56 protein-coding genes (2 of these 56 cut by a window edge) are annotated in these 56,196 nt (G+C 64.7%); 28 read left to right on the top strand and 28 right to left on the bottom strand.

What is annotated here, in order from left to right; translation table 11 throughout:
- From K359_RS0110580 to K359_RS0110530, 10 genes are all read left to right on the top strand, one after another.
- Window positions 1–97 carry the end of a hypothetical protein gene (locus tag K359_RS0110580; protein WP_063618920.1) on the top strand. Its footprint begins 185 nt before the window's first position, so the window shows 97 of its 282 coding nt (coding positions 186–282); its start codon lies beyond the left edge, outside the window; its stop codon occupies window positions 95–97.
- A gap of 62 nt (window positions 98–159) precedes the next feature.
- A complete protein-coding gene (locus tag K359_RS0110575; RefSeq protein ID WP_029079315.1) occupies window positions 160–378 on the top strand; it encodes a hypothetical protein in 219 nt (72 codons plus the stop codon).
- Between the two features lie 95 nt (window positions 379–473).
- A complete protein-coding gene (locus K359_RS0110570) occupies window positions 474–830 on the top strand; it encodes a hypothetical protein (RefSeq protein WP_156928439.1) in 357 nt (118 codons plus the stop codon).
- A 180-nt stretch (window positions 831–1,010) separates the two neighbouring features.
- A complete protein-coding gene (locus tag K359_RS0110560) occupies window positions 1,011–1,940 on the top strand; it encodes a hypothetical protein (protein ID WP_029079313.1) in 930 nt (309 codons plus the stop codon).
- Between the two features lie 4 nt (window positions 1,941–1,944).
- Window positions 1,945–2,391, top strand: coding sequence for a hypothetical protein (locus K359_RS0110555; protein WP_029079312.1), 447 nt, complete (start codon window positions 1,945–1,947; stop codon window positions 2,389–2,391).
- Window positions 2,388–2,759, top strand: coding sequence for a hypothetical protein (locus K359_RS0110550; RefSeq protein ID WP_029079311.1), 372 nt, complete (start codon window positions 2,388–2,390; stop codon window positions 2,757–2,759). Before K359_RS0110555 ends, K359_RS0110550 begins: the two co-directional genes overlap by 4 nt.
- A 2-nt stretch (window positions 2,760–2,761) precedes the next feature.
- Entirely contained in the window at window positions 2,762–3,112 is a 351-nt protein-coding gene (locus tag K359_RS0110545) for a hypothetical protein (protein ID WP_035976414.1), read from the top strand.
- Between the two features lie 165 nt (window positions 3,113–3,277).
- Window positions 3,278–4,516 carry a hypothetical protein gene (locus K359_RS0110540; RefSeq protein ID WP_156928438.1) on the top strand — a complete coding sequence of 413 codons (1,239 nt, stop codon included), beginning with the start codon at window positions 3,278–3,280 and terminating at the stop codon, window positions 4,514–4,516.
- A 306-nt stretch (window positions 4,517–4,822) separates the two neighbouring features.
- Window positions 4,823–5,068, top strand: a complete 246-nt coding sequence (locus K359_RS0110535; protein ID WP_029079308.1) for a hypothetical protein — start codon at window positions 4,823–4,825, stop codon at window positions 5,066–5,068.
- Between the two features lie 36 nt (window positions 5,069–5,104).
- Entirely contained in the window at window positions 5,105–7,318 is a 2,214-nt protein-coding gene (locus tag K359_RS0110530; protein WP_029079307.1) for a hypothetical protein, read from the top strand.
- Window positions 7,319–7,337: 19 nt separating this feature from the next.
- Here the strand turns inward: K359_RS0110530 and K359_RS0110525 are convergent, their stop codons facing one another.
- A complete protein-coding gene (locus tag K359_RS0110525) occupies window positions 7,338–7,700 on the bottom strand; it encodes a hypothetical protein (RefSeq protein WP_029079306.1) in 363 nt (120 codons plus the stop codon).
- Window positions 7,701–7,855: 155 nt separating this feature from the next.
- Here K359_RS0110525 and K359_RS0110520 point away from each other — a divergent pair, with 155 nt between their 5' ends.
- The 3 genes from K359_RS0110520 (at window position 7,856) to K359_RS0110510 (ending at window position 9,038) form a co-directional block, all read left to right on the top strand.
- Entirely contained in the window at window positions 7,856–8,035 is a 180-nt protein-coding gene (locus K359_RS0110520) for a hypothetical protein (RefSeq protein WP_156928437.1), read from the top strand.
- On the top strand, window positions 8,032–8,586 hold the full coding sequence (locus tag K359_RS0110515) for a hypothetical protein (protein WP_029079304.1): 555 nt from the start codon (window positions 8,032–8,034) through the stop codon (window positions 8,584–8,586). The genes K359_RS0110520 and K359_RS0110515 overlap by 4 nt, the downstream gene beginning before the upstream one ends.
- Window positions 8,587–8,672: 86 nt before the next feature.
- Window positions 8,673–9,038 carry a hypothetical protein gene (locus tag K359_RS0110510; protein ID WP_035976412.1) on the top strand — a complete coding sequence of 122 codons (366 nt, stop codon included), beginning with the start codon at window positions 8,673–8,675 and terminating at the stop codon, window positions 9,036–9,038.
- On the opposite strand, the gene K359_RS0110505 is transcribed toward K359_RS0110510, so the two are convergent.
- From K359_RS0110505 to K359_RS0110485, 5 genes are all read right to left on the bottom strand, one after another.
- The gene (locus tag K359_RS0110505) at window positions 9,035–9,388 is read right to left on the bottom strand and encodes a hypothetical protein (RefSeq protein ID WP_156928436.1); all 354 of its coding nucleotides are present in this window, start codon (window positions 9,386–9,388) and stop codon (window positions 9,035–9,037) included. The genes K359_RS0110510 and K359_RS0110505 overlap by 4 nt on opposite strands.
- A complete protein-coding gene (locus K359_RS0110500; RefSeq protein ID WP_156928435.1) occupies window positions 9,360–9,668 on the bottom strand; it encodes a hypothetical protein in 309 nt (102 codons plus the stop codon). The genes K359_RS0110505 and K359_RS0110500 overlap by 29 nt, the downstream gene beginning before the upstream one ends.
- A 332-nt stretch (window positions 9,669–10,000) precedes the next feature.
- The gene (locus K359_RS0110495) at window positions 10,001–10,657 is read right to left on the bottom strand and encodes a hypothetical protein (protein WP_156928434.1); all 657 of its coding nucleotides are present in this window, start codon (window positions 10,655–10,657) and stop codon (window positions 10,001–10,003) included.
- 665 nt (window positions 10,658–11,322) lie between these two features.
- Complete coding sequence (locus tag K359_RS0110490) at window positions 11,323–11,844, bottom strand: hypothetical protein (RefSeq protein ID WP_029079299.1); 522 nt, start codon at window positions 11,842–11,844, stop codon at window positions 11,323–11,325.
- Entirely contained in the window at window positions 11,841–12,335 is a 495-nt protein-coding gene (locus tag K359_RS0110485) for a hypothetical protein (RefSeq protein WP_029079298.1), read from the bottom strand. The genes K359_RS0110490 and K359_RS0110485 overlap by 4 nt, the downstream gene beginning before the upstream one ends.
- 311 nt (window positions 12,336–12,646) lie before the next feature.
- Between K359_RS0110485 and K359_RS51645 the strand changes: the two genes are divergently transcribed.
- The 3 genes from K359_RS51645 (at window position 12,647) to mctP (ending at window position 15,011) form a co-directional block, all read left to right on the top strand.
- Window positions 12,647–13,186, top strand: coding sequence for a tripartite tricarboxylate transporter substrate binding protein (locus K359_RS51645; protein ID WP_256375145.1), 540 nt, complete (start codon window positions 12,647–12,649; stop codon window positions 13,184–13,186).
- A gap of 138 nt (window positions 13,187–13,324) precedes the next feature.
- Window positions 13,325–13,510, top strand: a complete 186-nt coding sequence (locus tag K359_RS0110475; RefSeq protein ID WP_029079297.1) for a DUF3311 domain-containing protein — start codon at window positions 13,325–13,327, stop codon at window positions 13,508–13,510.
- A gap of 10 nt (window positions 13,511–13,520) precedes the next feature.
- Entirely contained in the window at window positions 13,521–15,011 is a 1,491-nt protein-coding gene (gene mctP, locus K359_RS0110470) for a monocarboxylate uptake permease MctP (RefSeq protein ID WP_029079296.1), read from the top strand.
- Here mctP and K359_RS0110465 read toward each other — a convergent pair.
- On the bottom strand, window positions 14,982–18,611 hold the full coding sequence (locus tag K359_RS0110465; protein ID WP_029079295.1) for an indolepyruvate ferredoxin oxidoreductase family protein: 3,630 nt from the start codon (window positions 18,609–18,611) through the stop codon (window positions 14,982–14,984). The genes mctP and K359_RS0110465 overlap by 30 nt on opposite strands.
- A gap of 156 nt (window positions 18,612–18,767) precedes the next feature.
- Here K359_RS0110465 and K359_RS0110460 point away from each other — a divergent pair, with 156 nt between their 5' ends.
- Window positions 18,768–19,223 carry an Lrp/AsnC family transcriptional regulator gene (locus tag K359_RS0110460; protein WP_029079294.1) on the top strand — a complete coding sequence of 152 codons (456 nt, stop codon included), beginning with the start codon at window positions 18,768–18,770 and terminating at the stop codon, window positions 19,221–19,223.
- A 199-nt stretch (window positions 19,224–19,422) separates the two neighbouring features.
- Here K359_RS0110460 and K359_RS51640 read toward each other — a convergent pair whose 3' ends face one another.
- Both K359_RS51640 and K359_RS0110450 read right to left on the bottom strand, forming a co-directional pair.
- The gene (locus tag K359_RS51640; RefSeq protein WP_035976411.1) at window positions 19,423–19,965 is read right to left on the bottom strand and encodes a hypothetical protein; all 543 of its coding nucleotides are present in this window, start codon (window positions 19,963–19,965) and stop codon (window positions 19,423–19,425) included.
- Window positions 19,966–20,025: 60 nt separating this feature from the next.
- Window positions 20,026–20,427, bottom strand: coding sequence for a hypothetical protein (locus K359_RS0110450; RefSeq protein ID WP_245284569.1), 402 nt, complete (start codon window positions 20,425–20,427; stop codon window positions 20,026–20,028).
- A 132-nt stretch (window positions 20,428–20,559) separates the two neighbouring features.
- Between K359_RS0110450 and K359_RS0110445 the strand changes: the two genes are divergently transcribed.
- A complete protein-coding gene (locus tag K359_RS0110445; protein ID WP_029079292.1) occupies window positions 20,560–21,480 on the top strand; it encodes a LysR family transcriptional regulator in 921 nt (306 codons plus the stop codon).
- Window positions 21,481–21,873: 393 nt separating this feature from the next.
- On the opposite strand, the gene K359_RS0110440 is transcribed toward K359_RS0110445, so the two are convergent.
- From K359_RS0110440 to K359_RS0110425, 4 genes are all read right to left on the bottom strand, one after another.
- Window positions 21,874–23,058, bottom strand: coding sequence for a serine hydrolase (locus K359_RS0110440; RefSeq protein ID WP_035976410.1), 1,185 nt, complete (start codon window positions 23,056–23,058; stop codon window positions 21,874–21,876).
- Window positions 23,059–23,601: 543 nt separating this feature from the next.
- Entirely contained in the window at window positions 23,602–24,399 is a 798-nt protein-coding gene (locus tag K359_RS0110435; RefSeq protein WP_029079290.1) for a fumarylacetoacetate hydrolase family protein, read from the bottom strand.
- Window positions 24,400–24,411: 12 nt separating this feature from the next.
- Complete coding sequence (locus K359_RS0110430; RefSeq protein WP_029079289.1) at window positions 24,412–25,779, bottom strand: LLM class flavin-dependent oxidoreductase; 1,368 nt, start codon at window positions 25,777–25,779, stop codon at window positions 24,412–24,414.
- Between the two features lie 24 nt (window positions 25,780–25,803).
- Window positions 25,804–26,856 (bottom strand): Ldh family oxidoreductase, encoded by a 1,053-nt coding sequence (locus tag K359_RS0110425; RefSeq protein WP_029079288.1) that lies wholly within the window; start codon window positions 26,854–26,856, stop codon window positions 25,804–25,806.
- Window positions 26,857–27,258: 402 nt separating this feature from the next.
- Here K359_RS0110425 and K359_RS0110420 point away from each other — a divergent pair, with 402 nt between their 5' ends.
- Window positions 27,259–31,368, top strand: coding sequence for a GAF domain-containing protein (locus K359_RS0110420; protein WP_029079287.1), 4,110 nt, complete (start codon window positions 27,259–27,261; stop codon window positions 31,366–31,368).
- Here the strand turns inward: K359_RS0110420 and K359_RS0110415 are convergent.
- Together K359_RS0110415 and K359_RS0110410 are read right to left on the bottom strand one after the other, a co-directional pair.
- A complete protein-coding gene (locus K359_RS0110415) occupies window positions 31,342–31,716 on the bottom strand; it encodes a hypothetical protein (protein WP_245284568.1) in 375 nt (124 codons plus the stop codon). The two genes, K359_RS0110420 and K359_RS0110415, sit on opposite strands and share 27 nt — an antisense overlap.
- Before the next feature lie 23 nt (window positions 31,717–31,739).
- On the bottom strand, window positions 31,740–32,210 hold the full coding sequence (locus K359_RS0110410) for a cupin domain-containing protein (RefSeq protein WP_245284567.1): 471 nt from the start codon (window positions 32,208–32,210) through the stop codon (window positions 31,740–31,742).
- Between the two features lie 216 nt (window positions 32,211–32,426).
- Here K359_RS0110410 and K359_RS0110405 point away from each other — a divergent pair, with 216 nt between their 5' ends.
- Entirely contained in the window at window positions 32,427–33,026 is a 600-nt protein-coding gene (locus tag K359_RS0110405; protein WP_029079284.1) for a DUF1080 domain-containing protein, read from the top strand.
- A 52-nt stretch (window positions 33,027–33,078) separates the two neighbouring features.
- On the opposite strand, the gene K359_RS0110400 is transcribed toward K359_RS0110405, so the two are convergent.
- From K359_RS0110400 to K359_RS63245, 7 genes are all read right to left on the bottom strand, one after another.
- Window positions 33,079–34,581, bottom strand: a complete 1,503-nt coding sequence (locus tag K359_RS0110400) for a hypothetical protein (RefSeq protein ID WP_245284566.1) — start codon at window positions 34,579–34,581, stop codon at window positions 33,079–33,081.
- A 93-nt stretch (window positions 34,582–34,674) separates the two neighbouring features.
- Complete coding sequence (locus tag K359_RS0110395) at window positions 34,675–35,781, bottom strand: glycoside hydrolase family 5 protein (RefSeq protein WP_029079282.1); 1,107 nt, start codon at window positions 35,779–35,781, stop codon at window positions 34,675–34,677.
- A 64-nt stretch (window positions 35,782–35,845) separates the two neighbouring features.
- Window positions 35,846–38,164, bottom strand: coding sequence for an exopolysaccharide transport family protein (locus K359_RS0110390; protein ID WP_029079281.1), 2,319 nt, complete (start codon window positions 38,162–38,164; stop codon window positions 35,846–35,848).
- A gap of 153 nt (window positions 38,165–38,317) precedes the next feature.
- The gene (locus tag K359_RS0110385) at window positions 38,318–39,070 is read right to left on the bottom strand and encodes a polysaccharide deacetylase family protein (RefSeq protein WP_035976407.1); all 753 of its coding nucleotides are present in this window, start codon (window positions 39,068–39,070) and stop codon (window positions 38,318–38,320) included.
- The gene (locus K359_RS0110380) at window positions 39,067–39,828 is read right to left on the bottom strand and encodes a bifunctional 2-polyprenyl-6-hydroxyphenol methylase/3-demethylubiquinol 3-O-methyltransferase UbiG (protein ID WP_245284565.1); all 762 of its coding nucleotides are present in this window, start codon (window positions 39,826–39,828) and stop codon (window positions 39,067–39,069) included. Before K359_RS0110380 ends, K359_RS0110385 begins: the two co-directional genes overlap by 4 nt.
- 58 nt (window positions 39,829–39,886) lie before the next feature.
- Window positions 39,887–41,329, bottom strand: a complete 1,443-nt coding sequence (locus K359_RS51630) for a lipopolysaccharide biosynthesis protein (protein WP_051346083.1) — start codon at window positions 41,327–41,329, stop codon at window positions 39,887–39,889.
- A complete protein-coding gene (locus K359_RS63245; protein ID WP_051346082.1) occupies window positions 41,323–42,249 on the bottom strand; it encodes a DUF6492 family protein in 927 nt (308 codons plus the stop codon). Before K359_RS63245 ends, K359_RS51630 begins: the two co-directional genes overlap by 7 nt.
- Before the next feature lie 418 nt (window positions 42,250–42,667).
- Here K359_RS63245 and K359_RS57205 point away from each other — a divergent pair, with 418 nt between their 5' ends.
- On the top strand, window positions 42,668–43,636 hold the full coding sequence (locus tag K359_RS57205) for a hypothetical protein (RefSeq protein WP_051346081.1): 969 nt from the start codon (window positions 42,668–42,670) through the stop codon (window positions 43,634–43,636).
- Between the two features lie 79 nt (window positions 43,637–43,715).
- Here K359_RS57205 and K359_RS0110355 read toward each other — a convergent pair whose 3' ends face one another.
- Complete coding sequence (locus tag K359_RS0110355) at window positions 43,716–44,804, bottom strand: radical SAM protein (protein WP_035976406.1); 1,089 nt, start codon at window positions 44,802–44,804, stop codon at window positions 43,716–43,718.
- 407 nt (window positions 44,805–45,211) lie between these two features.
- Between K359_RS0110355 and K359_RS0110350 the strand changes: the two genes are divergently transcribed.
- Entirely contained in the window at window positions 45,212–46,207 is a 996-nt protein-coding gene (locus tag K359_RS0110350) for a glycosyltransferase (RefSeq protein WP_084518358.1), read from the top strand.
- Window positions 46,204–47,517 (top strand): O-antigen ligase, encoded by a 1,314-nt coding sequence (locus tag K359_RS51615; RefSeq protein ID WP_035976405.1) that lies wholly within the window; start codon window positions 46,204–46,206, stop codon window positions 47,515–47,517. Before K359_RS0110350 ends, K359_RS51615 begins: the two co-directional genes overlap by 4 nt.
- Here K359_RS51615 and K359_RS51610 read toward each other — a convergent pair.
- Window positions 47,514–48,605 (bottom strand): glycosyltransferase, encoded by a 1,092-nt coding sequence (locus tag K359_RS51610; RefSeq protein ID WP_051346080.1) that lies wholly within the window; start codon window positions 48,603–48,605, stop codon window positions 47,514–47,516. The two genes, K359_RS51615 and K359_RS51610, sit on opposite strands and share 4 nt — an antisense overlap.
- A 193-nt stretch (window positions 48,606–48,798) precedes the next feature.
- On the opposite strand from K359_RS51610, the gene K359_RS0110335 reads away from it, so the two are divergent.
- Both K359_RS0110335 and K359_RS0110330 read left to right on the top strand, forming a co-directional pair.
- Complete coding sequence (locus K359_RS0110335; protein ID WP_029079276.1) at window positions 48,799–49,746, top strand: cupin-like domain-containing protein; 948 nt, start codon at window positions 48,799–48,801, stop codon at window positions 49,744–49,746.
- A gap of 28 nt (window positions 49,747–49,774) precedes the next feature.
- Complete coding sequence (locus tag K359_RS0110330; RefSeq protein WP_029079275.1) at window positions 49,775–50,962, top strand: GNAT family N-acetyltransferase; 1,188 nt, start codon at window positions 49,775–49,777, stop codon at window positions 50,960–50,962.
- A gap of 23 nt (window positions 50,963–50,985) precedes the next feature.
- Here K359_RS0110330 and K359_RS0110325 read toward each other — a convergent pair whose 3' ends face one another.
- From K359_RS0110325 to K359_RS0110310, 4 genes are all read right to left on the bottom strand, one after another.
- Window positions 50,986–51,933 carry a DUF5996 family protein gene (locus K359_RS0110325; protein ID WP_029079274.1) on the bottom strand — a complete coding sequence of 316 codons (948 nt, stop codon included), beginning with the start codon at window positions 51,931–51,933 and terminating at the stop codon, window positions 50,986–50,988.
- A gap of 171 nt (window positions 51,934–52,104) precedes the next feature.
- A complete protein-coding gene (gene wrbA / locus K359_RS0110320) occupies window positions 52,105–52,704 on the bottom strand; it encodes an NAD(P)H:quinone oxidoreductase (RefSeq protein ID WP_029079273.1) in 600 nt (199 codons plus the stop codon).
- 155 nt (window positions 52,705–52,859) lie between these two features.
- The gene (locus K359_RS0110315; protein WP_029079272.1) at window positions 52,860–53,558 is read right to left on the bottom strand and encodes a pirin family protein; all 699 of its coding nucleotides are present in this window, start codon (window positions 53,556–53,558) and stop codon (window positions 52,860–52,862) included.
- A 75-nt stretch (window positions 53,559–53,633) separates the two neighbouring features.
- Window positions 53,634–54,386 (bottom strand): SDR family NAD(P)-dependent oxidoreductase, encoded by a 753-nt coding sequence (locus K359_RS0110310; protein WP_029079271.1) that lies wholly within the window; start codon window positions 54,384–54,386, stop codon window positions 53,634–53,636.
- 127 nt (window positions 54,387–54,513) lie between these two features.
- Here K359_RS0110310 and K359_RS0110305 point away from each other — a divergent pair, with 127 nt between their 5' ends.
- The 3 genes from K359_RS0110305 to K359_RS63240 all read left to right on the top strand — a co-directional run.
- A complete protein-coding gene (locus tag K359_RS0110305) occupies window positions 54,514–55,428 on the top strand; it encodes a LysR family transcriptional regulator (RefSeq protein ID WP_029079270.1) in 915 nt (304 codons plus the stop codon).
- Between the two features lie 213 nt (window positions 55,429–55,641).
- Window positions 55,642–56,001, top strand: a complete 360-nt coding sequence (locus K359_RS57200) for a hypothetical protein (RefSeq protein ID WP_051346078.1) — start codon at window positions 55,642–55,644, stop codon at window positions 55,999–56,001.
- Window positions 56,001–56,196 carry the 5' end (the start) of a hypothetical protein gene (locus K359_RS63240; RefSeq protein WP_051346077.1) on the top strand. It continues 1,895 nt past the right edge of the window, so the window shows 196 of its 2,091 coding nt (coding positions 1–196); the start codon lies at window positions 56,001–56,003; its stop codon lies beyond the right edge, outside the window. The genes K359_RS57200 and K359_RS63240 overlap by 1 nt, the downstream gene beginning before the upstream one ends.

Raw genomic sequence — 56,196 nt, 5'->3', positions numbered from 1 at the left:
CGAAGCCGCTGCGCGCTGGCGCGCAGAGCGTGAGGCCAAAGCCAAGGGCAAGGTTCGCGAGACCGCAAGCAAGGCCGCGAGCGCCGCCGCCACCTGACACGCGAACACGACATCAGCCCCGGCGCATTCCGTGCCGAGGCCAAGCGCGCGGAGGACGCGATGGACCGATCATTCGCTGGTGATCGTGGAATTTCCGAAGCCATCGACGCGCTGTACCGCGCCAGCGCCGCTCCGCGCGACCATGAGCGCCTGATCAATCTCGTACAGGTGCAGGTGCGGCATGCATACTCGCTCGGCTATCGCGCAGGAAAACGAAAGTGCCGCAACGAGCCCGACGATGCGAACCAGACTGAAAACGAAAACGCCGCTGCCGGGTAGAGCAACGGCGCTTTGCTTTGTGCTTCGCCGATCAGCCGATGCCAGAGCATCAACCGGCGCAATTCCGCGCCGGTCAACACGAAGGAGCATGTGCAATGACGAGTAAGACAAGGCCACGCGACCTCACGCATCGCACTGAACGAGACATCCGTAACTATGCGCTGCACCTTGCCTTGATGGTGCGCAAGCGCGGCAGCGTGCTGGCCTTGTACGAACGATACGACCCGAAGCGGAAGATCGGCGAGTACCGCACATGGGCCGCCGTCGAGCGGGCGATAGTGCGATACGGTCGCGAGTGGCTGCGTGACCGACCGACGCGCCAACTCAAGGATGAAGCGGAGGCCGTGCATACGGCAGACACCGTCGATGGTGCCGCGCTCGCCGCCATCGACACAGAACTGCGACTGCGGAAAGCAGCAGCCCGCGCCAAGCGCGAAGCCGCCAGCGCCTGAAGCGACAGCGCCAGCCGAAGCAACTCGGCTGGCGTTCGCATTTTGATGGGGTGCATCGTCTCGCCGTGGAACAGCGATCACGGTGTATCCCGATTTCGGGATTGCATCAATGCCGATCACCAGCATCAACCAGCCGATTGATCCAGCCGACGCGATGGCGCGGGCGCTGGGAGATGCGCCATGAGCGGCGATCCGAATGATTTCAACCGGCTGCGCGCACAGTTCTCGCGGCGGGCTAACGCGCGGGAAGTTCCGGCGCTGGCATCGAAGCTCTGCTGGTGGGTCGCCTACGGACACATGGACACCAAACGCCGCAGCGCATTCGTCACCCAAAAGACGCTGGCGGGCGATCTTGGCGGCGTTACCGTCCGATCAGTTCAACGCATGATCGACGTTCTGAAGCCGCTGGGCTTGAACGTCGCGCCGGGGCATGGGCCGGACAAGGCAAGCACCTATTGGATCGGCGAGGCCAACACGACATCCATGTCGCCTATTGAAGCCGACAACACGACATCCATGTCGCCTATTCAGTCCGGCCAAGGCGACACACAAGGCGACATTGGTGTCGGCTCAAGGCGACATTTCAGGCGTCAAAAGGCGACACTGGTGTCGCGCCATATAAAGAACTCTAAGAAGATATCTAAGAAGGTCTCTAAGGAAGAGCGCGGCCCTGCCGCGCGCTCTGCCGATGCCGATAGAGAGAGTGCTACCAGCAGCACCTCCATTACCGCGACAGGAACCGAGGCACCGAATGAGCGCGCTGAAGCGCTCATCGGCACTGTTCCCGAGCCAGAGCAACAACCACCTTCCATCGCGTCAAAAACTATAGGTCGCCCTGCTGCGAACGGCGCGAACGCCGGACGGTCACGCGATCAAGCCTACGCCGCGCTTTGGGCCGCCTATCCGAACCACGTTTCCGAGAATGACAGCAGGAAGCTGTTCGATCAGCTTCTCGATGAGGGCATCGATCCCGACATGCTCATTGCGGGAGCTGCCGAATACGCCGAGCGCTGCCAAGGCAAACCGCCGGAGCAGATCAGGTTGCTCTGCTACTGGCTCCGGGTCCGATGCTGGGAAGATGAAAACCGCCACTGGTCGCGAGCGAGGTGATGACATGACGACGCCCTACAGCCGCGCCACCAGCACCAAGGCCCGCGAAGATGTCACCATGATGCTGCGCCGCTTCGGTTGCGAACAGATCGGCTTTATGGATGACTTCGCCGATCACTCGGTGCTGCTGGCGTTCACGCATCGCGGACGGCAAGTGCAGCTTCGCGCATCGGCCAAGGGCTGGGCCGCGCTGCATCTGAAAGCAAACCCGTGGTCGCGCTCGCGCAAGCTTTCGCAGGCGCAATGGGAGCGGGCCGCGCTCGATCAGGGCATGATCGCGGTCAACTCGATCCTGCGCGATTGGACCAAGGCGCAGGTGACGGCCATCGAAACCGGCCTGATGTCGTTCGAAGCCGTGTTCGCCGTTCACATGCTGCTGCCCGATGGCAGGCCGGTGCTGGAGCGGATCGCTGCGCTGACCGGCATCGAACATCAGGGAGCATCGCCGTGAGCAACCGGGCGCAGCGCCGCAGTGACACGCGGGCATTTCGCCATCAGGTGCAGCATGGTCACATGGTAACGCACTTGGTTGACGCGAAGGCCGACCTGAGCGCCCACCCGATACTGGAGCGGATCGTTGCAGCGTGGCGTGCCGCAATCCCGCAACGCAGGCCGTTCTGCTTCGGATGCCGCGCCAACTTCGCTGACGTGCAGCCGGGCGCATATTTGTTTGCGCTACCGCCCGGCGCTGCCGACATCGCCAGCGTCAGTGTGCTGTGCGTCGAGTGCTGCGATCTGCCGCCCGAGGCGATTGAGCGCGAGGCGGTGAGCCTGTTGCGGCAACTGATCCCGAATGGCCGGTTTCTGGATCGGCGGTGACGATGAAGCCGCATCGGCCATCGACGTTCGCGAGCGCGTTCCCGGTCGGTCGCGGGCATCCGACGCCCGCTGCGATGCTGTCGCGAGACGAGCGCGACCGATATTTGATCGCGGCGGCGGACCACTACTGCGTTGGGTTGAGCGACAATGCAGCGGCGGACTATCTGCTCGCCAAGCTCGGTCTGTATCGAGCGACCGCTTGGCAGCGTGATCGCGCCGAGGCGCTGTGTCCCGCTCGACAGCGAGGCACCATCAGGGAATTTTTTTGGATGATCCTGAAGGCCCGTGATCGTCTGCCCGGCCAGCGGCTGGTGCGCGAGGTGCTGCGGGCGAGCGAGCGAGAGCGGGGGTGACGCCTGCCGCTGTTCTTTCCGCTCCGTCTTAGCGACGGCCTTGGCGGCGGCGGTGCCGGAGAGGACTGGGGAAAATTCCCCAGCCTTGCCACCAGCACCCTTGTTTTTCTTGCCTTTTGTTTTGCCGTCTGGGGAATTTTCCCCAATGTCGCTACTGATTGTTTTGTGATCGACACCCAACACCTTGGCGATCTGCCGGTTCGACCCCGCTTTGTTTTGCCAACTGCCCGCGCCATCGTGTCTCCGATCATCACCGATGACGATGGAGCAGACCACATGGCCGACCAACCGCGACGGTTCTCGATGGAGGCGAACGCTGGCAGCCTGACACCCGGCCCGATAGCGGAGGTCATCGCGCCGACGCCGCTTTCCATTGGCATGAGCCTGCAGCCATCGTTCGATGTGATCGAACTTTTGCCGCCCGCTGCCCAAGGAAAGCTCCATGCCCTGCGTGAGCATGCCGCCGATGCGCACACGGTCATACCGGCAGGCTACGACCTTCAAGCCGCGAGCGCGGAGCGTGTCGCCGATGCGAATGCGAGGAAAAGGCTAACCGACCTCCCGCCCAGCGGCTTCGGCCTCATGCTCGATGATCGTCAAGTTATCGCCGCGCAGAAGAAACTCGACCGGGCAACAGAAAATTTCGAGCGCATCCGGCTGCGCTACGAGACGAAGACGGCGGCATGGCACGCGGCATCAGCCGCGCTGGCGAACGCAGAGGCGTGGCTGAAGCACGGCAGGCCGCCCGGCGTGCAGTTGCTCGACTACGATGGGCCGGAGCCGAAACTGCTGAAGAGCGAGAACGGCTTGCTCGATGCCATCGAGAACCGGCGGCGCAGGGTTCGGGAGCTGAAGGCCGATCTGCATCGCATCCGGTCAAGCCCATTCCCGAGTGCCCACGCGAAGGCGAAGATGCGCGCGCAGGTCGAAGCACTGGCGATGCGATCCGCGCCGGAAGTCTCCCTGCTAATCGAGACCGATGGCGATTTGATCTGGCCAACGATGAGCATCAGGTCGGAGACGGTCGGTTTAGAGCAGCGCGCACTCGCATTCGCTGAAGTGCCCGACGCTTTCGCGCTTGCCGTATGGCTGCACAAAGACGCGCTGATCGCCGCGCTCGACCGCGAGATTTCCACCGAAGCCGATGATAAGGCGGCCTTGACACATGAGGCGCGCGCCAAGGCCGAAGCCGAAGTGCAAGGCGACCTGCTGGCAGTCGAGCGCGATGAAGCGGCGCTGACGTGGTCAGCCATGGAGCAACGCCTGCCGGTCGAATTTCGCAGCGACTGCAATCCGCTCGCGATCTTGCAGGTGCGGCTGGTCACGACACCGCGCGCAGACGCCTTGCCGGGCACCAGCCCGGAGCATGCTTACGATATTCGCGGCGCTGGGCGACAGCGGTGAGCCAAGGATCGTGCAGGCCGTGGGGCGCGTGCCAACTACCTCCCCGGCACTGCACGGGCGCGGGATGGGCGACCGTCCCGCGTCACCTCTATCACGAACCGCGCTGGTGGGCATCGGCTGCTCGACAGCGCGCAGGGAAACGCGGCGGGGCCTCAGGCCCGTTCGATCCGTCGCGTCAGGGCCGAGGTGTCGCGCATGGCATCTCGGCCCACCTCGCTGACCGAGGACAGGCCGTTATAGGTCAACTCGTCAACTGGTTGATGCGGCTTCGGTAAAGACCGTTTCGAGGGGGTGCAGGATCACACGATGAGGACGCGCAAAACCAGTGCCCGGCGCAAGCGGCGCTCGCCCGTGTTCAACACATGGCTGGCGATCCAGAAGCGCGGGCGGGTGTGCGAGCGCTGGCGATCATTTGGAATTTTCTATGCCGATGTCGGCAAGCAACCGTCATGGCGGCATCTGCTGATCCGCGATGACACCAGCGGCGCGTTCGAGCCGGGCAACTGCCGCTGGCAGACCGCGCGGTGGTATCTAAGCCCTCGCGCCCGATAGTTGCTATGATCGCGCGCGCACACATGGAGATGACGCATGGTCGATGATGTCCTCAGGATGCGAGCCACAGTCGTCAGCGAGCAGGCGCTGGCGAACATTCGCGCCATCGGTCGGGAGATCGGCCTTGTCGGCCAGCGCGGCGCTCCCGGCATCAAGACCATCAACACGGAATTTGCGCGGCTGGGGGCCACGGTCAAGACCGTGGGCCGCGAGCTGACATCGGCGATCCCGGCGCTGGGCGGCGTGGGACTGGGCGCGGCTGGCGTCGGCATCGCCATCGGCGCGATGACCCGCACCATGGGCGACGCGGCGAAGCGCGCGGTCGAGCTGAAGCACGCCTCCCGCGAACTTGGGATGTCGGAACGCGATCTTCGCGCGTGGCAGACGACAGCGGAGAAAGCGGGCGTCTCTGCTGAGAGCATGATGTCCGGCATCGAGGGCTTCAAGAAAACGATGGACGGTCTGAAGTACAACATCGGCGGCACCCGCGATGAATTGTACGCGATGGGCGCGGGTCCGCTGGTGGCACGGCTGCAGGCGATCCGCGATCCGGCAGAAAAGCTGCGGGAAATCTTCAGGTTCAAGGACACGCTGCTGACGCAGCCGGACGGCCAGTTCAAGGCGAAGCGCCTGTTCGACATGCTTGAGTTGGGTGGCGACAAGGCGAAGCTGTCGCTGGAGGACTACAACGCCACACTGTCCAAGACGCGCGAGCGCACCAAGGAAGAGACCGAGGCTGCGGAGAAATATCACAAGGCGTTGGTCGATCTTGGCGCGAAGTGGAACGACCTCATCATCAAGGGAGGTGTTCAGCTTTTCCCGAAGCTGACGGAGGCCATCAAATACCTCGAAACCATCTCGGGGTGGCTCGACAGGTTTGAGGAATTCAACCGTGGCCCGACAGGCAAGGGCACGCTGCTTGGGAAAATCCTGCCGGGCTATGACGGGCCGTCTACGAACCCGAGCCAAAGCCCGCGCTCCGGCTACCGACCGCCAGCATCGGACGTGCCAGCAGGCGATGCGTTCAAAAAGTTTCTAAATCCGGGTAACCCGCGCGCGGGCGGCTACAAGCGAACCTCGTTCGGCGACAGCGTCGGCGGCTTCGGCGCAAGCGATGGCCTCAGTGAGTTCAGCCACGCGGTGAAGGACGGCGTGTTCGCGGCGCTGGTCGAATTCCGGTCCTACGTTCAGGGCGGCGCGGCTGGCACCGGCATGATGAACGCATCGCTCTCGGGCGGTGGCGGCGGTGCATCGGGCTTCCGCAGCGGCGGCGGCTACAGCGTGGTGCCGGAGGGCGCTGGCGTGCCGGGAAGTCCGACAGCGAACCTGTCGCCGGGCTCTGGTGGTGCGCAGGGCAGCGATAGCAGCGGCGGTGGTGCCGTCCCGCGTGCCATGGGCAGGCTACCGGGCGGCGCTCGCGGCACCGGCATCAGCAAGGGCGGCGATGGCCCTGCAGGCCCTGCTGGCGATCAGCAAGCGGACACCGCCGACACTTCGAAGACCGGCAATGCGTTCCTGCAGTCGCAGCGCGCGCGCATCAAGGGCGAGCTGGATGCCGACCCGGAATTGCGGAAGCGGTTTGCTGCGATCATCCAGACCGAAAATCCCGGCGCGGGAACGGCGGTTGCCGAGAGCGCCATGAACCGCGCCGCGATGACCGGGCGTTCGCTGCGAAGCATCATCTCGGGCGGGCCGAAGAGTTTCTACGGTCCCGCGCGCCGTGGCCAGATCGAGCCGACGATGCGCAACATGACGGCCAAGACGTTTGGCGAACGCTCCCGGCAGATCGATGAAGCGCTGCGCGGCAGCAATATCATCCGTGGCCACACCGATCAGGGCAGCGCGGGCGACCCGAACTACATCAAGGGCGGCGTCGGCGTGAACGTCAACCGTGAGCGCTTCAACGACTGGGGCGGCCACCGGGGCGTGGAGTATTCGCGGGAGTGGCGCTTGCAGCAGCAGCGGCAGGTCAACGCGGCGGCAGCAGCGCGCCCCGGCGGCGATGTCTGGGGCGGTGGCGCGCGCCCGTTCAGCCGCATCGACAGTGCCGTGGATACCTCAGCGACCGGCGGCATGAGGGCCGAAGGCAGCGTCAATGTCGCGATCACGTCGAACGGCACGGCGGCGACGGCACGGACGAAGACGGACGGCGACCTTTGGCAGAAATCGACCGTCGAGAACTACAGGCAGATGCAGCCGACCAACGTCCCGGCTGGCCGCATCGCCGAAGGTCACGCGGCCTTCGAATGAACGCGGCGAGCCGCCGCCGTCAGTGCATGTGCAGGCGCGCGCCCTTCAGCACCTTGTCCACCGTCGCCTCGATGGGCGCGAAGAATTCCGATGCATCGCCGTACAGCGGCAGCGCGAAGCCGACCTGTGACAGCCGCGCCGCGATCAGCGCCGACAGCCCGCCTTCGCTGGTGATGTTCACGGAAGACAGCTTCCGCAGCACTTGGTCGCTGACCTGATCCAGCGTCTCGGCAATGCGGGTGATGGCATCCGCCGCCGCCATCAGCCGCGCATCGCTGGCCGCTACCGCCTCGATCTCGCGCGCGGACGCGAACAGCACCAGCATTGCGCCAAGCGCGTTGCGCTCGACCTCGATCATGGCGGACTGCTCGGCATCGGTCATGCGGCGCAGGGTATCACACCGCCGACGCGATCAGGCCCGCAACATTGGCGGGGACAATGAATTCCAGCCGAAATCTTGGTTAGACTGCACGCGCCAACGGTGGCTGAAAGTTGAAGCTCGGGCGTCGTCCGGGCTTCAACCGGAGCAAGCCGCCAATGCGAACCACCAAGCCCTTCACCGTCATCCAGAACGGCAAGCCGCTGTTCACCGTCCACGCCTATTCGCTCGATCAGGCGCGGGCCATCGTCGCGGCCAAGGTCACGGGCGAGACCATCGTCGTCGCCGTCTCGCTAAACCCGGCGGTTTCCGCCGCCTTTAACGGAGCGAGCCGATGATCCCCGACACCAAGAACGGCCTTCCCGCAATGGCCTGCGTCTCAGCGATGCAGAAGGGCATCCGTCGCGGCCTTGAGCGCGAAGCGATGGAGTTCGCTTGCGAGCTGATCCACACCTCGAAAGCGTTTCACTCGATGGTCTGCAACCGCCTCGAAGTCATTTGCCACGAAGACCTCGACACGCTGGCAGCCCCGCACGTCTTCCCGTTCGTCGCCGCATCGCTCGCGGCATCACGGGACCGCTACAGCAAGTCCATCGGTGAAGCCCGCCTGATGGTCGGCAACTGCATCAGGATCATGTGCCGGTCGCCGAAGTCACGCGCGGGCTGCCACTTCGCGGCGGCCATCGGTCTACGGTCAATGCTTGAGAACTTCGCGCCGACGATACCCGACTACGCGCTCGACATGCACACGATGAATGGCAGGGCGATGGGGCGCGGCTTGCAGCACTTTCGCGATGAAGGCGCGCGGCTGGTGCCGCCGCCGACAGAGCCGGACGCCTACGAGGCCGACGCCTACCGGCTTTGGGCGATCAAGCAGCAGGGCAAGTAGCCAAGGCTCCTATTCCGTGACATTATTTGGCGTCACGGAACAGGAGCGAGCCTCAAATGCCGAGACCTCCGCTTGGCGAAAAAGCCATGACCGATGCAGAGCGCCAGCGGAAGCGACGCGAGCGCCAGCGGGAAGATCGAGAGGCCGCGCTGGCGGCTGGCAGCATATCGGACGACCCTCGACTGGCGAAGGCGTTCAGGGAGAACGAGCGGCTGCGCCAACGTCTCAGAATGTTCGAAGGGGCGGCGATGGCGGGCAAGCGGCTCGACCTCAAGCTTGGTGACATGTTGCGTCAACTCAGCGAGGCAACCGCAGCGGCGGACGGCGTCAGCTTCAATGCAATCAGCAAGATCGCAAAGGCCCTGCATCCTGATTACAGGCCGAGCGATGCCGAGCGAGAGGAAGCGTTCAAGGCGTTCAGCCAAATCATGGGTAAGACACGACGCCGTTAGGCGCTGACCGCCGCCGCCGGTCGCGCCTGCGTCAGCACCGGCAGCGGGCGCTTGGCGCGCGCGGCTTCCGAGATGTCCATCGCATCATGCCGCGCGACGATCCCGCGCCAGCGATCACTCAGCTTGCAGACCGCCCGCTTCGGATAGCGCTGCACGTCGAGCAAGCCGAGCGCGTTCAATTCGTCCAGACCGGGCACGATGATCCTGATCGAACCGACGACGCGAAACTGATCCGCGTAGATCACGGCGCTGCCGTCGCCTTGGCGCGCGATCTCCTGCTCGATGAACAGCAGCAGGCGGCGCGACGACGCGCGCAGCACTTCATAGGCCGGGCTTTGCAGTCGATCCATGATGGTCTCCTTTCGGGTTTTTGAGCCCCCGTCCGACCTCGTATGCCTTCTGGCCTTGAAAGCACGAAGCAATTTCCGGCCACCTCTCCGAAATCTCGGAGAGGTCATCCGACAGCGGCCACTTCTCCGAAATCTCGGAGAAGTCATCCGCCAGCAGCCACCTTGCCGAAATCTCGGCAAGGTCGTCCTCATGCATCAGCGTCGGCTTGACGATCCGGCGCATCCGTTCTGACTTTGAAAACACGAAGCAATTTCCGGCCACCTCTGGGAGATTTCCCATAGGTCGTCTGTCATAAGCATCGGCTTGGCGATCCCGCGCATCCGTTCTGACTTTGAAAGCACGACGCTATTTCCTGCACCCTATCCGAGATTTCGGAGAGGGTTTCCGACAGCAGCATCGGCTTTGGCGATCCGACGCACTACCGCACCGACCTCGACGTTGAAAGCACAAACCGATTTCCGGCCTTCTCTTGGAAATTTCCAAGAGATGAGTTCAAAAACCGCCCTCAATGCAACGTCTCGCGCTCCGGCTCGACGCCGCGCATCATCGCTGCCGCAAACCTGCGCCAGCCCCGCGAAGCCGCCGCCCTGCGGCAATCGTCGCAATGATGGTCAGACGCCGACACGTTCGCGCGCTGGCACTGCGCGCACCTCACGATGCGTTCCATTCGGAGCCTCCGCTTCGTCCTCTGCATCCGCGATCCCGTTCAGCGTCTTGGCAATCCCGACGCGCACATCGGTCACCCATCGTTCCAGCTTGCGTCTGGTTGGCAGATCGCCAACCGGCGCGCACTGCGCGGGCATCGATGACAGCGCCGACAGGACCACGCCAGCGATGGCTTCGACGCGGGCCTCATGCTCGACACCGGGGATCAGCGTGGCCTTGCGTTCGGCAACGCGAAGCTGCACCAGTTCGGCCTTCGCTTGCTGCAGCGCCACGTCAGCAGCGCCGCGAGGCGATAGCTTGCGGGCTTCCCGCAGATGTTTCAGGTAGGCCATGCGACAGGCGTCCTGATCGAAGCGACCGTCCGCGAGCTTCGTGATCACGCCCATCGCTATCAGCTTGTCGAGGTAGCTGCGCACGCAGCCCAGATGCACCGCCAGCGCGCCTGCCGACACCGGCTCGCTTGCACCCGGCTTGCGGATGTAGCGCACATAGCCCTGCACCAGATCGACCAGCCGGTACCGTCCCGGTGCCATCGGCTTGAACGCGCCGTTCCGCTGCAGCCGCTTCAGCTCGGCTGGCCCTTCCAGCAGCAGCAGCAGCATCGCCTGCTCCGCGCTCACGGTCCCGGCTTGCGGTTCGTCTGCCATCGCATTTTCCCTATTCCGGTTTGTCCACTTGGACAAACCGGCGTCTTACCCGCGCGGGTAAGACGAGGCCATTTCATCGACCCAAATCGGACGCATGTGTCCGATCTGCCTGCATGGTCCGCCTTCCGCTTGCGACCCGTCGCCAATCTGCCGGGCTTCTTCTCGGCGACATCGGAAGGCCGGTGCCAGTTGTATAGCAAGCCATACAACCATGCCGCCGATCCCCGCGCCGTGGCAAGCGCCCGCCACCACGAAGTGCCTGAGTTGTAATATATTTAAGGCAGGCGGTCGCGCGGTCCCCGCAGTTCCTCACGCCCTCCAGAGGACCCTGCGACGATGATGAGGGGTAAACCGCCCGGCAAGCAAAAGCCGGGCAGTTTCGCCAGCGCTCGCGCATCAGACTGATAGTCGCACCGCATCACCATCAGTCGCGACGGCAGGCACCGCCAGCACCACCGCGTCACCATCGCGTCACCATCGCCAGCGCTCGCGCAGACCGCAGTCTTCCCGACATCGGGAAACCTTGTCAGAGACTAAACAAGGTTCAGCACCGCCATCACGCGCGACCGGCAACGGCCCGTATCGACAGCGGACGGCATCGCGGCATCACCGCCGCGACATCATTCCGCGCTCCGCCCTTCTCGTTGCCGCTGAATGACATAGGATCGGTGCGAGAAGAGGCCGTCATAGTCGCGGAAACGCAGGGCCAACCGCCAAACATCGGCAACATCGACCATCCCAAACACCTCTTTGGGAATTTTAGCGCGAGTTAACCCTCTGATCCCGACATTTCCGAACTCTAAGCCTAAGAGGCTTGGGTACCACTCGTCATGGACCAAGCGGTTGCGAGCGGCTTTGTCGGTCCAGAACATATCGACCCCCTCAACCAATTCTTCGAGGTCGTACCCGTCGATCCCGAGCGAGCGGATCAAGGACAAAACCTGATCCTTCGCATCTTGAGCTTTCAGGACGGCGACCGCCTTCAATTCGTCATCGCCGAGCATTTCCGACACCAGCTCCAGCAAGCTCGCCTCGCACAATGCGAAGGTAATCACCAAGTTGCCGAGCGCCCGCACGAACGGACGAAAGTGTTCATCGACAAGATCGGGCTGGTCGTCATCGGTGTTTGTGCATGTCGTCAACGCAGCGGTTCTCCAAGATACAGCGACAGCGGCGCATCCTGCACAATCGAACAGGCATCTTCCCGGTTGATCTTGGTCCGCACCATCGTCACGGCCTTTGCCGCACGGTCGAAAGTCAGCGTTTGGCGAATGCACACGTCTGGCAACGCCTCAGCGACCACGCTCTGGTCATCAACCTTCGTGATGCGGAATGACTTGCTGTACATCGAAAGCAGCGGCCCGCCGCTCAGCGACATCACATCGGCTTGCTGCAGATCACAGTTCTTTTCAGCCGCATCGCAGACAATGCGAACGGCATTGACCTTGTTGGCCAAGTCGCCACCTCGCCAACTGCCGCTCGCGCTGAGGTAAGGGTACTGCCGGTCGGCAAGCTTGTCGTTGAAGTTGAAGTTTGTGCTGGCGCGAGCGTCTTGCTCGGTAAGGCCGCGCCCGTACCAGCCCGCGCTGCCACCGATCACGATCCCCAAGAGCAACCACAGTGCAGGCTTCATTTTCCATCCCCCTGTGACAGCGTAGACCGGGTTCGACGGCGGCGGGCGCAGTGTTCGCCGGTATCCACAGTCTCGGCGGACGCGAGCGGGTCACCACGGCGCGCCCTTACAGCCATCACGCCATCGCCAGCGCTCGCCGCGAACGGAGCGTCGCGATGCTCCAGCAGCGAGACTGACCCATTGATAAGCGGAACCGATTTAAACGGTCGTACAGCGGCCCGACGCGGCAGGGGCTCCAGACACCGGGCACCAGCGCCCGCGCTCACAGGCGGCCACGCGCCGCGATCCGCCGGGCCATCGGCTTGAACCCCATGCATCAGGGCTCGAATTCTCGCCGGGACACGCGCAGGACACGCGCCCGGAGCGTTTTCCACAACTTATTCAAAACACAGCGATATTTCGGCAACAGGGAGCTAAGTCGTTCACCCTACAAGGGCGCGGCGCCCGCGATCACTGACCTGATGGGCCGCCAGATCCAGGTGATGTTCACCACGGTGGCAAGCTGCGCGTCGCTGGTCGAGGCCGGGCAGCTGCGTGCGATCGGAGTCACTTCGGCCGAGCGTTCGGCCTCGTTCCCGCAATTGCCGACGGTCTCGGAAGCCGGCGTATCCGGCTACGCCGCGGAATCCTGGTACGGCCTTTACGCACCTGCAAACACGCCGCCTGAGATCATCGACCGCCTGAACAAATCCGCCGCCAAGGCCGTGCAGGCGGAGGCCTTCAAGAGGCTCAGCGTCAATGAGGGCCTCGTGATGGTGGCCCAGCCGCCGGCCGAGCTCGACCGTTACTTTGCCGGCGAAGAGGCGCGCTGGCGCAAAGTGATCAAGGACGCCGGCATCAAGGCCGAATAGGCGGCATGCGCCAGATGACGATCACGTCTTTTTGCGTCGCATTGCCGTAACCGTGATTCTAGACGCAACGCACGGGTTCCTGGATCGTTGAGATTCAACGGAACTTCCCGCCTTATTCCGTGCGTTAAAGAGTAGGCCATGTGGATTCTGTTGCTGCTGCCGTTCATCGGCTTGCTGTGGGTGCCGTTCTATAATTTCCTCGAGCCGTCGCTGTTCGGCTTTCCCTTCTTCTACTGGTACCAGCTCGCCTGGGTGCCGATCTCCTCGCTGTTGATCTGGCTGGTCTATCGCAGCCGCCGGCCCGACGCCGACGAGACGCGGTGAGGGGACGGCCATGACCGATCATATCGCCTGGGTGGCGCTTTCCGTTTTCATCTTCTTCTTCGCCCTCGTCACCGTGATGGGCTTCTTCGCTGCGCGCTGGAAATCCGGCCCGGTCAGCGAGCATCTCGACGAATGGGGCCTCGGCGGCCGCCAGTTCGGCACCTGGATCACCTGGTTCCTGGTCGGCGGCGATTTCTACACCGCCTACACCGTGATCGCGGTGCCGGCGCTGGTCTATGCGGTCGGCGCCTACGGCTTCTTCGCGCTGCCCTACACCATCATCGTCTATCCCTTCGTATTCGCTGTGATGCCGGTGTTGTGGAAGAAGGCGCATGCCAACGGCTACGTCACCGCCGCGGATGTCGTCCACGGCGCCTACGGTTCGCGCAGCCTCGAGCTCGCGGTGGCGTTGACCGGCCTGGTTGCGACCATGCCTTACATCGCGCTGCAGCTGATCGGCATGGAGGTCGTGATCAAGGCGATGGGCTTGACCGGCGAATTGCCGATCATTGCGGCCTTCGTGATCCTCGCGCTTTATACTTACAGCTCCGGCCTGCATGCGCCGGCGCTGATCGCCTTCGTCAAGGACATCATGATCTACATCGTGGTGCTGACGGCGGTGATCGTGGTGCCGACCAAGCTCGGCGGCTATGGCGCGGTGTTCTCGGCCGCCAACGACGCCTTCACGGCGAAGGGCGGCGCTACCGGACTGACGCTGAAGCCCGGGCAATATCTGCCCTATGCGACGCTGGCGCTCGGCTCCGCGCTCGCCGCCTTCATGTATCCGCACACGCTGACCGGCATCTTCGCATCGAAGTCGGCGGATACGATCCGCAAGAATGCGATCCTGCTGCCGGCCTATACGCTGTTGCTCGGTCTGATCGCGCTGCTCGGCTACATGGCCTATGCCGCAGGCATCAAGGTGACGTCGCCGAACGACGTGGTGCCGACCTTGTTCAAGACGCTGTTCCCGGAATGGTTCGCGGGCTTCGCATTCTCGGCGATCGCGATCGGCGCGCTGGTGCCGGCGGCGGTGATGAGCATCGGCGCCGCCAATCTGTTCACCCGCAATGTCTGGAAGTCCTACGTCAATCCGGACATCTCGCATGCCGGTGAGGCGTCGGTGGCCAAGATCACGTCGCTGGTGGTGAAGGTCGGGGCGCTGGCCTTCATCCTGTTCCTGCCGACGCAATATGCGCTCGACCTGCAACTGCTCGGTGGCCTCTGGATCGTGCAGACGCTGCCGGCGCTGGTGTTCGGCCTGTTCACCGTCTGGTTCCGCGCCGAGGGCCTGCTGCTCGGCTGGGCCGCCGGCATCGGCTGGGGCACGTACACGTCATGGAGCAACGGGCTGAAGCCGCTCGCCAGCATCTTGCTCGGCGGTTCCAGCTACAGCTTCTATGTCGGGCTCGGCGCGCTCTTGCTCAACATCGTGGTCGCGGTGGCGGCGACCGTCGTGGTCGGCCTGATATCACCCGCCAAGCGCAGCGCGGCGGCCTGAGCCGTCGCCGGCATCTGGTGGGATGGCGACAAGTCGCGCGGTCAGCCGCGCGACTTCCGCCTTGGTCTTGTCGATCGCGGCGTCCTTCACCGGCCCGTAGCCGCGGATCTCCATCGGCGCTTTTGCAATCGCAACGAGATCGGGCAGGCGGGTCTTGTCGAGATTGCCGATGATCGTATCGATCAACGTCTCATACCAGCCGATCAGCGCGCGCTCGGCGCGGCGCTCCGCGGTGTAGCCGAACACGTCGAGCGGCGTGCCGCGCAGCCCTTTCAGGCCCGCGAGCCATCGCAGTGGCGTCTGGATCCACTGGCCGAATGCGCGCTTGCGCGGCCGTCCCCGCGCATCGTGGCGACCCGGCAGCAACGGCGGCGCAAGATGGTACTGCACCGTGAAGTCGCCATCGAATTCTTTGCTGAGCTCGTCGAGGAAGCCCGTCTGCATATGTAGCCGCGCCACCTCATACTCGTCCTTGTACGCCATCAGCTTGAACAGCGACCGCGCCACGGCGTCGGTGAGGGGGAGATTAGCCTCGCCGCGAGCTCGGTCCGCCTCTCCCGCTTGCGCATCGATAGATGCGTTACGGGTGGGGGCTCTCTCCGCAATACGACTCGTGGAGACACGCCCACCCCAACCCTCCCCCGCAAGCGGGAGAGGGGGCGCTCCTCCTTCGCGGTCGCTGCCCAGCGCCGCCTCGGCGCGGCGGACGCGCTCGACCGTCGCGCGATAGCGCGCGGCATAGACCTCGTCCTGATAATCGCGCAGGAAATCGGCGCGCCGTGCGATCATTTGCTCCAGCGTTTCGGGTGCGTTGGCGTCGGCATTCTCGGCTTTCGGCAAGAAGTCCGGATCGGCAAAGGCGAGCCGGCCCCAGGCCAGCGCCTGCTTGTTGCGCTCGACCGCGACGCCGTTGAGCTCGATCGCGCGGGTCAGCGCGTCGAGCGAGACCGGCACCAGGCCTTGCTGCCAGGCGAAGCCGAGCATCATGATGTTGGCGTACACGCTGTCGCCGAGCAGCCGCTCGGCCAGCGCATTGGCGTCGATCGCGGTGAGGTTGCCTGATCCGATCACCCGCTCGATGGCGCGCAGCCGCACCGGCGAGGCGAGGTCGGCGTCACGGAAGCGCACCACATCGCCGGTCGGCATTTCAGCCAGATTGACCGCGGCGCGCATGCCCCTGCGATAGGTCCCGGAGGCCTTGGCCGACGAGCTCACGACGAGATCGCAGCCGATCAGCGCGTCCGCCGCGCCCTGGTCGATCCGCACCTGGTGCAGCGCCTCGGGCGCTGCCGCAAGCCGCAGATAGCTCAGCACGGGGCCGAACTTCTGCGCGAAGCCGGTGAAGTCGAGCACCGAGACGCCGCGGCCCTCGAGATGCGCGGCCATCGCGATCAGCGCGCCGACCGTGATGACACCGGTGCCGCCGACGCCGGTCACCAGCAGATCGTAGGGCTTGTCGAGCGGCGCAAGCTCCGGCGCGGGCAGCGCAGCGGCACGCGCGAGCGGATCGATCGCGCTTGCGCCCTTCGCCCGCCGCTTGCCGCCCTCGATGGTGACAAAGCTCGGGCAGAAGCCGTTGAGGCAGGAAAAGTCCTTGTTGCAGGTCGAGAGGTTGATCTTGCGCTTGCGGCCGAACGGCGTCTGCTTCGGCTCGACGCTGAGGCAGTTGGATTCCACCGAGCAGTCGCCGCAGCCCTCGCAAATGAGGTCGTTGATGACGGCGAAACGCGCGGGATCCGTGATCGTGCCGCGCTTGCGCCGCCGGCGTTTTTCGGTGGCGCAGGTCTGCTGATAAATCAGCACGGTGACGCCCGCGATCTCGCGCAGCTCGCGCTGCACGGCGTCCATCTCCTCGCGCGGATGGATGGTGACGCCTTCGGGCAAATCCGCCGGCGAGAACTGCGCGGGGTCATCGGACACCAGCGCGATCCGCGAAACGCCTTCGGCACGGACGCAGTGCGCGATCGCGTGCACGCTGACCGGACCGTCGACCGGCTGGCCGCCGGTCATCGCCACAGCGTCGTTGAACAGGATCTTGTAGGTGATGTTGGCCTTCGCGGCGATCGCCTGCCGGATCGCCATCGAGCCCGAGTGATAGTAGGTGCCTTCGCCGAGATTCTGGAACACATGGCTATTGCCAGTGAATCTCGACGACGCCGCCCAGTTGACGCCTTCGCCGCCCATCTGGATCAGCGACGAGGTCTCGCGGTCCATCCAGCTCGCCATGAAGTGGCAGCCGATGCCGGCCAAGGCCTTCGAGCCCTCGGGTACCTTGGTCGACGTGTTGTGCGGGCAGCCCGAGCAGAAATACGGCGTCCGCGTCGCGCCCGGCACGGCGATCGTGCGGTCCTGCTCGGGCGCAAGCGCGGCAACGCGGCGCGCGAGTTGCAGCTCCGGGAACATCGGATCGAGCCGCCGCGCCAGCACGTCCGCCAGCATCCGGGGCGACAACTCGCCGATCCAGGAGATCAGCCGCGCGCCGTTTTCGTCATGCTTGCCGACCATCCGCTCCGGCTTCGACCCGGGATAGTCGTAGAAATATTCCTTGAACTGGCTCTCGATGATGCCGCGCTTCTCTTCGACCACCAGGATCTCGCGCTTGCCCTTCACGAACTCCATCGCATCGTGCAGCGCCAACGGCCACACCATGCCGACCTTGTAGATGTCGATGCCGAAGCGGCGGCAAGCGGCCTCATCGAGGCCGACCAGCCGCAACGCCTCCATCAGATCGAGATGCGCCTTGCCTGTCGTGACGATGCCGTAGGTCGCATCTCTGATGTCGTAGATGCGGCGGTCGATCGGATTGGCTTTTGCGAAGGCGTAGACCGCGTGCTTCTTGGCCTCCAGCCGCTCCTCGATCTGCGGCCCCGGCAGATTCGGCCAGCGATAATGCAAGCCGCCGGGCGGCGGCACGAACTCTGGCTGCGCGAAGACGCGCGGCGGCGCAAGCTCGACCGAGGCACCGGATTCGACGATCTCCGAGATCGCCTTGAAGCCGACCCACATGCCGGAGAACCGGCTCAGCGCGTAGCCATATTCGCCGAATGCGAGATATTCGCCGACATCGGCCGGATGCAGCGTCGGCATGAACCAGCTCATGAAGGCGACGTCGGACTGGTGCGGCATCGAGGACGACACGCAGCCATGATCGTCGCCGGCGACAACGAGCACGCCGCCATGCGGCGAGGAGCCATAGGCATTGCCGTGCTTCAGCGCATCGCCGGAGCGATCGATGCCGGGGCCCTTGCCGTACCACAGCCCGAACACGCCATCGACCTCTCGGTCTTTTTGCGTCTCGACCTGCTGCGAGCCGAGCACCGCGGTGGCAGCGAGGTCCTCGTTGACCGCGGGCAGAAATTCGATGCGGCTCTGCTTGAGCCGCTCGCCGATCTTCCACAATTCGAGATCGACGCCGCCGAGCGGCGAGCCGCGATAGCCGGAGATGAAGCCCGCGGTGTTGAGGCCTGCGGCGCGGTCGCGCCTGATCTGGTCGAGCGCGATGCGCACGATCGCCTGCGTGCCGGTGAGGAAGACGCGGCCGCGTTCGCGGCTGTAGCGCTCGGACAGCTGATAGGCGTCGAGCAGCGGCATCTGGCCCATGACTGAGCCTCCTGGAATCGCAATTTCTGATCCGACAACGCTATGCCTGGGGGCCTGGTAGGTCTTACCTATCTATTCTTCACGATTACCAATTGTGGTAGATTATTTCGAAATTGAAAGGAAATCGGTACGTTATACCGAAACGAGAGTTGCCCGATGGTTGAAGAGCAAGACGAAAAAATCCTCGCCGAGTTGCAGAAGGACGGCCGCGCTACCAACCAGCAGCTTGCGGAAACCGTCGGCATGTCGACCTCGGCGTGCTGGCGCCGGGTCCGCGCGCTTGAGGAGTCCGGCGTCATCTCCGGCTATTCGGCGCTGGTCGCGCGCCAGCAGGCGGGCTTTGCGACGTCGGCGATCCTGCACGTTTCGCTGGAGCGGCACGACGTCAAATTCGTCGACGAGTTCGTCGCGCGGGTGATGCAGCGCCGCGAGGTGCTGGAATGCTTCGCGACCACGGGCGATGCCGACTATCATTTGCGCGTCGTCGTGCGCGACATGGACGCCTACAATAGATTCCTGGACGAGTTCATGTTCCGCATCCCCGGCATCCGCCACGTCCGCACCAATGTGATCCTGAAGGAGATCAAGACCGGCGTGGCGCTGCCGTTTTGAGGTGTGCCGCGACGGCCACGCCACATGCGCGCTGTCGTCCCGGCGCAGGCCGGGATCCATAACCACGAATGCGCATTATTGCGCGGCACTGGAACGACGGATCCCGTCCACGACATCCGCTGCGGAGTATGGGTCCCGGCCTTCGCCGGGACGACGATGTTGATGTAGCACTAGGATGGGTAGAGCGCAGCGAAACCCATCATCGTGCCGCGGATGGGTTGACCGGTGCCGCGTCGCTCGATCCATCCCGCGCCTCTGCTGATGCGCTCCTCGCCAGGATCATGAAGACCATGACATGGCTGACCAGCAGCAGCGGCACGTAGAGCGCGGGAATATAGATGCCGGCGCCGAACAGGCCGGGATCGCCGATCTTCACGCCCATATAGTAGGCGTTGAGAAGACCCAGCGTGCCCCAGACATTGAAGATCCACACCATCGGCATGGCAATCGACCAGCGCCAGGACAGTGCGGTCATGGCAAGCAGTGCGAGCGCGGCAGCGATGAGATCGCCCCATCCGACCTGGCCGGCGAAATCCGCACTCAGCTGCGGCGACACGAACCCTGTCACCATGAAGTTCATGCCTAAAAACCTGAACGCATGGAAAGTCGCGAGAAGTCTCAACGCGTCATAACGCGGCATCGCGCGGAGCGCGGGCCAGACATAAATGACGGCCACCACGGCACTGGTCAGGAAGGCGCCGGCGACGCTGAGGACGAATGGCAGGTTGAAGCTGGGGGGCACGGTCGGTTTCCTCGGTGATTGTCGATCCGGTTCGGTTGGCTTGCGTTCAAGGCTTGACGCTCAAGGCTTGGCCAACAGCAGGCGGAGCGGCAGCAGCGGGCCGACCGCGATGTAGTCGTGGTCCATCAGGTCCTGCTTGGCGAGCGGCAGGCCCTCCATGATCGCGTGCGCCTCGGCGGTATCCTTGGCATCGAGCAAAAAGACGACGCCGCGCCCGTCGGATTTCGAATACCATTCGCGCACCTTGCCATTGAGATAGAGCTGCACGGTCTGACGGATTTCATCCGGCATCACGGCCATCACCTGTTCGCGGGTGACGCCCGGCTTGACGGTGAGGATGACCATCACGCCGGTGGTGATGGTGGAGGTGGCTTGTGCCTGGGCAAGGGAAGGAGCGGTCATGGAGGTTAAGCCTGTCAAAGTGAGGGTGAGGGCGAGGAGGGTGTGACGGAATGCTTTCATTGGTCGCATGTCTCCGCTCACGACGGATGTCGTGATGTCGAATGGAGCAGCGCGCGTCGCGGTGCGGCTGCTTGTGCCTCCGATGTACGACCGCTTTCCGTGTGCGACTATTCGCGATAATGTTGACGGGCCATGAAGCAGAACTTCACAGTCCGGCACGGTGCCCTTGACGGGGTCGAGGCGTTCCTGGCCGTCGCGCAGCACCGCAGTTTTCGTCGCGCCGCCGCCGAGCTCGGGGTGACGCCGTCGGCGATCAGTCAGGCGGTGCGCGCGCTCGAGGCTCGGGTCGGCGCCGTGCTCTTTATCCGCACCACCCGCAGCGTCGGCCTGAGCGAAGCCGGCGAACGATTTCTGGCGCGCGCACGGCCTGCCTTCGAGGAGCTGGTCGCCGCAAGCGGGGCGGCGCGTGAGCTCGGGCAGAAGCCGGCCGGGCTGTTGCGTCTCACCGTGCCGCGCTCGGTGGTGCCGATCCTGCTGGAGCCGCTGATCGCCTCATTTTGCAAGGCCTATCCCGAAATCGAGGTCGAGCTCGCCGCCAGCGAGGAACTGGTCGACATCGCCGCCGAGGGTTTTGATGCCGGCATCCGGATGGGCCAGTTCATCAACCCGGACATGGTCGCGGTGCGCCTGACGAAGCCGTTCCCCTTTGCCATCGTCGGCAGTCCGGACTATCTCGCGCACCGCGGCCGGCTCAGGCGTCCGGACGATCTGCGCGAACACACCTGCCTGCGGCTGCGGCGATCGAACGGCGGGCTGGCGCCATGGTCGCTGAACGACGAGGGGCGTTCGATCGAGCTGGCCGTATCGGGATCCTTCATCGGCCATGACTTCCCGACGCTGGTCGGCGCGGCCATCGAAGGTGTGGGGCTGGCGCAGGTGCCGGCACCGCTGATCACTGGCGCCGTGAAGGAGAAGAAGCTCATCCGCGTGCTGGAGCCGTTCGCGCCGATCACGCCGGGCGTGTTCCTCTATTATCCCGGCCATCGCCAGATCATGCCGAAGCTGCGGGCCTTCATCGATCACGTGAAGAGCCGGCCGACGGCCGCGCGCTGAGCTCAGTCCGGAATGACGGTGAGGTGAGCACGTTGGTCAGGCTCCCTCCCCCCTTGCGGGGGAGGGTTGGGGAGAGGGGTAAGCCGTGGGCTCAGCCGTTCGATGAGCGCATTGCCCGCGCAAATTTCGTTTGGCTTGTCGTCGCGACAGATGCGGAGAACGCGCGTCGTGTGGCACCCCTCTCCCTAGCCCTCCCCCGCAAGGGGGGAGGGAACCCTTTCGCCGGTGGCTCCCTAACGCGCCAATCACTGAGTCCAAGGATGGGTGGAGCGACTTATCCGCTGTAGCTCGAAGGGCGAAGGCGGAAGCGATACCCATCATCGTGCCACAGATTCGAAATTGATGGGCTTCGCTGCGCTCTACCCATCCGACGCCGCTGGAATGGCGAGAAGTCTACGCGCGCTTCTGAGGATGCCAGTCGGGCACCGTCTTGATCATGTGCCAGACCAGCAGGTCGAGAGCGCGGGTCATGCCCTCTCGCGATCTGGTGTTGGTGAACGCCGACCAGCAGAAATCGCCGCTGGTTCGCACCGAGATCGTCGTCGTTCCGTCCAGCAGGCCGCTGTGCCACCAATTGTTGTTCGCTGTGATGAACAGGCCCTTGGCATAGCGAGGGTTGATGGCGCTGGGGGTGCTCATGACGCGGAGGCTGTCGTCGGTCAGCAGCTGCTCGGTGTCCTTGAAGCCGTCGATATGGACGAACAGAGTCGTCAAATCGCCCGGCGTCGCAATCCAGCCGCCGTGAGAATCCATCCGGGCGACGTTCATCCGGTAGGGATCGCCGCCGGTCTGGCTGTAATATCTGACCTCGTTGCTTGCCCGCTCACTTAGCTTATTGCCGGCAATCTGCATATCGGCGATGCCGCATCGCTTCAGGACGGAGTCCTTGATGTATTGTTCGTAGCTCTGGCCGCTGAGCTTCTCGATCACGCGTCCGAGGATGCAATAGCCGAAGTTCGAATAGGCGTAGGACTCGCCTGGAGGGTTGGTGAGCGGCATATGCTCCAGCGTCCAGCTGATCAGCTCGCGATGCTTCATGTCCTGGTTCATGAACATCGGATCGCGAAACTGGTTTCCCCAGGTCCCGGTGGTGTGGGTCAAGAGATGCTCGGTCGTGATCTGCTCGACAAGCGAGCGAGACGAGCCTGACGGCATCAAGCTTTGCAGGGTGGGCGTCGTCGGGTAGTCCTTGCCGAGAATGGAGTCTGCGCCGAACACATAGTCGCCGAGCCGCAATTTGCCGGCTTCGACCAGGGTGAAGATTCCGGTCGAGGTCACCGGCTTCGAGATGCTCGCGATCCGGAAGCGGTGTTGCGGCGTCAATGCTTCACCGGTCTCCCGATTCGCAACGCCGAACGCCTCCACATAGACGGGCTTTCCCTTGATTGCGACAGCGATGGAAAGACCGGGGACGTCGTACTCCTTCATGAAGTCGGTGGCCAGGCCAGCCATCTGCTGGCGCTGCTCCGATGTCGGAAGTTCGGCGGGCTGCTCGGCAAGCGCCGGCGACGGGCCGTACGCCATCCCCGCGGCGGAGAGTAACGAGCCCTGAAGCAATGTTCGGCGTGAAAATGGCATGGTTGCCTGTCCTGTGCAGAGAACGGGTGGCCGCACCGTATTGCGGTTGTCCTGCGTCTGTCACATCAAGAAAAGCGGTTGTGTGACCCCGTCACGATGGCCCGACGGGCAAATCGGCAAAAGCTGTCAATGTCGCGAGATTGTGGACGTGTGACTCACCGGCGACCACACACGGTGTCGTCCCGGGCAAGCGAAGCGCGACCCGGGACCCATAACCACCGATGGTCATCGTTGCGCGATGCTGGGGCCGCAGCTCGCTTCAACAACGCGACCCTGTGGTTATGGGTCCCGGCTTTCGCCGGGACGACGAGATGGAGGGAAGCGCGCACTTGGGCTCTACCACCGTCACGCTGAGGAGGTCGCGAAGCGGCCGTCTCGAAGGGTCGACGGCCACAAGCCGGGCCGTGCATCCTTCGAGGCGCGCCCAGCGGCGCAAGTGCGCCGCAAGGCTCGCACCTCCAGCGACAAAGGCAAAGCCTTTGCGCGGGGATGACGGGACGAGCAATTGTGCGCGATGGACGCTGGTGGGCAAGTCGCCCACCCTCACACCGTCTCCCTCACGAACCTGTTGCGCAATGTCCCGATGCCGGTGATGTCGATCTCGACCACGTCACCGTCCCTGAGGTCCGGCGAGGCGCCGTCGGTGCCCATCCAGATCACGTCGCCGGGCGACAGCGTAAAGTATTTCGTCAGCTCGACGAGAAACGGGACGATTCCGAAGATCATGTCGTTGGTGTGGAAGCGGCCGGTCTCCTTGCCGTTGACGCGGATTATGGTCTCCATGCGGTCGAGATCGACGTCGGTCTCGATCCAAGGGCCCATCGGCTTGAACGTGTCGGCGTTCTTCGACCGCCACAGCCCGCGATCGGCCTTCTGCCAGCTGCGCTCGGAGACGTCGTTGCCGATGGTGTAGCCGAACACGCAGTCCATCGCATTGGCTTCGGTCAGGTGCTTGGCTTTCCTGCCGATCACGACGACGAGCTCGCCCTCATAATGGATCTTCTCGGTCGCACTTGCGGGGATCACGACATCATCGTCATGGGCGATCAGCGCGTTCTGCGCGCGGTAGCCGATCTCGGGGTGGTCGGGCACGTTCGGCACCGTGCCGACCTTGTCGGCGGCTTCCTTGAGATGCTTCAAATAGTTCAGCCCGACGCAGTAGAAGGTGCGCGGGATCAACGGCAGCTCGATCTTGATGTCCTTGAGCGCGTGGGTCTTCGACGTCCTGCTCCACTCACCGAACGGATCGCCGTTGACGGTGATGACAGTGTCGCCTTCGACGAGGCCCCAAGACGTAGTACCCGGGGTGGTGCCCGCGGCGGTGAATTTCAGCCAGCGCATGATGATGTCCTTCTATTCTGCGGCGGCTTGCGCGCGCATCTTCCAGGCGCCGGCGGCGGGGCGCTTGAGCCCGAGATTCTCGCGCAGCGTCGTGCCGGCGTAATCCTTGTGGAACAGGCCGCGCTTCTGCAGCTCGGGCACCACGTGGTCGACGAAGTCGGCATAGGAGCCCGGCACATAGCTCGCCGCGACCACGAAACCGTCGCAGCCGCGGCCGACGAACATTTCTTCCAGCCGGTCGGCGATCTCCTTCGGGCCGCCGACGATGGCGTCCTGCACCTGGGCGCGTCCGGAGAAGGTGATGAAGTCGCGGGTCGAGGGATTGGTCTTGCCGGATGCGCGCAGCACGCCGTCGCGCATGCCGATCATGCCTTGCATGCCCTGCAGCTCTTCGGTGGTCAGCGGCTCGTCGATCGGCTTGGCGCCGAAATCGAAATTGAGCGCTTCGGCGAGCAGGGACAGTGCGTCGATCTCGAGCGGCAGCTTCTGGATCACGGCCATGCGATCCTCGGCTTCGGCCTTGGTGGCGCCAGCGATCGGCGTGATCAGATTGCAGAGGAACATCTGGCCGAGATCGCGGCCGGCCTTGATGGCCTCGCCGCGGATCGCGTCGTAGCCCTGCTTGGCGCTGGCGAGGTTGCGCGATGCGGTGAAGATCACCTCGCCCCAGCGCCCGGCAAAGCGCTGGCCGCGCCCCGAGGCGCCGGCCTGGATCACGACGGGATGACCCTGCGGCGAGCGCGGCACCGTGAACGGGCCGCGCGAGGCGAAGAACGCGCCCTTGTGGTCGAGCCGCTTCACCTTGGTCGGATCGGCAAAGCGGCCGCTTGTCTTGTCGATCACCAGCGCGCCGTCTTCCCAGGAATCCCAGTGGCCGAGCACCACCTCCATGAATTCGTCGGCGCGATCATAGCGGTGATCGTGCTCGAGATGCTGCGCCTTGCCCATGTTGAGCGCTTCGCCGTCATTGACCGAGGTCACCACGTTCCAGGCTGCGCGACCGTTCGTCATCAGGTCGAGCGTGGCGAAGCGGCGGGCGACGTCGAACGGCTCGAAATAGGTGGTGGAGGCGGTCGAGGCGAGGCCGAGCTTGGTCGTGACCATGCCCATCGTGGTCAGCACCACGATCGGATCCATCTTCACGCAGCGGATGCCGTATTCGACGGTGTGGGCGTGATCATTGTTGTAGCGGTCGGGCATTGCCAGGCGATCGTCGAAGAACGCCATGTGGAACTTGCCGCGCTCCAGGATGCGCGCGATCTCCTGGTAGTAGTCCGCCGACATCGAATCGTCGCGCGACTCCGGGTGGCGCCAGGAGCCCGGCAGATTGGTACAGTTCTGCGCCTGCAGGAAGCCAACCAGCGCCATTTGCCGTGTCATGTCGTTCTCCTGTGGCCCAACGCGTCAGCGCAGGTCGAGTTCTTCGGTGAGCTTGTAATCGGCGGCGAGCGCCTTCAGCTTCTCCCAGGTCGCGTCCTCGATCTCGATGCCGTTCTTGCGCCGCTCCAACTCGCGCAGATGCTCGATCTCGCCCGGATAGAACACGCCGCGGCTTCCCTCCGACGGCGGTGTCGATTTCAGATAGCGGGCGAAGTCGGCGACTTCTTTCCTGAAGTCCTTGAGCGGTCGGAACGCAGCGACGTTGAACACCGCCATGAAGCAGCCGTCATTGTGCCGACCGGTCGGTTCGACGCCGAAGCCGAGGCCGGTCAAGAGGCCGCACAGCACCTCGACCATCGCGGCAAGGCCCGAACCCTTGTAGCCCTCGGTGCCGCCGAGCGGCAGCAACGCACCGCCCTTGCGGTAGTCCGCAGGGTCAGTGGTGTCGCGGCCGTCGGCATCGATGATCCAGCCCTTCGGGATGGTCTCGCCGCGCGCCACCGCGAGCTGGATCTTGCCGGCGGCGACCGCCGAGGTCGCCATGTCAAGATAGAACGGCGCCTCGAGATCGGACGGCACTGCGATCGACAGCGGGTTGGTGCCGAGCCGGGCCTCGCGGCCGCCGAACGGGGCGACATGTTTCGGCGAGCGGCCGGAATCGGCGGCGGCGATCCCGATCATGCCCTCGCGCATCGCCATCAGCGGATAATGCGCGAGCCGTCCGACATGGCTCTGCCGGAACACGGTACAGGCCGCGACATTGGCGGTCTTCGCCTTGTTGATGGTCATCTCCATCGCCTTGGCGTTGACGTGGAAGCCGAACCCCCAATGACCGTCGATCACGGTCGTGGTCGGCGTCTCCTGCACGATGGTCCATTTGGCGCCGGGGACGATCTGGCCGGCCTTGATGCGGTCGATATAGGTCGGGATCGCGATCACGCCGTGGGAATCGTGGCCGGCCAGATTGGCGTTGACGCAGCCGGAGGCGACCGCGTTGGCCTCCTCCTCCGATGCGCCGGCGCCCCTGAGGAGCGCCGCGCCGATGCGCGTGAGACGGTCGGCCTGAACGATCGGCATGGGGCTTTCCTCGCGGTCTGCCCGCGTGATGCGCGGGTCTTGCTTGCTGTTGTCGCTGTCATGCTGTCAAAGCGCGGCTTACCGAGCAAGGCCAGAAAATCCGGTCCGCCATACCGGGAGCAGGGTGCTCGCAGGCGTGATTTCACCGAATGGAACGGGCGCGGTCGCGATGCGGAATTTGACGGCTCCGACGGCCTGGGCCGGGCGGCGATCAGCGCCTCGCGGCCCTCCGCCTCAGCCTGGTACACAGGGGTCCGTATTATCCCTGAAAACGGCTTGGCGCGTTCGTCAGCCGTTTACTTTGTCACGCAACTTGCCGGATACGCTAACCACCACTTAGGCCTCTCGCGGGCAATGTTCCTCGCCAGATTGGAGGGGTTGGCCCCGGGGCCTTCAGAGAACGTGCAGTCGAGCATCGGGCGTACATTCGCGGCGTTGAGCGCCACCAACGAAGCGATCCTGTACGCGAAATCACCAGAACAATTGTACGGACAGGTCTGCGAAGCCGCGTTCACGAGCGGGGGCTTCCTGGCTGCGACCGTGTTCTTGCTGGAGCCGGATACCGGTCTGCTGACCTTCGCGGCCGGCTACGGCGACGACGTCGCGCGTCTGCGCAGCATCACGATTTCCACGCTCGCCAACGCGCCGGAAGGGGAAGGCGTTGCCGGGCGGGCGTTCCGCGATCAGGCGGCGTGCGTCAGCAACGACTATGTCAACGATGCCCGCTCAGTGGCTTGGCGCAGCGGCGCCGCGGCGGCCGGTGTCGGGGCAGCGGCGGCGATGCCGCTGGTCTGCAACGGGCGCAGCGTCGGCGTCTTCATGGTGACGCGGCGGGAGATCAATTCGCTCAGCGAGGAGACCGTTTCGCTGCTGGAGCGCATGGCCGCAAACGTGTCCTACGCGCTCGACAATTTCGACCATGAGGCCTCGCGCAAGAGCGGCGAGCGGGCGATGCGCCGGCTGAACCGCATGTTCGGCGCGATCAGCGCGACCAACGAGGCCATCCTTCGCGCCAAGACCGAGCACGATCTGTATCAGCGGGTCTGCGATGCCGCGGTGTTCAGCGGAAAATCCTTCGCCACGGTGGTGCTGCTGGCCGAACCCGACACGCACTGGCTCGAGCCCGTCGCCGGCACCGGCGAGGCGCTCGAGCTGATCACGCAGACGCGCTTCTCGGCCGATCCCGACAATGTCTACGGCAAAGGCATCTGCGGTGAGGCATTCCGGACCCAGCGGCCGTGCGTCGAGCACGACATTCCGATCTCGGCGAGCGCGCCGCCAACCCGCGGCAGCGGCCTGATGGCCTGCGTCGCGCTGCCGCTCACCCGGTTCGGCAAGAGCGTCGGCGTCCTGATCTTCTTTACCGGCAATTCCTGGGCGCGCGACCCCGAGATTATCACGCTGCTGGCCGGGATCGCCGAGAACGTCTCGGTCGCGCTCGACAATTTCGGCCGCGCCACCGAGAAGGCCAGGGCCGATGCCGAGCGCGAGCGGCTGTCGCGGATGTTCGCGGCGCTGAGCGCGACCAACGAGGCGATCATGCGTGCGCGGTCGCGGCTCGAGATGTTCGAGCTGGTCTGCGCGGCGGCGGCGCATGGCGGCGGGTTCAATTCCACCAGCATCCTGATCGCCAAGCCCGGCGACGATTATCTGGAGATGATGGCGGTCGCGGGACCGACCGCGGAGAATGCGCGCCGCCTCACCGTCTCGCGCAGCGAGGCGCGGCCCGAGGGACGCGGCGTCTGCGGCAGGGCCTACCGTTCCCGGCGCGCCTGCAGCAACAATGATTTCCTGGGCGACGTCGCCAACAACCCGTTCCGCGACGTCATCGACCGCGAGGATGCACGGTCCGGTGCGGCGTTTCCGCTGATCGTCGACGACGAGCCGGTCGGCGTGATGCTGTTCATCTCCGCCAAGCGCAACACCTTCTCGTCCGAATTCGGCGAGCTGTTGCAGCGGCTCGCCGACAACGTCTCCTATGCGCTGGGCAGTTTCGAGCGCGCCGACGAGAAGGCGCGAACCGAGGAGCAGAAGGAACGGCTGCGGCGGATGTTCGCGGCGCTGAGCGCGACCAACGAGGCGATCATGCGGGCGAAATCCCGCAGCGAGCTGTTCGATCTGGTCTGCGATGCTGCGGCGGTCGGCGGTCAGTTCATCTCGGCCACCATCAGGCTGGTGCGCCCGGGCGAAGCCTTCCTGGACAATGTGGCGGCCTCCGGCCCCGACCGGGTGCGGGCGCGCGAGGTTCTGCTGTCGGCCGATGCGACCCGTCCGGAAGGACAGACGCTGACCGGCGTTGCGATCCGCACCCGCAGGCCCTGCATCAGCAACGACTATCTCAGCGATTTCGGCCCCGATTCGCACGTCTACCCGGTCGTCCGCGACAGCGGCAGCAAGTCCGGCGCGGCGCTGCCGCTGCTCAAGAACGGCGAGGCGATCGGCGCACTGGTGTTCCTGTCCAGCGAGTTCGGCACGTTCAGCCCCGAGATGATGGCGCTGTTGCAACGGCTCGCCGAAAACGTGTCGTTTGCGCTGGTCAATTTCGACCGCGCCGACGAGAAGGCGCGGGCCGACGAGCAGAAGGAGCGGCTGTCGCGGATGTTCGCGGCGCTGAGCGCGACCAATGAGGCGATCATGCGGGCGAAATCCCGCGCCGAGCTCTATCAACTGGTCTGCGAGGCGGCGGCGACCGGCGGCAAGTTCACCTCGACCACCATCGTGCTGGCGCAGCCCGGAAGCGACTATCTCCGGATAGTTGCGATCGCGGGCCCGGCGGCGGAGGGCGCGCGCCAGGTGACGCTCTCGACCAGCGAGGCGCATCCCGAGGGGCGCGGCGCCTGCGGCCGGGCGTTCCGCTCCGGCAAGGCCTGCATCATCAACGATTATTTTGCCGATAGCGAGACCGCCGCCTTCCATGAGCGGGCACGCCTCGACGGAACGCAGTCCGGCGCCTCGTTCCCGCTGATCGTCAGCGGGCGGGTGGTTGGCGTCATGATCTTCGTCGCGATCGAGAAGGACACGTTCACGCCGGAGTTCGCCGAACTGCTGCAGCGCCTTGCCGACAATCTGGCGTTCGCGCTCGAAAGCTTCGACCGCGCCGACGAGAAGCACAAGGCCGACGAGCGCATCGAATATCTTGCCTCGCATGACAGCCTGACCAATCTGCCGAACCGCGAGACGTTCAACGAGATGTTGCGTCACGCGATCTCGGCGGCGGACCGCCATCGCCGGCAGCTTGCGGTGCTGTTCATCGATCTCGACCGCTTCAAGATCATCAACGACTCGCTCGGCCATGACGCCGGCGACATGCTGCTGGTGGCGATCGCCGAGCGGCTGCGCGGATCGCTGCGCGCGAGCGACGTGGTGGCGCGGCTCGGCGGCGACGAGTTCGTGGTCATCCTCGATGAGACCACAGAACGCGGTGACGTCGAGCGCATTGCCGGCGATCTCCTGGTCTCGCTCAGCCAGCCGATGCAGCTCAGCGGGCATGAGTGCCACACCACGGCCTCGATCGGGATCGCGATGTATCCCGCCGACGGCTCCGACGTGCAGACGCTGACCAAGAATGCCGACATGGCGATGTATCTCGCCAAGGAGGACGGCAAGAACGGCTTCCGCTTCTTCTCCAACGAGGTCAGGGCGCAGTCGATCGAGCGCCTCACGATGGAGAGCGCGCTGCGCCGCGCGCTGGAGCGCGACCAGTTCTCGCTCGAGTATCAGCCAAAGATCGACATGGCGAGCGGTCAGATCAGCGGCGTCGAGGCGCTGCTGCGCTGGAGCCATCCTGAGCTCGGCAAGGTCTCGCCGGGGCAGTTCATTCCGCTTGCCGAGGAAATAGGGCTGATCGTGCCGATCGGCCGCTGGGTGCTGAAGGAAGCCTGCGCACAGAACATGGCGTGGCAGCACCGCGGTCTCAAGGCGGTGACCATGGCGGTCAACCTCTCGCCGCGGCAGTTCGGCGATCCGCATCTGCTCGACGACATCGACGAGGCGCTGGCGGCGAGCGGCATGCCGCCGTCGCTGCTGCAGCTCGAGGTCACCGAGAGCATGGTGATGCGCAACGTGACGCGCGCGGTGCGCGTGCTCGACGCGATCCAGAATCGCGGCATTCGGCTGGCGATCGACGATTTCGGCACCGGCTATTCGTCGATGTCGCTGATGAAGCAGTTCCCGATCGACACCATCAAGATCGACCGCTCCTTCGTGCGCGATCTGCCCAATGACTCCGAGGACGTCGCGATCGCGCAGGCGATCATCAGCATGGGCAAGGCGCTCGGCATGACCATCGTCGCCGAGGGCGTCGAGACCTCCGAGCAGCAGGAGTTTCTGCGCGCGCACGCCTGCGACGAGATGCAGGGCTTCCTGTTCAGCCGGCCGCTGCCGCCGCGCGATCTCGCCGAGCTGTTGAAGACGTCGCCGGCGTTGGTGTCGCCGCCGCTGCAGCCGGCGCTGGATGAGGCGGCGATGAGCGAGGCCGAGCCGGATCTAGGGCGGAAACGCGCTGTCGTCTGACGGCTGCACCGGCAGGTCGCGGACGTCGGAATCGGTCGAAGCGATCATGCGCGAGAAATCATACGGCCAGGACGGTGTCGCCTGGCCCGCCAGCGTCTGGCGCAGTGCCACTGAGGCCTCCGCAAAGCGCGCACCGTCCGCCAGGCGGAACCGGCGGCACCACACGGCCGGCAGCGGTTCGACGGCATCGCGCATCTCGAACGCCGGGCCCCACCACCAGGCCGGCGCCGGCGGTCGGTCCGGCTCGGGAATGGCGCGCCAGCGCGCGAACTCGTCGACAATGCGGGCGAATTGCAGCTTGGCGGCGGGATGCATCAAAAGCCCTTCCTCGGGCCGCGATGATAGCATCGCCGCCACCGCGCGCAACGCGGCTACTTCTGTTCCACTTCGGTCGAGGTGGCCGGGCCTTCGCCCATGATCAGCAGCACGGCGTCCTCGTCCTTGGCGCCGTCCCAATGCACCTGCTTGCCGAAATGGGTGACGAAGCTTCCGGCCGGCATCGCCGCGGTACCGTGATCGGGATCGAACTTCGGGCCCGAGCCGACCCACCAGGTGCCCTTGAGCACGACGATGTAGCGATCGTTCGGATGGAAGTGCGGACGGCTGAAATGATTGCCCTTGGTCCATTTGGTGTAGACCATGTAGAAGCCGGGCTTCGACGGATCGCCGACCACGACGGCATTCTGCGCGCCGCGCGCATCGGCCGGGCTCCAGGGAATCTGGTCCGGCAGCTTGTAGGTGACGGCGGCCGGATTGAGCTCGGCCGCGGAGCTGACGCTCAGCATCCCGGCAAAGGCCAGCGGCATCATCAGGTATCGCCAGGCCCGGTTCGACGCCGTCATTGCATTCTCCCAGATCAGTTCTCTCGGGCAACTGCCGCGCCCGTATGCGCACGATGCTAGTCGCTCTCGCTTGCGCCGGACAAGACGCGTCCGCGCATGTCTGCTCTCAAGATTGCGACATCAGTCCGTGACACAACGCAGCTGCAACATGAAAAACGGATTTACGCCGCTGCAGACGATGATAGGTTGCGCGCCGACCAAAACGGGAGGATGACCTTGAAGAAGCATCTGTCGATACTTGCCGCGGGACTTGTGATCGGTGCGGCCGCGCTGCAATTTTCCACCACCGCATCGGGCGATGACGGCTGGGTCACGCTGCTCGACAGCTCCAGGAAGGGCGACTGGGACGAGGTCGGCAAGGCCAATTGGGAAATGAAGGACGGCGCGCTGGTCGCCGACAAGCTCGACGGCAAGGATCTCTCCTATCTCGTCAGCAAGACCCAATTCAAGGATTTCCAGATCCGGGCCGAGTTCTGGACCGACGAGGACGCCAACAGCGGCGTCTTCATCCGCTGCGAAGGCAACAAAATGATCGATTCCAAGGTCTGCTACGAGGTCAACATCTTCGACAAGCGGCCGGACCCTACCTACGGTACCGGCGCGATCGTCGACGTCGGCAAGGTCGATCCGATGCCGAAGGCGGCGGGCAAGTGGAACGTCTACGAGATCACGGCGCAGGGCCCGCATTTCGTGGTGACGCTGAACGGCCAGAAGACTGTCGACGCCCAGGACGCCAAGCACGCCAACGGCTATGTCGCGCTCCAATATGGTTCAGGCGTGGTCAAGTTCCGCAAGGTGCAGATCAAGGCGCTCTGACGGCGCAAGTCGAACGGGGCCCGGTCGCAGCGCGGCCGGGCTTCGTCTTGCGCTATCGCGCGGTGGTGTTCCGGTCGTCGCCTTGCGTGCGCAAATGATGGCCGAGCACGAGCCCGGTCAGGCACAGCAACAGCCCGAGCGCCGGCGGCGCAAACAGCGCCTCTTCCTGGAAGATGCCGTTGACCAGCACGACCATCGTGCCGAACGCGGCGAGCCCCTGGATGAGAATTCCGGAGGACGCGTAGAGGCGCCAAGCCTTCAGCGCCATCGCGAAGAAGAAGCCGAGCGGCACCACTGCGCCGATGCCCATCTGGTAGAGCAAGACGCCGACGGCGCTCTCCACCGCGCCGTCCATCGTGCCGGCCGCCTGCGCGGCGTTCCAGTCGATCGAGAAGTAACCCTCGGAGAGATTGCCGCCGACCCCAAGTCCGCGGCCGATCGGGTTTTGCAGAAAGCCATCCCATCCGCCCATAAAGCCGATCACGTGAAAGTCGCCGATCTCGAGTCCGATACGGATGGCTGCGACGGCGTACAGCACGAGCCCAACGAGCGCGACGGCAAGGGTGATCGCCGCGCCGAGCAGCCAGGTTGCCGTCCAGGCCAGGCCTACGAAGATGACCAGGACGAGCGCGCCCTTCACGCTGCAGCAGATCAGCAGCGGGATCGCGGCCAGCGCCAGCCAGCGATATCCGACCGCGAACAGGAACAGGATGGAGAAGGCCACGCCGTAGCCGAAGCTGATCGGACTCATATTCGGCCCGAAGATGCGCAGCAACGATGAGAGTCCGAGATCCTCGAACAGCGGGCTGTTGAGAAAGCTGAAGCGGAAGCGGTCGATCAGATCCACCGGGACGTTGCCGGTTGCGCGCATCTCGGCTTCCCAGGATCCGGAGCGGCTCGCCTTCAACTCGTCGAAGTGCCAGAACGTGTAGCCGTTGGTGATGGAGAGCCAGAAATCGCGGAACAGCAGTTCGACATATCCGCAGACGATCAGCAGCGTGGCGACGGTCACCAGGAAGGGCGTGATGCGGATCTCGAACGTTGCGGCCGTGAGCAGGGACAGCTGAAACAGAAACAGCGGCAGCGCGATGTTTCGCAGATAGACCAGTGCGGCATGCGAGTCCTGCACGGCGCCGAGCAGGAAATACGCGGTCACGACCGCGAGGGTAGCTAACCCCCACTTCATGATCCGGTCGATCTCCGGCGAATGCTTGCGCTCGCGCAGCGCATAGAGCGCCAGCGTGACCAGCCACATCATCGCGCAAACGAGGAAATTGTAGCCCTTGACGAAATCCATCTCCTGCTCGGTCGTCATGTAGGACGACAGAATCGAGACGAACAGATTCTGGAAGAAGATGATGAAGACGGCGATCGACGGCGCATAGGCCGGCGCCGCGAGCACGATGGCGCAGCCGATCAGGCTCTCGACGGCGATCGCCAGGCCAGCGTTGGCTGCCTGCAGGATCGGCGCGAACGCGATCGATGCCACGGCGATGCCGAGTGCAGGAACGAGGTCGCCGGCCAACAGCGGCCGCGGGGCTATCTCTGCGCGCACGAGCTCTGACCTAAAATGACCGGACGTCCGGCGTGCCAATTCCGCATCGTCGATCTAGCCGCGCATTGTGTAAGATTAAGTTAACCAAGTGAGCTAGCGCGTCCCGAGCAGCGCCTTCAGCGCCTCGGGGTCAGCCTTGCCGGTGACGGCGTCGGCGATGCCAAAACCCTGCATCATTTCCCAATGGGTCCAGCCCCAGCAATGTTGCCGGGCGTAGTCCGTTACGCCGGCGAGCCAGCGCAGACGGCTGTCGCGCGGAGCCCCGGCCTTCAGCACCCCGAATTCGTTGATGATGATCGGACGCGAATATTGCCGCTGCCAGGCGGCTGCGGGCGCGAGCCATTTGTCAATGCCGCGATCGGGAATAGCCGTGTCCAGCATGGCAAGCGCCTTGCGCTTGTCCAGCGCGGCGAGCTGCTCCCGCAACTGTTGAACCTTGGGATCGTCGGCCTGCATCGGATAGGGCAATCCGGTGACGTCATGCAGCGGTTCGCTGGGATCCCAATGCGCCTGATGGGTGAACACCATCGGATCGTAGAAGTGGATGGCGTAGACGACGTTCGGATCGTCGAGCGGCGTGAAGCCCGGCAGGGAATCGGCGCGCTGCCAGTTGACCGGCCCCGTGATCAGCGTCGTCTGCGGAAGCAGCCGGCGAATGAATCCGGCGAGCTCCCGGACTTCGCCCTGCCACTGCGTGGCGTCGACATCAGGCTCGTTCAACAGCTCCGCAAAGACGCGATCGGAGGGATAGCGCTGCATCACCCGCGCAAGTTCACCCCAGGCGCTTTTCATTTCAGTCATCGCACCGGGTGGATCGCCCTTGTGCAGGGCATTGAAGCGCTCGCCCGAATGCAGGTCGACCGACACGGCATAGCCAAGATTAAGCAGAGTCTTCAGCGCGGCATCGACGGTGTGCAGACGGCGGTCGATCTCCGCCTTCGTCGCGAAGCGCGGCATGACGAAGTCGGCGGGCACCGGCAGCCGGATATGGGTCATGCCGGCCTTGCGCAGTTGCAGCAACAGGCTGCGCGGCGGCCCTGACCGCGGATCGGCGATCCAGCCATCGGCGTTGACGCCGCGGGACAGTGCCTTGAGCCGGTCCGCCGGGACGCCCGCGATCAGGTCAGGGCAAGCTCGTGCCGCGCCACACAGCAGGATGGAAGCGGCGGCGACGATGGCTGATATCGATGGTCGTGTCATTGACGATCAACTCGCGATCGCTGGTGCAGGAGCGGGGCACAACGTGACGCGGCCGGCGCGTCGCTCATGCATACTGCTTGTCGTGTCGCTGACCTGCGAAGGTGGACTGCAGTTCGTTGAGAACGACACCGGCGAGCTTGCGTTCGGTTCCGCCGAGCGCGGCGATGATGTCTTCCATCGACGCGTTGATGTCGCGGTCCACCGGCAGCGCGGCGATCAGCCCGTCGGCGACCTCGAACAGCCGCCGTTCGTCCGTGCCCCACGGCATGGACGGCCCGTCCAGAATCACGAGGTCATGGCCGCCGGCGGAGCGTGCCTGGGCGATCGCCTTCCGGATCGCCTCGCAGCCCTTGGCGGGATTGTCCTTGATCGCCGGCAGGATCGCGATGCCGTTTGCGGTGTTGACGGCGCGGGACGCCTTGCTGCCGATGGTGAGCCAATCAAGGCGGCTCGGCTTGCTCCGGCCGGGATGCGCGACGCAGTCGGTCAGGGCGTGGGCGGTGGTGTCGGCATCGATCAGCAGGACACGGGCGCCGTCGCGCGCCGCGACGAGGGCGATGTTGAGCGCGACGACGCTGCGATCGGGATCGTCGCCTGCGCCGATCACGGCCAGCACGGGGACGGTCTCGGGGGCAACCCCCGCAGCCAGCGCCGCATGGATCTGGCGCATCGTGTTCGAGAACGGGCCGAGCGCCGAACTGGTGCGCAGCGTCGGCCAGCCGAAATGGGTGACGTCGGCGGGATGGTCGCCGCTCAGGATTCCGCCGAGCGACCGCATGACGTCGGTCTCCTGCAACTCGGCGATCAGCGGCTTCTCGATCACCGGCTTGTCGATTGCGACGGCTGCCGGCTGTACCACGGGCGGTGCCTGCACAGGCGGCTTCACCTTGGCGATCACGGACTGCCGTTCCGGTGCGGCATCCTGCTTCGGCTGGAGCTTGGGGCGGATCGGATCGGCGCCGGGCGCCAACTGGCTGGCGGCAACGATCCAGGCCGCGGCGGCGAGCCCGCCGAACATGAAGCCGATCATCGCCAGCAGGCTCATCGCCGGCGGGAAGGTCCGCTGCTGCGGGATCGTGGCATCGCCGATCACGCGCGCGCTCGAGGTGTTGAGGCTTTCCTGCTCCTCGGTCTCGCGCGAGCGCTTGAGGAAGGACTGGTACACATCGCGGCTGGCATCGACCTCACGTTCCAGGTCGCGCAGCCGCACCGACGCCTGGCTCATCTGCACGCTCTGGTGCTTCTGGACGTCCAGCGCCTTGTTGAGCGAGGCCTCGTAGTCGCGTGCCCGGGTCAGATCGTTCTTCGCCGACAGCGCGACGCGGTCGATCTCTTCCTTGATGGTCCGTCGCAGATCCTCGACCTGCTGTTCGATCTGACGCAGCGCCGGATGCCGTGGCCCGAGCTCGCCCTGCAGCTCGGCCTGCCGCTTCTTCACATCGGCATATTGCGAGCGCAGATTGGCGATGGTCGGCGACTGCAGAGCTTCGGGAATCGCGCCCGGATCCATCGAACCGCGGCGGCTGGCCTCGATCTGGTCGTACTTGGCCTGGGCATCGAGCGTCAGCGCGCGTGCCCCGGCCAGCCGCTGGTTGCCGACCGAGAGCTGCTGGTCGGTGAGCAGATTATCCTGCGAGCCGAAGAAATTGTTCTGCGCCTTGTAGGTTGCGAGTGCCTCTTCCGCGTTGCGCAGGCGCTGCTGCAGCTCCTTCAGGCGGCCGGACAGGTCGCGGGTGGCGCGCCGCGCCGCGTCGGCCTGCGACTTCTTGGACTCGGTGAGATAGGCCTTGGCGATCGCGTTGGAGAGCATCGCCGCCTTGACCGGGTCGTGCGACCACACGTCGATGTCGACGATGAAGGTGCGGTCGGTCTTCTTGACGTTGATATGGCGGTTCAACGTATCGAGCGTATTCATCTCGATCTGTTCTTGCTGTTCCGCGGTCTGCCGCGGCTCGATGCCGAACAGGCCGAGCAGCGATGCGAGCAGGCCCTTGGTCGCGCCGCCGCCGCCGAACTCGGGATCCTTGACCAGGTTGGTGTCGCGGATCACCTGCAGCAGCACATTGTTTGACGTGATCAGGCGCGACTGGCTCTCGACCACCATCGAGAGGCCGGAGACGTCCTGGGCGCGCGGGGTCAGTTCGCGCTCGACGAGCTGCAACTCGCGCGGGTCGACATAGAGCTGGGCGCCCGCGGTATATTTCGGCGTCAGGCTTTTGCCGATCGCGACCGCGATGCAGGCGCAGAGCAGGGCAACTGAGACGATCGCGACCTTGCGCGCCCACAGCAGCCGGATCAGTTCGAGCACGTTGAAGCCGGCCGGGATTGCGGTCCGGCGCGGCTCCGGACTGGCCCGGTTGATCGGCTGGTCATAGCTAAGCATCGACCCCAGCTTCCATCTGAATGGCCGCACGCATCGGCTGAGGAGCACTCTTTCGGGCCACGCAACGCGCACGAGACGACGCGGAAAAAACGCGACACGAAAAATTAACCATACTCATTCGCCGACTATTCACCAGAAAGGCAAACAAAGGGTTTAAGCGCGGGCGCATCGAAACGCCTCCGCCATCGTCAAGACAGGGACATTGCGCCGCGCCGCGGCTTCCAGCGCGTAAGTCATGAGATCTGGCGAGCAGCCGTAAAGGCTCGGTACGTCGGCGACGTCGTGGCTGTAGAAAATTAACCAGCCGTTCATGTTTGCCGCCTCGGCGAACGCCATGTCGATCCGCTCGCGCGGCATCTGGCGGTCGATCAGCGGCATGGCGCGGAGGAATTGCAGATCGACCTCGCCGTTGTTCACGCCCGGCACGATGCTGCGGCAGGTGCGGAATTCGGACTTCAGCTGGTGCTTGCGCGCATACGAGCCGTAGCCGAACGGGTAGGCGAAGGTCTCGACCGGCATGGTCGGATCGAGCGAATGGAAATAGGTGCGATTGCGCGCGATCTCCGCAGCCAGCGAGGTCTCATCGAGATCGCAGGCGCGGCGGTGCGAGAAGGTGTGACAACCGATCTCGTGGCCGCGGCGATGCAGCGAGACGACATCGTCAGCGCTGCCGCTGGTCCAGTCCGGCGCGTCGAGCCCGACCAATCCGCCCGACACGTAGAATGTGCCGCGGGCGCCGTAGGATTCCAGGATGTCGGCGCCGAACGTCGCCGCGCTCTTCGGCAGATCGTCAAAGGTGAAGGTGACCATCGGCGTGGCATTGTTCAGGCGGAAACGCTCGACCTGCACATGCATCGCCAGCCGATGGCTGACCTTGACCCTGGCTTCCGACCACAGCGCGTTCATGATCCAAGCTTCCGCAGGATCACGTGATAGTCGCCGTGCCGGACGTCGATCTTGCCCGGCAGCAATGCGTTCATCGCCTTCGCCGCAGCGTCGATCAGGGCGGCCAGAACAGGCTTGCGCCGGCGCATCTCGGGATAGCGCGGGCTCTCGTATTTCTTCCGGTAGATGACCTGCAGCCCGCGCTCGGCGACGAACGCTTCGAGATTGGTCAGCGTCACCAGCGGATGGAAATGGGTCGGGAACGGCGCCTCGCCCGGTAGCCCGGCGTTCTTCTCGCCGCGGACGTGGCGGTAGAACCAGACGTGGAACCAGTGCGGGGAGTATTTCGTGACGATGCCCGACAGCGACTTCGGGTTCGGCGCGCCGATCAGCAACACCCCGTTCGGCTTCAGCGCCTCGCAGAATCCGCTCAGTGCGGCCTCCACATCGGGAATGTGCTCGATGACGTTGTAGCAGATGATCAGGTCGAATCGCTCTGGCGCGAAGCGATAGGTCTGGATGTCGCCCAGGACGGCTTCCTGCGCATAGGTGTTGTTGCGAATTTGATCGGCGTCGATGTCGACGACGGTCACATGCGCACGGCGCAACACGCCGAGCGGCAAATAGCTGGTCGAGCCGCCGCCGGCTTCGTAGATCGACAGCGGGCCGGCCGGCAGCCGGGCTTCGAGGATGCTGTGAACCGTGAGCAGGCTCTGCTTGGCCTCGCCGGGCGGCAGTGCGAGCAGCGATTCCGGATGGATCTCAGCGGGAACCGGCACCAAGAGCTCGGTGCGAGTAGCAGGACGTGTAGCAAGCGCAAGGTATTTGGTCATCGGCTCACCCGACATTGCTGTTTGCGAATTTGGTACGGAACATGGCGAGGCCCTGCTTCAGCCGGCCGCGCAGGCGCGCGATGTCGAACAGCCAGCAGAGCGCGGCGTAGACGGCGAACCCCGCGCCGATCAGCACGATGCTGGCGGGCAGATCGGCGAGGTGCAGGGCGCGGTCGAGCGCGCCGACGGTGAGCGCCATCGCGAGTGCCGCGATGACGATCAGAGCGAGGCGGCCGAGCGGGATTGGAATCCGGAAAGCGAAGCGGCTCAGGACCAGGGCGCAGGCAAAGCCGGTGATGTCGGCGCCGAGCCGCGCCCATGCCGCGCCGACCGTGCCGTCAAGGCTGACCAGCACGTAGGACAGGATCACATTCGCCGCGATGATCGAGGCGGTGTTGATCAGATAGAAGGAATTGCGTCCGGACAGCAGGAAGCTCGCATGCAGATATTGCTGCGTCAGCACCTGGAACAGCACGGCGAGCGCGATGATCGGCATGATCTCGCCCGCGATCGCGCGGAAATCGACGCCGAGGATGATGTTGGCGACATGCGGGGCGATCAGCGCAAAGCCGAGGCAGGCCGGCAGAGTGACGCCGGCGAGCAGTTCGAGGCAATCGGCGAGGTGGCTCCTGACCGCGGCGTCGCCTTGCCGTGCCTGGATCTGCACGGCCATCGGGAAGAACGCCGCAGCCATGCTCATCGCGGGCATCATCAGGGTCTGGCGTACCAGGTCGAGCGCTGCGACATATTTGCCGGCATCGGCCGCGCCGATCAGGTTGGCGATCATGAAACGGTCGGTCACGCTTGAGATTGCAAGCAAGGTCAGCGACAGGGTCAGCGGCAGGCCGGTGCGGGCCAGCGATCGCAGGTCGGCACGGCCGAAGTTCAGGGGCGTGCCGCGCCATGCACGTCGCGACTGCACGAGCACCGCGACAAGGTAAGCGGAGGCGGCCGCGAGCAGCAGCAGGAAGCCGGTCGGGCTGACCAGCGCGACGACGGCGCCGAAGCCGAGCAGGGCGCCGGCGCGGACCAGCGTCGCCTTCATCACCGAGAGCGCCTGCAGGCGGGCGCGCAGCAGGTCCTGCGTCAGCTCGAACAGGCCGATCGCGATTGCGAGAACGACGGCCGCCAGCGCGGCGGTCGCATCGAGGCCGACGAGGCGCGCCAGCAGCCAGGCGATCGGCGCGGTGAAGCAGCAGATCAGGTAGCCCGACGCCACCAGGCCGCGGACATCGGTGCCGTCGTCACGGCCGTGGCCGCTGAGGATCAGGTTGCGAAACCAGCCGACCAGGAACACGGAGATGACGGAAGCGAAGCCGACGCCGAGCAAATAGACGCCATAGTCATGCGGCGCGAACAGCCGCGTGAAGATGAACACGCTGAACAGGCCGAGCAGCGCCGAGAGCACGTTGGCGGTCAAATTGATGCTGGCCTGTCCGATCAGCATGATGCGGCGAGCTCCGCAGGCCGTGTCGCCGCCATTGAGCCCAGGATGGCGTCGCTCTCGGCCACCACCTCGCGAATCGTCGCGACCGGCGTGCCCGAGAACGACGCGATCGAGAACGCGACGTCGTCCCTGTTGGCGCGGAGCAGCAGCCGTGTGAGCTCGTCCTTGCTCAGGGTCGGATCGTCCCAGTAGCTGACGCATTGCGTCTTGGGCACGACGGAGTGACGCAGCGCAGACGCCTCATCGTTCTCGACGAAGAAGCCGTACAGCAGATATTCGGAAAACTCGCGGGTCCGGCACAGCGCCTCGATCCAGCTCATGCCGGAGACGGCCTCGATCCGCTCGGCGAGCGCGCGGGTGGTCTGCTTGTCCCAGAAGATGATGTGCCCGATGAAGTCCGGCGCCGGGAACGGCGGCGTCGGCAGGCCGATCAGCTGGTGGCTGGTCGCGAGCCAGCGCGAATGGCGCGGCTGGTCGGCGGTGACGGCGTCAGCCATTTTCAGGAGCGGGATCGTGTTTGGATACTGGAAGCGCGCGAGATCGAAATCGCGGAAGAACACGATGTCGGAATCCAGGATGCAGAACCGCTCATAGGGCAGTGCGATCGTCGCCGCGATCTTGAGGATCTGTTGCACGTGCCAGCCGTTCACCGGCTTGGCGCGCAGCGACCACCAGAACTGCCGGCGCTTGCGCTGGATCATGCGCGGCAGCGGCCGCAGCCAGTCGGGCAGGAAGGAGGAGGCGGGGATAATGATGCGGCGCTCGCTGGAGAGCGGCGCGAACAGCGGCAGGTCGCAATCCGGCACCAGCAGGTAATGTTTGGAGAAGGACGTGACGTGGCGATCGACGCTCTCGCAGAGCAGCGTGCAGATTTCCAGATCGCGCCCGTAGGTCGGGGTCAGCAACGCGACAGGGTTCATCTTGTAACTCTCTCCGACGTCACCGTTTCAGGGCGGAACATCGTGGCCGCCAGACTTGTCCTGAACCCCAGTTCAGCAAGATCGGTGCCGGAGGATTTTGATGACCCCATCGACGGCACTGATGGTTAAGAAATGGTAAATGGCGGCGCGCAGCATCGGTTAACGGATCGGAAGGAAACGTCCGGCTGCGCGATTTTGACGCTGGATCGCGACGTTGCCCGGATATTGCAGTGTTGCTGGCGCGATTGCCGACGAGGTCGGCGCAGGCAGGTGCGCATGCAGATTTGGCGGCATTTTCAGCGGATGAGCGGCGCGGTCAGGCCGCACGCGGTGCCATCCGTCCATTTCGAGACAGCAGCGCTGTCGGCGCTGTGCGCTTTTGGCACGCGCGCTGCGCGCGAGTTTGTCGGAGCACGCCATGCCAACTGATCGCGGACTCACGCGGCGCGGCGTCTTCGCCGTCGCGGCGCTTGCCCTGAGCGGACTGTCGACGGCGCGCGCCGCACCGTCAGGCCGATCGCGGCTTGGTGCAAATTCGGCGCGGTTCGCCGGCGCGTTCGTCAACTGGGGCGAAACCGGCCGCGAGCATGTGCTGCAGGCCTGGGAGACATGGCTCGGCCGGCCGCGCTCGTCGGTGCTCGGCGTCGACTTCTACGGCCAGACCAGCTGGGAGGATTTTCACAAACTGGATTGGGTGCCGGGGCTTTGGAAGAAGCTCAATCCGGCGCGCAATGTGGCCTGGTCGGTGCCGCTCACGATCACCGGCACGCCGCTTGCCGATGTCGCCGGCGGCGCGCACGACGCCGAGTTCGAGGCGGCCGCGCGCGCGATCGCGGCAGCACATCCGAAGGCGATCATTCGCCTCGGCTGGGAGATGAACATCTCCAGCATGGGCTGGTTCGCCGGAGGGCATGAGGACGACTACGTCGAGGCGTTCCGCCGCGTGGTGGGAATCTTCCGTCGTCACTCCGGCAGCTTCAAGTTCGACTGGTGCCCGGGCTGGGGATCGCAGGACATGCCGGCCGCTACAGCCTATCCCGGTGATGACGTCGTCGATCTCATCGGCCTCGACGTCTACGACTTCAAATCGGAGGGCAGTGCGGCCGAGCGCTGGACCAATTCCTATCTCAAGGCGCCCTTCGGCCTGGAATGGCAACGCGCGTTCGCGGCAAAGCACGGCAAGCTGATGAGCTATCCGGAATGGGGCGTCGGCCATTCCGGCGACAACGCCAGTTTCGTGCAGCAGATGCACGACTGGTTCGCTGCCAATCAGGCCGCCATCGCCTATGCGGCCTATTTCGATGTCGATGGTCTGTGGCCGACTCAGATCGACAACGGCCAGTTTCCGGAATCCGCCAGCCTGTTTCGAAAATTGTTTGCGGGCTGATTGGCTGCCTTCAGCCGCTCAAGCAAAAGCCCGATCCGTCCGGTGGACGATCGCGCTTTGTTGTTTCTCTCTTGCGGCGTCAGGCGGCCTTGGTGTTGCTCAGCAGCGTCAGGCCCATCTTCAGCTTGTCCTGCAGCGTGCGCTGGGCGAGGCAGGTGAACAGGCAGAGCTTGTCGCAGGCGATGGTTTCCTTGCGACGGACCTGCGCTTCCTCGCTGTACCAGATCTCGCGTGCGGTCTGGGTGCGGACGTTGCCGATCGGCTTGAAGAACCAGCACACTTCGAGGCGCCCGTCGGAGCGGATGAAGTAGTTCCGCATGCCGACCCGGCACGGCATCACTTCCTTCGGCGCCTTCTCGCGGCGGAAATGGTTCGGCCAGGCCCGCAGCACGGCCTCGCCGTTGAGAATCGGCGCGCCCGCGCGCTTCAACCGCAACAGCTCGTCACGGACGTTGATGAGATCGTCCATCTCGCTCTCGCCGATCCACAGTTCGTCCTCGACCTCCTGCGTGCCCTGCTCGACCGGCTGGAAGCTCAGCGCGGTGGCGCCGATCTGCTGGATCCAGTCGACCATTTCGGGCAGGCGGCGGAAGTTGAGCTTGTGCACGACCGGCTTGATGATGATCGGAAAGTCCAGGCCTTCGGCGCGACGTTGCTCGGCGACGTTGCGGATGCCCTGCACGATGTCGCTCAGTGAGTTTTCGACACCGCGCGAATAATTGTGGATCGTGGGGTCGGTCGAGTCGATCGAGATGTTGATGTTGAACGGGCGCGCCTCGACGGTCTGCGCGACGATCTTCTTGTTGAGATAAGCGCCGCCATTGGTGGTGACGCCCCAATGGATGTCGTTGTCGCGACAGAACCGCAAGAGATCGAGAAAGCCCTTCTTGATGTAGGGCTCGCCGCCGGCGAACTCGACGTGATAGGCGCCGATGAATTCCTTCAGGCTCGCGAGCGCGCGCTGCCATTCGTCGATCGACATCTCGTCGCGATAGTTCGGACGGCGCCAGTAGTCGCAATAGCGGCACTTGTAATTGCAGCGTTCGACCACCTCCGCGAAGATCGCGGCCGGGCGCGTGACGTCGCGTCCGGTCCGCAGATAGAGCTCTTCCGACAAGGCGTTGCGGACATGCTTGGTGCCGAGCGAGACGAGGTCGAGCGCTTTCAAGGTGAACCTCAGATGGTTGTTATCGTTGCCGCGGTCGGATCGATGGACGATTTATGGGTTCATCAGCAAATTGGATGCCAGCCGGACGCCTGAAGCGCGCTTCGCGTGCGCGTGGCGGCCCTTAACCATAAGGACTCGCTAACGGCGTGGCCGCGAGCGCGAGGCGCTGCTCTCGCACGACCTTCTACGCGCGTAAATTGCTTCATTAGACTTCAAATTAACCTTGCGACGAAGTCGCGGTGACGCGCGTCGCGGCTGGAGCGGATTTTGCCATGAGGTCGCGGTAACGTTCGATCCGCGACCGTATTGCCGCCTGTGTCGGTCACTTTGGGACGGCCATGTCCCATTCCGATCCGTGCCGGGATGATGCGCGCTTTGCGGATCGCGATTGCCAGGAGGGCATCGAGATGTCGACAGAGCTTGCCGCCGTGGAACGTGCCTGGGTCACCACCTCGCCCGCGCTCGATTGCTCCGTCGAAACCGTGATCTGCATTCCGAGCTTTCGCCGGCCGAAGCACCTGCGGCTGACGCTGGAATCGGTCGCGGCGCAAAGCACCGAACGCGGCTTCGCGGTCGTCGTGGTCGAGAACGATGCCGCGCGATGCGAAAGCGCGCCGGTTGCGGCCGAATTCCTTAATTCCGGCCGTCTTCGTGGCATCTGCATCGTCGAGCCCCGGCAGGGCAATTGCCAGGCGATCAACGCGGCGTTCGAGACCGCGCTCGAGGCATTCCCGAACGCGAAGAATTTCCTGATGATCGACGACGACGAGGTCGCCGCGCCGGATTGGCTGGGGCGGATGGTGCAGGCGGCCGAGACCTCCGGCGCCGACATCATCGGCGGGCCGGTGTGGCCGGACTTCGACGACAAGCACAAGGGCGGGCTCAAGCGCCATCCGGCGTTCGCGCCGGCCTATCATGCCAGCGGACCGGTCCCGGTGATCTATGGCTGCGGCAATTGCCTGATCCGGCGCGTGGTGTTCGAACGGCTCGGCAGTCCTGCCTTCGACCTGCGCTTCAATTTCCTCGGCGGCGGCGACCACGACTTCTTCGTGCGGGCGCGCCGCGCGGCCTTCCGCTTCTTCTGGGTGACGGAGGCCACAATCAGCGAGACCGTGCCCTCGACCCGGACCAATCTCGGCTGGATCGTGCGGCGGGGATTGCGGATCGGTGCGATCAACTATCACATCGAGCGCAAGGCGGCGCAGACGGTGTGGTCGCGCGCCGCCGTGAAAGCCAAGATGTTTTGCCTGGTGCCGTTCTCGCTGTATCGCTTCACGCGCATCGTGCTGCGCGAGCATCAGGCCGTGATCGCGATGCATCCGATGGTGGTCGCCATCGGCAGCGCGCTTGCGGTGCTCGGGATCGAGCCGCAGCCCTACGCGGCCTCCAAGATCGCGTCGTGAGCGATTTGTCCGTCACCACCGAAAGCCGGGCGCTGATCGCCGACATCGCGCGCCGGCCGGTGATGGATATCGTGCGCTGCGCGTTCTTCATCGGCATTCTGCTGCTGGTCTGGATCTCGCTGCGTCCGTTCGCCGATCTCTCTGGCTTCTATGTCGGCGAGGTGACTTCGGGCAAGGAAGCGTTTCTCTACGGCCTGTTCGGCGTGCTGATGGTCGCGATGCTGGCGCTGACCCTGCGCGACAATCTGCCGGCGTTGAAGTCGCTGCTGACGCCGGCCTTCCTGCTGTTTGGGGGCTGGATCTGTGTCACCGTCGTGCTGTCGTTCGATCCGGCCACCTCGCTGCGCCGGCTGGCGCTCTCGGTGTTCGTCATCGTGGTGACGGCGACGCTGCTGCTGCTGCCGAAGTCGCAGGGCGAATTGATGCGCTGGTTCAGCATCGCCGCCCTGGTGCTGCTCGTCACCTGCTTTCTCGGCGTCTTCCTGGCGCCGCACCTCTCGATCCACCAAGCCACCGATCCGCAGGAGCCGGCGCTCGCCGGCAATTGGCGCGGCGCGTTCGGTCACAAGAACGTCGCCGCCGCGATGATGGCGATGCTGATCTTCCTCGGCATCTACCTGATGCGCGCCGGCGGCTGGCTGTCGGGTATCGCGGTCGCCGTGCTGGCCGCGATCTTCCTGTTCTTCACCGCCGGCAAGAGCGCGATCGTGCTGTGCGTCGCAGTGCTGATGCTGACCTCGCTGCTGCCCGTGATCCGCTCGCTCTGGGGGCGTGCGCTGCTGCTGTTGACGCCGCTCGTGCTGCTCAATCTGTTCAGCGTCGGCACTGTCATGAGCGATACGCTGGCTGCGATCGCCGACCGGATGCCGCTCGACACCTCCTTCACCGGCCGTGCCGACATTTGGGCGTTCGCGCTCGATTCGCTGCACCAGCGGCTATGGACCGGCTATGGCTTCGAAGCGTTCTGGGGCAGCAACGCGATCCAGAACCTGCAGGAAGGCAAGGAGTGGGCGGGCTACGCCTCGCACAGCCACAATGGCTATCTGGACACCGCGCTCGGAACCGGCCTGCCGGGTCTCGTGCTGCTGATCGCGGCCGTTGTCATCAAGCCGCTGCGCGACTTCCAGGCCGCGGGTCTCGGCGGCAATGATGCGCCGCTGACGATGCTGTTCCTGCGCATCTGGCTGTTCGGCCTCTATCTGTCGTCGATGGAGAGCTTCTTTCTGGATCGCGCCGATACGATCTGGGTGACGTTCCTGATCGCGGTGTTCGGGCTGCACTATCTTGCCCGGTTCCGGATGCGGGCCTAAAGCTGCGCCCGGATTGCGTTCGCGACGTCCGTCCACCAGCCCTCGAAATCGAACGGCACCTGCGCGGTCGGTCGCTTCAGCGCCGCGACGATCTGGTCGGCATAGGCCGCGCTGTTGGCGTCGCGCGGCACCAAAAGGATCGCGCCGCGGTCGATCAGCTCCTTGAAGCGCGGATGGTGATCGAACTCGTCCGGCAGCGCCGGGCCGGTGACGATCAGCGGCCGGCCGGACTGCACGCAGGCCAGAATGCTCGACCGCCGCGCGCTGAGGCCCTCGGCCAGCGAGTAGCAGAACACGTCGATCTCACTGAGCAGGCCGAACACCTCGAGATCGGACGCGACGTAGCCGGAGACGATGACGTCGCTCTTCAGGCCCAGTTCGGCAACGCGGACGTGGAATTTCTGCTCGATATTTTCGACGCCGCGGATGAAGGAGCCGACATAGACGATCAGGGGCCGCAAGCCCCGTTGCTTCAGGATCGCGCCGATCTCGAGCAGCCCGTTCGGCTGCTTGCCGGGATAGATCGAGCCGAAATGCCCGATGACGAGCTGTCCGTCGCCGCGTGCCGCGACCAGCCGCTGCAGCAGCATCGAATCCGCCGTGTCCGCCGGCGCTGCGATGTTCGGCGGCAGGGGTGCCAGCACGCATTTCCGCACCATGCCGTGCATGATCGGATCGTCGGCGAGCTCGCGGCGCACCAGCGGCGAGAACATCACGATGGTATTGGCGAGCCACAATGCGGGGATGTAGGTCAGCCGCCGGATGCCGTTGAGGCCGGCCCATTCGTGCTGGATCAGGACAACCTTGCGGCGGCGCAGCCGGGCGAACAGCAGCGCGAGCAGCGGCCGCAGGATCACGCGCTTCCAGGCCACGATCGGGAAGTTGCAGACCACGCTGTCGGCGCTGCCGACCGCACGCCAGGTCTCGGCGATCGTGCCGCCGGTCTGGGTCAGGGTTAACGCCGTGCTAGCGCCGGGCTCGATCTTCTCGATCGTCTGCTGCAGCAGGCAGGTGAATTGCCCGACCCCGCAGTGCATCTGCGGTCCGGCGCCGAGAAACAGCGCGCGATATCGGGGTTTTTCGGCCATTCAGTGCTGTCGGCCTTGGCGGCCGGCTCCGGAAAAATCGCGGTTAGCCATATCGGCGAGACATTAGCTTCGGGTAACCGCGCGGACATACGCGACGGCATCCTTCTTGCCAATTCCCGCTCATGAGCTGCCGGCGCGTCCCGGAACGGGACATCGGATGAAGCGAAACGGTGCAGCAGCCAGGAGTGCGACCATGACGACGGGCAAGATCTTCACGAACTGGGATGACAACCATTCCAAGCTCTGGAGCCATCAGCCGATCCGGCTCGAGCACACCATGCACAAGCAGCCGGCGTTCTCGATGGACGATCTGGCGAAATTGATCGAGCACTATCCGCGTGAGCACTACAGCCTGGTCAAGACCGGCGCCAGGGGATCGAGCCGCGTCTGGCGCGAGGGCGAGATCGGCAGGCTGCGCGGCCAGCAGGTGATCGAGGCGATCTCGCGCGGCGGCCTGTGGCTGAACCTGCGCAACGTTACCGCGGTCGATCACCGCTATCGCGACATGATCGAGCGGATGTTCGGCGAGATCGCGGCCAAGGTCCCGGGTTTCGACGCGCCGACGCATCAGGCCGGCATCCTGATTTCGTCGCCTGACGCGCAGGTCTATTATCACGCCGATCTGCCTGGGCAGGGTCTGGTGCAGATCGCTGGCCGCAAGCGGGTCTATATCTATCCCAACACGCAGCCGTTCATCCGGCCCGAGCATCTGGAGAACATCGCGCTGTTCGATGTCGAGGTCGATATCCCCTACGAGCCCTGGTACGACTGGCACGCTCAGGTGATCGATCTCGAACCCGGCCAGATGCTGAACTGGCCGCTCAATGCGCCGCACCGCGTCGAGAACCTCGACACCGTCAACATCTCGATGACGATCTCCTATGTCAACGACGACATCCGCCGTGCCCAGATCCTGCATCTGGCCAACGGCATGCTGCGTCATCGCTTCGGCTACGCGCCGCGCAGCCGCAGCATCCGCGGTCCCACCTTCTTCGCCAAGCAGGTGATGCAGAAGCTGCTGCGCGACGGCAAATGGGTGAAGCGCGAACGCGCGGTGCGCCGCCAGATCGATTTCCGTCTCGACGAGCGCGATCTCGGCAAGATCGTCGACCTGCCCAAGGCGGCGTTGGAAGCGGCGTAACAACGTTGCGCCGGAAGCAGGTGCTGGAATGACAGTATTGACGACAGCGGTTGAGAAATCCGGGGCGCGGGTCTCCTCCTATGCGGTCGGCTATCGGGTCGAGCTGGTTGACGATTGGGCACAGGCCGCCGCCCGCTGGGGGGCATTCGATCCGCTCACCGCGTTCCAGCATCCGCAATGGTACGCGTCGTGGTACCGGGCCTTTGCCACCGACGGCGTCGCGCCGCTGATCGCCATCGTCAGCGATGCTGCGACCGGTGAGCGCGCCGCGCTGCTGCCGTTGATCCGTCACCGCCAGGGCAGCCTGCGCATCATCGAATTCGCCGATCTCAACCTCACAGACTTCAACGCGCCGTTGCTCGGCCCGGCCGCCCCTCGTGACGACGTCGCCGCCAGGCAGTTCTGGCGCGACCTGAAGGCGGCGCTGCGCAAGGTGCAGGGCGGTGCCGACCTCATCCGTTTTCGCAAGATGCCGGTCAGGTTCGCGGCGCGATCCAATCCGCTGGCGTTGCTCGACGGCGTCGGGCCGTCGCTCGTCAACGGCAATCTGTTGACCATCGGCGACGACCACAACGCCTGGCGCTACGAGCTGGATCGCAAGGTCCGCAAGGAGCTGGAACGGAGCTGGCGCGTGTTCACGCGTGAGCCGTCGGCGGCCTTCAAATTCGCGGCCGACACTGACGAGGCATTGCAGCTCCTTTCGGTCACGGAAGTGCAGCAGGGCGATCGGTTGCTGGGCCTTGGGCTCAACTACGTGCTCGATGATGCGGACACCACCGCCTTCTATCGCGACCTCGTGCGCGAAGGCACTGCGCGTGGCTATGCGGTGATGACCGCACTGACGACGCGCGACGAGGTGGTGGCGACGCTGCTCGGCATCCGCACCGGCTCGCGCTACATCATGATCCGCATCAGCAATGCGGGCGAAAAATGGTCGATGTGCTCGCCGGGCCGGCTGATCATCGATCGCACCATCGAGGCGCTGCACAAGGACGGCGTGCGGGAATTCGAGTTCTCGGTCGGCAATTACAGCTACAAGCGACGGTTCGGACCGCAGCGTACGCCGCTGGTCGATCTTGGTGCCGCCTTGAGCTGGCGCGGACAGCCGCAGGCGCTGCGTGACCGCGCCGTGCTGGCGATGCATCGCTATCCAAAACTCTCAGCACGGCTGAAAGAGGCGCTCGGCAAGTCGACGCCGTCGCGCGAGGAGGATTGAGCCACTGGTGCGGCGCGCGAGCGCTAGACCCCTCTGACCACGCCCGGCAGGCCCTGTGGGCATTCCAGTGCAGCACGGTCCCAGTTCGCGTTGATGGCCGCAGCCTCATAGCTCGATTGCAGGAATTCGAGCAGCGCCTTGTCCGGATCTGCAGCCATCCGCACGGCGTCGTATGGCAGGATGAATTCGCCGAGTGTTTCGCTGAAGAATGCAGCGTCGGGCCGTACCGGCGTGCTGCGATAGCCCGCGGGTTCCGGATAGGCGTAGGAATAGAATGCGGGATAATCGATTGCGCCGCCGCCCGGCCAGAAGCCGGCGCTGCTGACCTCGTGCGAATAGGCTTCGTGCGCCACCGCGTCGGGCAAATGCGGCACGTCGCCAGGATGCCGCGGTGCCGTCTTGCCGGAGAAGCGCGTCACCGCGAGATCAAAGCTGCCCCAGAAGAAGTGCACCGGGCTCGCCTTGCCGAGAAAGCCGGTCCGGAATTGCTTGAACACGCGGTCGCAGTTCACAAGGATCTGGTGAAACCGGCGCACGGCATCCGCGTCGTACGAGGCATGCTGCGTATCCTGCGAAAATCGGATCGGGTCGGGCAGCTCGTTCGGCATCTCGTCGATGGCGACATCGACGCCGAGGTCCTTCAGATTGGTCATGGTCGCCGCGTAGAAGCTCGCGACCGCTTGACCGGCCAGCGCGAATTGCCGCTCGGTGCCGTCGCTGGTCGAGATGCGGAGCATGTGATTGATAAAATCGAAGTCGATCTGGAACGTGCGGTCGCCGTCGGGGATCGGCGAGGTCGTCAGCCCGCGCGTCGTGACATAGAGCGTGACGTGCCAGGAGTGATTCAGCCAGGGCGATTTCGCCAGCCGGATCTTGCCGGCAATCTGGGTGAAGAGCTGGAGGGTGGCACAGCTGTCGCGCCACGCCGCGGTCGGCAGTTCCGGCCAGCGGGTCTTCTGTGTGTTGGTCATGGCAAACCTCGGGGCTGCGCCGACAAGAAGCCTGACGGCATATCACGAAAACAGTCTCGATGACCTCGGGAACTGGCGTTTCCGAAAGCAGCAGATCGGGCGGCAATCTTCAACGAGTGCCGCCCTAATCGCGTCAACCAGCCAGTCAGGCGTGAAACCTAACCGTGAAGCTTAGCCGTGCAGCTTCCTGGCGGCCTCCGCGATCGCGCGGCCCTGGTAGCGCGCGCCGGCGAGCTCGTTCTCGCTCGGCTGGCGGCTGCCGTCGCCGCCGGTGATGGTGGTGGCGCCGTAGGGCGCGCCGCCGGTGACCTCGTCGAGCTTCATCTGTCCGGCAAAGCCGTAATTGAGGCCGACCACCGTCATGCCGAAATGCAGGAGGTTGGTGATGATCGAGAACAGCGTGGTCTCCTGGCCGCCATGCTGGGTCGCGCTCGAGGTGAAGGCGCCGCCGACCTTGCCGTTCAGCGCGCCTTTGAGCCACAGCCCGCCGGCCTGGTCGAGGAAGTTGGCCATCTGCGAGGCCATGCGGCCGAAGCGGGTGCCGGTGCCGACGATGATCGCATCATAGTTGGCGAGATCGTTGATCTCTGCGACCGGCGCGGCCTGGTCGAGCTTGTAATACGAGGCTTTGGCGACTTCCGCCGGCACGAGCTCGGGCACGCGCTTGATGTCGACGGTGGCGCCGGCTTCGCGCGCGCCTTCCGCGACGGCATTCGCCATCGCTTCGATGTGACCGTAGGCGGAGTAATAGAGGACGAGAACCTTGGCCATGATGGCCTCCTTTGGGTTGGGTAGGGGAAGGTTGGGGGAGTTGGTCTAAGGGCTGTCATTGCCGGGCTTGACCCGGCAATCCATCAATCTTGAAAGACTCTTTCGAAGAGGGATGGATGGCCGGGTCAAGCCCGGCCATGACGGAGTGGAGAGACTCAGGCTGCGTCGACGAGCACCAGCTCCGCATCTTCGAGCGCGGTGATCTTCAGCTTGGCCTCGTCGCGGATCGCGGCACCGTCGCGCGCATTGACGCGGACGCCGTTGACCTCGATGCTGCCGGCTGCCGGCACCAGATAGAGGTGGCGGGCCTTGTCGGGGGCGTATTCCGCACTCTCGCCGGCCTTCAGCGTGGTGGCGAGCACCCGCGCATTGGCGCGGATCGGCAGCGCGTCGTTGTCGCCGTCAATACCGGAGGCGATCGTGACGAGCTTGCCCGAGCGGTCCGCCTTCGGGAACGGCTTTGAGCCCCAGGTCGGATGGCCGCCCTTCGTCGTCGGCTCGATCCAGATCTGGAAGATCTTGGTCTTCGACGGCTCCAGATTGTACTCGGAGTGGCGGATGCCGCTGCCGGCGCTCATCACCTGAACGTCACCGGCTTCGGTGCGTCCCTTGTTGCCGAGCGAGTCCTGGTGCGTGATCGCGCCTTCGCGGACATAGGTGATGATCTCCATGTTGGCATGCGGATGCGCCGGGAAGCCGGAGTTGGGCGCGATCTCGTCATCGTTCCACACCCGCAGCGCGCCGTGGCTCACATTCTCGGGATCGTAGTAGCTCGCAAACGAGAAGTGATGCTTGGCCTTCAGCCAGCCGTGGTCGGCACCGCCAAGCTCTGCAAATGGTCTCAGTTCGATCATGGTCATTCCCCTTGATTTTCGATGTTGCGCAGCGGCCGGGTGGGCTTCACCCGGCGTCTCCAGAAAATTTTGCGATCAGGCGCCGAAGCCGCCGTCGACGTTGAGCACGGTGCCGGTCACGAACGAGGCGTCCGGGCTCGCCAGGAACACGACGCCGGCGGCAACTTCCTCCGGCCGGCCGAAACGCTGCAGCGCGTGCTGCAAGCGTTGCGTCTCGGCAAACTCGCCGCCGTCCTTCGGATTCATGTCGGTGTCGATCGAGCCCGGCTGCACCACATTCACCGTGATGCCGCGCGGTCCGAGGTCGCGCGCTGCGCCCTTGGTGTAGCCAACGACGGCGGCCTTGGTGGCGACGTAGTCGGCAAGACCCGGGAACGAGGCGCGGTCGGCCAGCATGGAGCCGACGGTGACGATGCGGCCGCCTTCACCCATCAGCTTCGAGGCGGCGCGGATCGCGGTGATCACGCCGTCGATGTTGATCGCTTCCTGGCGGGCGAGCGTGGTGGTATCGGCCTTGGGATCGTCGACCGCACCGCCGGACGCGACGCCGGCGTTGTTGACGAGGATGTCGAGCCGGCCAAAATCCTTGGCGACGGTCTTCACCAGCTGATCGACATCGGATGACGAGGCCTGGTCGGCCTTGTAGGCGCGGGCGTTGATGCCCTTGGCCTTCAGTTCAGTGACGACGGCCTCGGCCTTCTCGGGAGAGGCGACGTAGCTGATCGCGACGTTGGCGCCTTCCGCAGCGAGCGCGCGGGCGCTCGCCGCGCCGATGCCGCGCGAGCCGCCGGTGACGAGGGCAACCTTGCCGGAGAGCTTCTTGGTCATTGGATTTCTCCATCGATTGAATTTGCGATTGAATTTGATGGCACTTGGATATGCCTCCGGCTGTGGTATAGAAATAGAAACTATTGAAACTCATTGTTTCCAAACTGAGCAATCGGGACAGCTGCCAATGGCGAAACTTCCGGACTTCGAGGCGCTCGCGATCTTCGCAAAAGTCGTGGAGTTACGGTCGTTTGCGGCGGCCGCGACCGAGCTCTCGTTGTCCAAGGCGACGGTGTCCAAGGCGGTCAGCCGGCTCGAGGAGCGGCTCGGCGCGCGGCTGTTCAACCGCACCTCGCGGCGGCTGGCGTTGACCGATGCCGGCCAGAAATTGTCGGAGCGGGCCGCGCGGCTGTTGGCCGACGGCGAGGCCGCCGAGAACGAGGCTCTGGCGCAATCGACCACGCCGCGCGGCCTGGTGCGGCTCGCGGTGCCGATGAGCTTTGGCATCAAGACGGTGGCGCCGCTGCTGCCGGAATTCATGGAGGCGTATCCGGAGGTCGCGATCGACCTGCATCTCAGCGACGCGACGGTCGATCTGATCGGCGAGGGCTTTGACGCCGGCCTGCGCATCGCGCGGCTGCCGGATTCGTCGCTGATCGCGCGGCGGCTGTGCGGCATGCCGCGTTACACGGTGGCCGCGCCGTCCTATCTGAAGCGCAACGGCCGGCCGACCCATCCGATGCATCTCGCCGAGCACAAATGCTTCGGCTACGCCTATCTCTCGACCCAGGGCGTCTGGCACTACACCAACGCGTCGGGCGAGCAGGCGAGCGTGCGGCCCGCCGGTCAGCTCAGGGTCAACAATGGCGAGGCGGTGATGCCGGCGCTGCTGGCCGGCCTCGGCATCGCCGATCTGCCCGACTTCATCGTCGGCGATGCGATCGCAAGCGGCGAGGTCGAGGTGATCCTGAAGGGCTGGAAGCAGCCCGAGGGCGCCGTGCATCTCGTCACCCCGCCCGGCGGTCCGCGGCCCGCCCGTGTCGAGGTGCTCGCCGATTTCCTCGCCCGGCATTTCGCCAAAGGGCGCGCGCAGCGCAAATAGAGAGCCGCGCCCAGCGGAAATAAAGCGGCACGCTCAGCGGAGATAGAACTCCGCACGCGGACCGGCCGAAGGCCGTGTGATCCGTCACATTCGTGTCATCCCTTTTAAATTGTATAACTTATGTGAACTAACCCACGATCGTGGGCTGGCGCGATCGTCTATTGCTGCGTCCTGAACCGGTGTTGCCGCAAAGCGCATTTTCGGAGGAACCAGATGATTGACCTGACCAAGCATGATTTCACGTCATTGTCGGTGAAGGACCTGCTCGATGCCCGCGAGGCCTATCACGTGCATCTGGCCCATCTGCAGTCGGTCTACGCGACCGCGATCGGCCGCTATCTGATCCGCGACAACGATCGCAATGCAACGGAAAGAAAGGCCCACTCCAAGCCGCAGGCGCTCGGACCGCGCACGCTGTTCAATTCGTCGGTCAAGGATTGGTCGTGGCCCTGCATCCTGGTCTTTGTCCGCGACTGGATGAAGCGCTCGGAGCTGAAGAACCATCCGGAGAAGCAGGATCAGCTGGTGCCGCCGTTCCTGTACCTGCCGGATGGCCGTGTCGTGCCCACCTGATGGTCAAGGTCGATCCGAACGAGGAAAGCCCCGGCACCGTCGACCCGCCGGTGTTCAAGAGCGATCTGGTCGGCGGCGGCTTTCCGGTTCAGACCACGATCCAGGGCAAGATCCATCGCGGCTCGATCGGCTGCCTCGTCACCAACGGCGAGACGGTGTTTGCGTTGTCCAACCGTCACGTGGTCGGCGCGGCCG

Source organism: Bradyrhizobium sp. th-b2 (genome assembly GCF_000426785.1).
Taxonomy (GTDB): domain Bacteria; phylum Pseudomonadota; class Alphaproteobacteria; order Rhizobiales; family Xanthobacteraceae; genus Bradyrhizobium; species Bradyrhizobium septentrionale.
Note: the sequence above shows the minus strand (reverse complement) of the source record. Positions and strands in the feature narration are given on the sequence as shown.

Excerpts from the sequence above, each read along its gene's own strand:
- K359_RS0110575 (WP_029079315.1), top strand. The coding sequence starts at position 160 with ATGGACCGATCATTCGCTGGTGATCGTGGAATTTCCGAAGCCATCGAC.
- K359_RS0110570 (WP_156928439.1), top strand. The coding sequence starts at position 474 with ATGACGAGTAAGACAAGGCCACGCGACCTCACGCATCGCACTGAACGA.
- K359_RS0110560 (WP_029079313.1), top strand. The coding sequence starts at position 1,011 with ATGAGCGGCGATCCGAATGATTTCAACCGGCTGCGCGCACAGTTCTCG.
- K359_RS0110555 (WP_029079312.1), top strand. The coding sequence starts at position 1,945 with ATGACGACGCCCTACAGCCGCGCCACCAGCACCAAGGCCCGCGAAGAT.
- K359_RS0110545 (WP_035976414.1), top strand. The coding sequence starts at position 2,762 with ATGAAGCCGCATCGGCCATCGACGTTCGCGAGCGCGTTCCCGGTCGGT.
- K359_RS0110535 (WP_029079308.1), top strand. The coding sequence starts at position 4,823 with ATGAGGACGCGCAAAACCAGTGCCCGGCGCAAGCGGCGCTCGCCCGTG.
- K359_RS0110530 (WP_029079307.1), top strand. The coding sequence starts at position 5,105 with ATGGTCGATGATGTCCTCAGGATGCGAGCCACAGTCGTCAGCGAGCAG.
- K359_RS0110525 (WP_029079306.1), bottom strand. The coding sequence starts at position 7,700 with ATGACCGATGCCGAGCAGTCCGCCATGATCGAGGTCGAGCGCAACGCG.
- K359_RS0110520 (WP_156928437.1), top strand. The coding sequence starts at position 7,856 with ATGCGAACCACCAAGCCCTTCACCGTCATCCAGAACGGCAAGCCGCTG.
- K359_RS0110515 (WP_029079304.1), top strand. The coding sequence starts at position 8,032 with ATGATCCCCGACACCAAGAACGGCCTTCCCGCAATGGCCTGCGTCTCA.
- K359_RS0110510 (WP_035976412.1), top strand. The coding sequence starts at position 8,673 with ATGACCGATGCAGAGCGCCAGCGGAAGCGACGCGAGCGCCAGCGGGAA.
- K359_RS0110505 (WP_156928436.1), bottom strand. The coding sequence starts at position 9,388 with ATGGATCGACTGCAAAGCCCGGCCTATGAAGTGCTGCGCGCGTCGTCG.
- K359_RS0110500 (WP_156928435.1), bottom strand. The coding sequence starts at position 9,668 with ATGGGAAATCTCCCAGAGGTGGCCGGAAATTGCTTCGTGTTTTCAAAG.
- K359_RS0110495 (WP_156928434.1), bottom strand. The coding sequence starts at position 10,657 with ATGCTGCTGCTGCTGCTGGAAGGGCCAGCCGAGCTGAAGCGGCTGCAG.
- K359_RS0110485 (WP_029079298.1), bottom strand. The coding sequence starts at position 12,335 with ATGAAGCCTGCACTGTGGTTGCTCTTGGGGATCGTGATCGGTGGCAGC.
- K359_RS51645 (WP_256375145.1), top strand. The coding sequence starts at position 12,647 with ATGCATCAGGGCTCGAATTCTCGCCGGGACACGCGCAGGACACGCGCC.
- K359_RS0110475 (WP_029079297.1), top strand. The coding sequence starts at position 13,325 with ATGTGGATTCTGTTGCTGCTGCCGTTCATCGGCTTGCTGTGGGTGCCG.
- mctP (WP_029079296.1), top strand. The coding sequence starts at position 13,521 with ATGACCGATCATATCGCCTGGGTGGCGCTTTCCGTTTTCATCTTCTTC.
- K359_RS0110465 (WP_029079295.1), bottom strand. The coding sequence starts at position 18,611 with ATGGGCCAGATGCCGCTGCTCGACGCCTATCAGCTGTCCGAGCGCTAC.
- K359_RS0110460 (WP_029079294.1), top strand. The coding sequence starts at position 18,768 with ATGGTTGAAGAGCAAGACGAAAAAATCCTCGCCGAGTTGCAGAAGGAC.
- K359_RS0110450 (WP_245284569.1), bottom strand. The coding sequence starts at position 20,427 with ATGAAAGCATTCCGTCACACCCTCCTCGCCCTCACCCTCACTTTGACA.
- K359_RS0110445 (WP_029079292.1), top strand. The coding sequence starts at position 20,560 with ATGAAGCAGAACTTCACAGTCCGGCACGGTGCCCTTGACGGGGTCGAG.
- K359_RS0110440 (WP_035976410.1), bottom strand. The coding sequence starts at position 23,058 with ATGCCATTTTCACGCCGAACATTGCTTCAGGGCTCGTTACTCTCCGCC.
- K359_RS0110435 (WP_029079290.1), bottom strand. The coding sequence starts at position 24,399 with ATGCGCTGGCTGAAATTCACCGCCGCGGGCACCACCCCGGGTACTACG.
- K359_RS0110430 (WP_029079289.1), bottom strand. The coding sequence starts at position 25,779 with ATGACACGGCAAATGGCGCTGGTTGGCTTCCTGCAGGCGCAGAACTGT.
- K359_RS0110425 (WP_029079288.1), bottom strand. The coding sequence starts at position 26,856 with ATGCCGATCGTTCAGGCCGACCGTCTCACGCGCATCGGCGCGGCGCTC.
- K359_RS0110415 (WP_245284568.1), bottom strand. The coding sequence starts at position 31,716 with ATGCTATCATCGCGGCCCGAGGAAGGGCTTTTGATGCATCCCGCCGCC.
- K359_RS0110410 (WP_245284567.1), bottom strand. The coding sequence starts at position 32,210 with ATGACGGCGTCGAACCGGGCCTGGCGATACCTGATGATGCCGCTGGCC.
- K359_RS0110395 (WP_029079282.1), bottom strand. The coding sequence starts at position 35,781 with ATGACACGACCATCGATATCAGCCATCGTCGCCGCCGCTTCCATCCTG.
- K359_RS0110390 (WP_029079281.1), bottom strand. The coding sequence starts at position 38,164 with ATGCTTAGCTATGACCAGCCGATCAACCGGGCCAGTCCGGAGCCGCGC.
- K359_RS0110385 (WP_035976407.1), bottom strand. The coding sequence starts at position 39,070 with ATGAACGCGCTGTGGTCGGAAGCCAGGGTCAAGGTCAGCCATCGGCTG.
- K359_RS51630 (WP_051346083.1), bottom strand. The coding sequence starts at position 41,329 with ATGCTGATCGGACAGGCCAGCATCAATTTGACCGCCAACGTGCTCTCG.
- K359_RS63245 (WP_051346082.1), bottom strand. The coding sequence starts at position 42,249 with ATGAACCCTGTCGCGTTGCTGACCCCGACCTACGGGCGCGATCTGGAA.
- K359_RS57205 (WP_051346081.1), top strand. The coding sequence starts at position 42,668 with ATGCCAACTGATCGCGGACTCACGCGGCGCGGCGTCTTCGCCGTCGCG.
- K359_RS0110350 (WP_084518358.1), top strand. The coding sequence starts at position 45,212 with ATGTCGACAGAGCTTGCCGCCGTGGAACGTGCCTGGGTCACCACCTCG.
- K359_RS51610 (WP_051346080.1), bottom strand. The coding sequence starts at position 48,605 with ATGGCCGAAAAACCCCGATATCGCGCGCTGTTTCTCGGCGCCGGACCG.
- K359_RS0110335 (WP_029079276.1), top strand. The coding sequence starts at position 48,799 with ATGACGACGGGCAAGATCTTCACGAACTGGGATGACAACCATTCCAAG.
- K359_RS0110330 (WP_029079275.1), top strand. The coding sequence starts at position 49,775 with ATGACAGTATTGACGACAGCGGTTGAGAAATCCGGGGCGCGGGTCTCC.
- K359_RS0110325 (WP_029079274.1), bottom strand. The coding sequence starts at position 51,933 with ATGACCAACACACAGAAGACCCGCTGGCCGGAACTGCCGACCGCGGCG.
- wrbA (WP_029079273.1), bottom strand. The coding sequence starts at position 52,704 with ATGGCCAAGGTTCTCGTCCTCTATTACTCCGCCTACGGTCACATCGAA.
- K359_RS0110315 (WP_029079272.1), bottom strand. The coding sequence starts at position 53,558 with ATGATCGAACTGAGACCATTTGCAGAGCTTGGCGGTGCCGACCACGGC.
- K359_RS0110310 (WP_029079271.1), bottom strand. The coding sequence starts at position 54,386 with ATGACCAAGAAGCTCTCCGGCAAGGTTGCCCTCGTCACCGGCGGCTCG.
- K359_RS0110305 (WP_029079270.1), top strand. The coding sequence starts at position 54,514 with ATGGCGAAACTTCCGGACTTCGAGGCGCTCGCGATCTTCGCAAAAGTC.
- K359_RS57200 (WP_051346078.1), top strand. The coding sequence starts at position 55,642 with ATGATTGACCTGACCAAGCATGATTTCACGTCATTGTCGGTGAAGGAC.